Below are 55,402 nucleotides of genomic sequence, written 5' to 3' on the forward strand. Positions count from 1 at the left end.
CGGGCGATCCGCTCGCCGCGGGTCGGTTGGGGGCGGCGGCGGCCGCGGCGGTGATCGCGCAGCCGGGTGCCCCGGTCGTGGATGAGGGTGTCCGGGCGCGCGTGCGGGCCGCGGCGGGCCGCATCCGTCTCGGCTCCGCTCATTAAACCTGTTCGTAACACGCAGATCGTTGACACGGATATGTGGTGGTTATAACCTCCATACAACCTAACAACCGGGTCGACCCGACGAACCGTTGGCCCGACGGACATCGAGGAGCACACAGCAGATGAAGAGATCAAGGCTCGCGATCGCAGCGGCGGGCATCGCCACTGCTCTCGCCGTGACGATGAGCGGATGCGCCGGCGGCAGCGGCGCGGACGGCGGCAAGCAGAAGCTCGAGCTGTGGTTCTGGGGTGCTCCGCCGGCGCAGCAGGAGACCATGCAGAAGGTGCTGGTCGACGGCTTCAACGCGTCGCAGGACGAGTACGAGCTCGAGGTGAACTTCGACAACGCGGTGGACAAGAACATCCAGGTCGCGCTGAGTGCCAACAAGGGGCCGGACATCGTCTACGGCTCGGGACCTGCGTTCTCCTCGGCCTACGCAGCCGAGGGCAAGCTCGCCGACATGACGCCGTACGCCGAGAAGTACGGCTGGAAGGATCGCATCCTCGACTCGATGTACGAGTCGGGCACGGTCGACGGCAAGCTGTACTCGCTGCCGAACTCGATCGAGGACATCGGCGTGTTCTACAACACGAAGGTGCTCGACACGCTGGGTGTCGAGGTGCCGAAGAGCTACGACGAGTTCGTCGATGTGATGGACAAGGCGGCCGCCGCCGGGCTCTACTCCTCGGTCACCGGCAACCAGGGCTGGAAGCCCGTCAACCAGAACTACATCTCCCTGTTCATGTCCCAGGTCGCCGGCGGCAAGACGATGTACGACGCCCTGCAGGGCACCATCCCGTGGACCGACCCGGCACTCGTGAAGGCGGTTCAGGACTCCGCCGACTTCTACAACGCCGGCTACCTCGGCGGCAAGGACTACGCGAACCTCAACTTCGACCAGTCGATGAAGCTCCTGAGCGAGGAGAAGTCGCCCTTCTTCATCGGTCCGAGCCTCGCGTTCCAGTTCGCGTCGAACTACTTCAACGACGACACCGGCAACACCGCCGACCTCGGCTACATGCCGTTCCCGACGATCAACCCCGATCTGCCGAGCCCGTACTACACCCTCGGCACCACGGCGTCGCTCTCGATCAACGCGGCCTCGAAGAACCAGGACGGCGCCGCCGAGGTCATCGACTACATGATGACCGACGACTTCGCCAAGGAGATGAACAAGACCTGGCCCGGCTACTGGGCGGTGCCGCTGAAGGACTTCGACCTGAACGCGGATGACTACTCCGGCCTCTCGAAGCCCTTCGTCACCGCGATCAAGGACACGATCTCCGGCGTCAACGACGGCAACTACGGCTACTTCGTCGGCACCTTCTTCCCGCCCGCCACCGCCGCGGCCCTCACCGACATCGACTCGGTCTGGCTCGGCAACGTGACCGCGGAGGACTTCCTCGCGAACGTGCAGAAGACCTTCGACGAGGAGAAGGCCAAGGGCCTGGTGCCGCCGCTGCCCGAACCGGCGAACTGACCCGGAGGGGGCGCATCCGAACGGCGGATGCGCCCCCTCACCCTGCAACAGAAGGACACGCCATGGTCACCATGATCGCCGCCGACACGGGGCGTGCCGGGAAGCCCCGGCCGAGTGTCATCCGCCGCCGCGGGCACTTCCGGCGGCAGACCGCGACAAACTACCTGCTCGTCGCTCCCGCCCTGCTGCTCTCGATCGTGATCGTCGTGTTCCCGGGCATCCTCACCCTCCTGTTCGCGTTCACGAACTGGAGCGGCATCGGCTTCGACGTCGACTTCATCGGCATCCAGAACTTCCAGGACATCCTGGCCGACCCGGTGTTCGCCACGTCGCTGACGAACAACATCAAGTGGCTCGTGCTGTTCCTGGTGCTGCCCGCGATCATCGGCCTCCTGACCGCGGCGCTCCTGCTGAAACGCAAGCGGATGCGCACCTTCTACCAGGTCATCTTCCTGATGCCCTACGTGCTCGCGCCGGTGGTGAACGCGCTGGTCTGGCAGACCATCATCTACAACCCCAACGGCGGGGTGTTCGGGCTGCTCGGCCTCGCACCGCCCACCTCCTCGCAGGCGACGTCGCTGTACGCGGCGGCGGCGGTCGACATGTGGCACTACTGGGGCTTCCTCACCGTGGTGTACCTCGGCGCCATGCGCCAGACCCCGGTCGACCAGGTCGAGGCCGCATCGCTCGACGGCGCGGGCAGCTGGGGTGTGTTCCGGCACGTGTACCTGCCGAGCATCCGGCCGACCCTGCTGCTCATGGGCGTGATGACGGTGATCTTCTCGTTCCTCGCCTTCGACTACGTCTACCTGCTCACCCAGGGCGGGCCGGCGCACTCGAGCGAGGTGATGGGCACCTACGCCTACGCGTTCGCGTTCTCGTCGTTCCAATTCGGCAAAGCCGCCGCCGTAGGGCTCATCATGAGCTTCTTCGGGCTGCTGGCCTCGATTCTCTACACCTGGATCAGCCGGAGGGACCTCACGCGATGAGAGACTACGCCCGCTCCTTCGTGAGCCACCTGGTACTCGCCGTGTTCGCGGTGATCGCACTGATCCCGCTCGTGCTGGTGCTCCTCAACAGCTTCAAGGACAACTCCGAGATCCTCGGTAACCCGTTCGTGCTGCCGCAGTCGTTCGACATCGACAACTTCGTCACGGCCTGGAACTACGGCAAGTTCGGGCTCGGCTTCGTCAACAGCATCCTGCTCACCGGCACCACCGTCGTGGTGGTGCTGATCTGCTCGTCGCTCGCCGGGTACGTGCTGGCCGGGCAGAAGGTGCGCACCTGGCCCATCATCATGGTCTATCTCACGATGGCGATGACGGTGCCGATCCAGCTGTTCATCTTCCCGCTCTACTCGGTGGTGGCGGGCGCCGGGCTCACCGACAACGTGTTCGTGGTGGGCGTCATCCTCGCCGCCATCAACATGCCGTTCGCCACCTTCCTCATGCGCACCTTCTTCTTGAACGTGCCGCTCGAGATCGAGGAGGCGGCACTCGTCGACGGGGTGAACACCTTCCAGCTCGTGCGCCGCGTGCTGCTGCCGATGGTGCGGCCCGGTCTGATCACGGTGGGCGTGATCGTGGGTCTCAACGCCTGGAACGAGTTCCTCATCTCGTCGACCTTCCTGCAGGACAGCGACACCAAGACGCTGACCCTCGGCTTCCTCACGATGAACGGCACCTTCAGCACCGACATCGGCACGATGATGGCGGGCGCGCTCATCCTGATCGTGCCGATCCTCGCGGTGTTCATCGCGCTGCAGCGCTACGTGGTCGACGGCATGGCCAGCGGCGCGGTGAAGGGATGAGCGCGGCGGACGCAGCGCCGGCGCTGGATGCCGCCTATGCCGAGCGCGTCTACGCGGGCCTGCTCGGCAAGTTCATCGGGGTGTATCTCGGGCGACCTGTGGAGGGGTGGCCGTACGAGCGCATCCAGGCCGAGTTCGGTCTCGTCGACGAGTACGTGAACGACGCCCTCGGCATCCCGCTGATCGTGGCCGACGACGACATCTCGGGAACCCTCGCCTTCGGCCGGGTGGTGGAGGACGCGGGGACCGATGCCGCCGCGATCACCGCCGCCGACGTCGGCGACACCTGGCTCAACTACATCATCGAAGACCGCACCATCCTCTGGTGGGGCGGATTCGGGCGCTCCACCGAGCACACCGCCTACCTCAACCTGCGGAACGGCCTGCGCGCCCCGGAGAGCGGGTCGATCGCCCGCAACGGCCGTACCCTGGCCGAGCAGATCGGGGCGCAGATCTTCAGCGACGCGTTCGGTCTCATGCACCCGGGCGACCCCGCCGCCGCCGTCGCGCTCACCCGGGCGGCGGCCTCGGTGAGCCATGACGGAGTCGCGCTCGACGCGGCCGGCTTCTTCGCGGCGATGCGGGCGGCGGCGTTCGTCACCCGCGACCTCGACGAGCTCACCGCCATCGGGCGCACCTTCGTGACGGATGCGCGGCTCCTCGACGTGATCGACACCGTCAGCGCGCGGGTCGGCGAGGCCGACGACTGGCGTGAGGCGCGGGCGTGGGTCGATGCGCACTACGGCTACGCGCTCTTCCCGGGACCGTGTCACGCCCTGTCGAACACGGCGATGGCTCTCGCCGCGCTGCGGCTCGGCGGCGACGACTTCCGGCGCTCGGTCGCGATCGCCGCGTCGGTCGGCTTCGACACCGACAGCAACGCCGGCACCGTCGGCTGCCTCAACGGCGTGCGGCTCGGCCTCGCGGCGATCGACGCGGCGCCGTCGCTGCGCGTACCGGTCGCCGACCGTGCCATCGTGGTCAGCGCCGACGGGGGAGAAGCGGTGACGGATGCGGCCCGCGAGACCGCGCGCATCGTCGCGTCGGCCGCTTTGTCGCGTGGAGAGCCGGTTCCACCGGTGCTCGCTCCGCGGTTCGACTTCGCGCTGCCGGGAGCCGTGCACGGGTTCACCCTCTGCCCGCACGCGACCGCGCATCCTGAGCACGAGGCTGCCGTCGTGCGCAACGACAACGCCTCAGGCGGCCCCGACGGGTTGCGCGTGCCGGTGCCGGCCGGTGTGAGCGTGTGCGTGTCGACGCCCACCTTCCTCGACCCGCTCGACGCCATGAGCAACTTCTCGACCCTCGCCAGTCCCACGCTGTACCCCGGCGACACCGTGCGGCTGCGGCTCTCGGCGTCGCGGCGGAGCGAGGTGCGACTCTACGCGCTGTACGACGACGGCGGCAGGGTGATCCGCGAGCAGTCGCGCTCGATGCGCGTGGAGGAGTGGGCCTCCGTCGTGGAGTGGGACGTGCCCGAGCACGGCAATCTCGTGCCGTTCCGGGTGGGCGTCGCCGTTGCGGCCGCGCCGCAACCGGCAGAGCTGCTGGTGCACAGCGTTGACTGGGCGGGCGCGCCGGCCGCGTTCCGGCAGGAGGGCATCCTGCTCGCCGACATCTGGGACACCGCACCCGCCGGGCTCGCCCCGTGGGTGAGCTCCGCGCGCAACTGGGAGGCCGACTTCGGCTCGACCTACTGCGTGTCGCACCCGGGCGACCTCGGCGTCGTCACGATCGGCACCCGCTCCTGGACCGACTACAGCGCCGCCTCGGTGCTCACTCTGTCGCTGCACGAGACCGCCGGACTCGTGGTGCGAGCGCGTGGGCACCGCCGCTTCTGCGCGGCGATCGTCACCGGCGGGGTGGTGCAACTGATCGAACAGCAGGATGCCCGGCGCACCGTGCTGGCCGAGGCGCCGTTCGCCGCCGAGCTCGACCGGCGCTATCACGTCGAGCTGACCTGCCTCGGCGCCGAGCTGGTGCTCGCCGTCGACGGCCACGAGATCCTCCGTGCGCGCACCTCGCGCACGGGCGGCGGGGGAGCGGGCTTCCTCGTCGAACGCGGGACGTTCACGGCCGACGGGTTCACCGTCATCCGCCGGTACGGGCCGCACGACATCCCGAACCACCGGGCCCCGAACATCCGACGGGCACAGATCCAACGAAAGGCACCAGCATGACCGCAACACCAGGCCAGTGGGAGAGCTTCTCCATCAACACCAAGCCGGCCGAGGGCTTCCCCGCGCCGACCGGGTACGTCGATGTGACCCCGCAACTCCGGTCGGCGGTGAGCGGCTCGGGCGGCGACGGCGTGCTGCACGTGTTCGTGCCCCACACCACCTGCACCCTCATCTTCAACTCGGGGGTCGACGGCACCACGCTGCAGGACATCCGGCTCTTCATCGAGCAGTCCATCCCGGTCGACCGCCCCTTCGTGCACCTGCACGACGGGCCGCAGGACGCGGCTGCCCACGTGCGCCTGGTGTTCGGCGTGCAATCGCTCGCGCTGCCCGTCATCAGCGGCGAACTCGGCATCGGGCACAGCCAGGGCGTGTACCTGCTCGAGCTCGACGGGCCGCGCGACCGCACCATCCAGTACGCGCTGCAGACGTTCTGATGGGCTCCGTTCTCGGCGTGCGCGGTGGTCTCTCCGTCGACCACCTCGTCGCCGTGGGCGCGCCCGCGGCCTACCACCAGCTCGGCGGGCCCGGCTTCTACGGCGCACTCGGGGGACGGCTGGTGGGGGGCACCACCGTGCGGCTCTCGGCCGAGCTCCCCGCTGCCGAGCCGCGGTTCGCGGAGGTGTTCGACGCGCTCGGCGTCGACGTGTCGTTCACGTCGGAGGTCGCGGATGTGCCGCGCGTATGGATCCTCGACGCACCGGAGGGCCGGCGCATCGTCGAGACCGCCGGGGGCTCAGCCGTCGAGCTCGAGGGCGCGCCCGAAGCGGCGGCGCCCGGCGGCGCTGCCTCGCCGTCTGACGCGGCCGGCTCGGCGGGGGATGACGCCTTCACCGTCGGCCTCGCGGGGCTGCTGGACTCCTCGCCGCTCGCCCGAGCACGGGTGGCGGCCGGCACGGTGGTGGGCGTCGACCCGCACCAGCTGCCGTTGCAGCGCGACGGCCTCGACTACCTGCGGCGGGTGGCACCGCCCGGCGCCGTACTGCTGCCGAGCCGCGTGCAGCTGCGCCTGCTCGATCCCGAGCCTCGGGCGGCCGCGCGGCGCATCGCCGATGAACTCGGCGTCGCCGTCGTCGCTCGCCTCGACCGCGAGGGCATGTACCTCATCGGCGCCGGGGGGGCCTGGACCGTGCGCGACCCCGCCGTCGCCGTGCACGAGACCACCGGCGCCGGCGACTCCTCCGCAGCGGCGATCGTCGCCGCGCTCGCGCAGGGCGCCGACCTCGTCACCGCGGCGCGCTTCGGCGCCAGCGTGGCCCGCATCGCGCTCTCCGACGTGGGCGGGCGCGCGCTCGAGCACGCGCATCCGCTCGCCGAACCCTTCCCGGAGGTCACCGTGACCTCCGCCTGACCCGGGCACCCTCCCACGACCTCAGACTCCGGCATCCGCCGCTCCCCTCGACCGACAGGAAACACTCATGAACCACCGCAACACGCTCGACGCCCTGGTCGACGCGCTCACCGCCTCCGCCGACGTCGAACCCGCCGTGCGAGGCGACCTCGGCCGGGCCGTCTTCGTCGGCTCCGGCGACTCGCTCTCCTCCGCACTGCTGGCTGAGGCGTACGGGCATCGCGCCATGTCGTCCGGCGACATCACCTTCCTCGAGCGGATGCCCGCCGGCGCCGAGACCGTCGTCGGCATCTCGCACTCCGGCACCTCCGGCGCCACCGTGCGCGCGCTCCGGCTGGCCCGCGACGCCGGACTCCGCACCGTGGCCATCACCTCGAACGCCGACGCGCCGCTCGCCGACGCCGCCGACGAGGTGCAGATCGTGCCGACGCTCGTCGTCGACGAAGTGGTGCCGTGCGCCGGGCACCTGATGCTCGGGCTCGGCGTGGCCGCGGTCTGTGGCGAGCAGACGGCCGCCACGACCACCGCCCTGGCCGCACGCGTGCGCGACCAGGCGTCGACGCTCGACGCCGCAGTCGCCGCCCTCCCGGCCGATGCGCCGGCCGGCATCTCGATCCTGGCCCTGCCCGACCTGCGCGGAGCCGCCGACTTCTGGATGCTCAAACTCATCGAGGCGACGGGCCTCACCGTGCGCACTGCCGCACTCGAGGAGAGCGGGCACGTCGACTACTTCATCGGGCCCGAGAGCCACCTCGCGGTACAGCTCACCGGTGCCCACGGGCTCGCGCGCCACGAACGGCTCGCCCGGGCCCTGGAGAGCACGGGTCAGACCGTGCTCGCCGTCGACATCGTCGGCGACGCCGTCGATGCGAGCGACCGTGACCGCCTGCTGCACGAACTCACCGGCGCGGTCGTCGGTACGGTGCTCGCCGAGGCGGCCGCCGCCCGCTGGGGCCGCCCACCGTTCCGCGGGGGTGCCGTCAACATGGATGCCCGGCACATCAAACTCGACGAACAGCCGATCGCCGGCTGAGCGCGACCCGGCTGCGACGACACGCGCAGCCGGGTCCGCACGCATCATCGACACGCCCGGTGGTCATGTTGTTATAATCACGAAATGTATCTGTAACCACAGGGGGCGCGATGAGCATCGACACGAACACGCATCCGTTGGCCGCGCTGGCCACCCGGGTCGACCGCAAGTCGCCGCTGCCCGCGTGGGCCCAGGTGCAACGCGATCTGCGCACCCTGATCGACCAGGGCATGGAGATCGGCGGGCAGCTGCCCACCGAGAACGAGCTGGCGGCCATCTACGGCATCAGCCGCATCACCATCCGGCAGGCGCTCTCGGCGCTGGCCGAAGACGGGTACGTCGAGCGCCGGCAGGGCACCGGCACCTTCGTGGCCGACCGCCCCCGCCTCATCCAGCACGACTTCGGGCTGATGACCCCGTGGCGCGACCGTTTTCGTGCGGCGGGTGAGGATGCGGTGTCGCTGCACCTGCAGGAGGCCGCGCCCGAGGGGGAGCCGTACGAGCTCAGCCGCGAGATCGAGCCGGCGGAGCGCGAACTCGAGCGGCTGCACCTGAAGCGCCTCCACCTCGTGAACGGCAAGCCGATCGGCGTCACCGACTCGTGGCTCGTGGGCCGCGCCGCCGACGCGTTGCGCGGCCAGACCTTGCTGGAGGGCTCGCTGTCGAAGACGCTCGCGGTGGCGGGCATCCAGGTGACCGAGGCGAACCACTTCCTCGAGGTGCGCCCCGTCAACTCCGTCGAGGCGCTGCTGCTGCAGGCCGGTACCGAGTCGACCCTGTTCGTCGACTGGTCGGTCGGCCGCGCCGACGGCGAACTGCTCGAGACCTCGCGCACGGTCTGGCTGGGCTCCCGGGTGCGGTTCCACTACGCCACGTCGACGCCCATCATCGGCTGACGGTGCGGGCGCGGCCGGCGCCGCGCTGTCCGAGCAACACTCCGCCGAGCACGAGGGCGGTGCCGAGCGCCTGCGGCAGGCCGAACACCTCGCCCGCCACGAGCGTGCCGAGCAGCACACCGGTGACCGGGTTGAGCAGACCCGCGAGCCCGACGGTGCCGGCGGGGAGATGGCGCAACCCGGTGAACCAGGCGGCGAATGCGAGCGCCGTCGCGACCACCGTCACGTAGGCGAAGCCGATCACGGCGGGCGGATCGAGGGCAGGCACGCCGCCCTCCAGGATCACCGCGAACGGCAGCACGAGCAGGCCACCCGCCATCAGTTGCCAGGAGGTCACCGCGAGGATCGGCTGCCCCGACGCCCACTTCTTGGTGAGGATGAACCCCACCGACGACATCACCATCGCCGTGACCGAGGCCAGCACGCCCCAGAGGTTCACGGCGCCGGTGCCCTCGAGCAGCATCACGCACACCCCGGCGAAACCGATGGCGGCACCGACCGCCGAGAGCCAGTGCGGTCGCTCACCGAGCACCGGCCAGGCGAGGAGCAGCAGCACCCCCGCGGAGGTCGCCATCACGGTCGAGGCCACGCTCGAGGGCAGCAGTTGCGACGCGACGTACACGAGCACGAAGAAGGCGCCCACGTTGAGCGCGCCGAGCACGAGCGACTTCCACCACCACGAGCCCCGAGGCCGGCGGCGGGCCACCGCGAGCAGCAGGATGCCCGCGGGTAACGCCCGCAGCACCGCGCCCCAGAGCGGATGCTCGAGCGGCAGGAACTGGCGGGTCACGAAGTAGGTCGAGCCCCAGGCGACGGGCGCGATCGCCGTCACGAGCAGCCACCGCCATTTTGCTTCCATGGAAGACACTATAGCTTCCATGGAAGATATAGTGGGGGAATGACCGAGCAGGACGACCGGGTCGCGCGCATCCAGGCCGAATGGCGACGCGAGCGGCCCGACGTCGACGTGTCGCCCCAGGGCGTGATCGGGCGGCTGCACCGGGTCTCGGCGGAGCTGACGGCAGCGCTCCTCGAGGTCTACCGCGAGTTCGGGCTGGGCGAGGGCGAGTTCGACGTGCTGACGACACTCCGGCGCGCGGGTGCGCCGTTCGAGCGGGCACCGGGGGAGCTCGCTGAGCACACCATGGTCACCACGGGGGCGATGACCAAGCGCATCGACCGACTCGTGGCGGCTGGCCTGGTGGAGCGGCGCGCGGCCGAGGGTGACGGCCGCCGGCGGGTGGTGGCGCTCACCCCGCGCGGGCGCGAGCTCATCGACGAGGCGTTCGCCGCGCACATGACCAACGAGCAGCGGCTGCTCGCGGGGGTGCCCGCCAGAGATCGGGCCGAGCTCGAGCGCATCCTCGCGGCCTGGCTCCGCACCCTCGGCGCCGACTGACACCGAGGGCGCGGAGGTCGCGCATCCTGTGGCCGGCTCAGGCCTTGGGTGAGGAGGGCGAGTCGACCACGATCGCGCCGCTGATGATGTCGGCCTTCAGCTGGTCGAGCTCGGTGACGACCGCCGGGTCGATGCGGTCGGCCCAGTCGTGCAGCGGCGCGATGCCCACGCCGTCGTTCTCGAGCGTGCCGACGTACGGCGTGTTGTCGAACTCGCCCTCGCCCGCTGCGGTCGTGACCTCGGCGGCCGCCGTGGTGAGGTTCTTCAGCACGCTGGTGAGGTAGTACGAGCCGTTCTCGGGTGAGGCCTCGTACGCGTCGTTGTTCACCCCGAGCACGCCGCCGTCGATCCCGCGGTCCTTCATCGCCTCGACCGTGGCGAGGAAGAGCGAGCCGGCCACGGGCATGATCACGTCCGCGCCCTGGTCGAGCAGGCCCTCGCTGATCGTCTTGGCCTGCACCTGGTCGTCGAAGTTGCCGACGAACAGCCCGTCCTGCGCCTTCTTGTCCCAGCCCACGACCTTCACCGACGCGCCGTGCGCCTCGTTGTACTTCGCCACGCCGTCGGCGAAGCCGTCCATGAACACGGTCACGGAGGGGAACGGCATCCCGCCGAAGGTGCCGACGACGCCGGTCTTCGAGGCGGCCGCCGAGAGGTAGCCCGCGAGGTAGGCGGCCTGGGCGGTGTCGAAGAGCACGGGCTTGACGTTGTCGACCACGAGCGGCGCGCCGTCGTCGTCCGACACCGTCGAGTCGATCAGGGCGTAGTCGATGCCGGGGTTCTCGGCGGCGGAGTCCCGGGTCGCAGCGGCCAGCGCGAAGCCGACGGTCACGATGAGGCTGCAGTCCTCACCGACCATCGCGGAGATGTTGCCGGCGTACTGGTCTTCGGAGGTGGACTCCGCGGTGCGCGTCTCCACCCCGAGTTCGTCGGCGGCCTTGGCCACGCCGTCGTAGGTGAGTTCGTTGAACTGGCCGTCCTTGAAGCCGGTGAGGTCGGACACGGCGCAGGGCAGGAAGCCGCCGGTGGCGCCATCGGTGCCGCTCGCGTCGCCGGGCGCGGCATCCGGTGCGCTGCCGCAGGCGCTGAGGAGCAGGGTGCTGGCGGCCAGGGTGAGTGCCAGGCCGATCGTCGATCGCGTTGCTGTGGGGGTCATCGTGTTCTCCGGTTCTCGCGGGGGTTGACGGGTGGTGCGGGAGTGGAACGGGTGGAACGGTCGATCAGGTCTCGGCGGGTCGAGTCGTCGACGAAGGCGGCGCGGATGCTCGCCGCATCCAGGCGCTCGAGCGCCCCGTCGTCGAAGCCCAGGGTCCCGGCCAGCACGGAACGTTCGGCCGAGAGCGGTGACCCGGTCTGCACCGGGTTGTCGTCGCCGAGCACGACGTCGACGCCGGCGGCGGCGAAGCGGGCGGCCGGATGCTCGTGCACGGCCGCGATGGCGCCGGTGTACCAGTTCGAGGTGGGGCACACCTCGACCGCGACGCCCGCCGCGGCGATCCACGCGAGCTCGGCCGGATCGTCGGCGAGGTGCGCGCCGTGCCCGATGCGGCTGGCCCCGAGCAGTTCGACGGCGCGGTGCGCCGCCCGGGCGGGCGCCGCCTCGGCCGCGTGGCAGGTGAGGCCGAGACCGGCTGCCCGTGCGATGCGGAAGGGCTCGACATGCGACTCGAGCTCCGGGTACAGCAGTTCGTCGCCGGCCAGGTCGAAACCCACCACCCCCGCGCCGGCGAACCGCGCGGCCGCTCGGGCGACGGCGACGTTCTGGGCCGGGTCGTGGTGGCGGAGGGCCGCGATCACCAGCCCCGCCGGCATGCCGGCCGCGGCGGAGCCCTCGACCACGCCTTCGACGGCGGCGGCGATCACCTCGTCGAGCGGGAGAGTGCCGGAGACGTGAGTGGCCGGCCCGAAGCGCAGCTCGAGGTAGTCGCCGCCGTCGGCCGCGTGATCCAGCACGGCTTCGCGGGCGATGCGGGTGATGGCGTCGCGCCGCCGGAAGAACGGGTAGCTGGCCGCGACCTTCTGCAGGTAGACGGTGAGGTCGGCGGGCCCCGCGAGTTCGAGGGCGTTCGCCCAGCCGCCCTCGGGTGCCGGGAGGCCGAGGTCGTCCGCGAGCTCGGCGGCCGTCGCCGGACGCACCCGCCCCTCGAGGTGGCTGTGCAGATTGATCAGCATCGTGCGTCCTCCCGCGGCGGCATCAGAGGGCCAGCAGCCGGTCGAGGAGGTGTGGCGCGAAGTCCTCGCTGAGACTCAACACCACCCGCACGTTGGCACCGGGTTGATCCGGGTGCCCCAGGAATCGGCCGCGCAGATCGCAGATGGTCTGGCCGCGGCCCGGGCCCGCGGTGTCGTCGACGATCACCTCGACGCGGGGCGCGACCGCCGGCACGACCGCACCCACGGCGATCGCAGCGGCGAGTGGATCGTGCAGGGCCGACCGCCGGTCGCCGTAGAAGGTCGCATTGAAGTCGAAGTAGTGGTCGAGCATGCCGCCGAGCGCGGTCGCGACCGGGCGGCCGGACGTGAGCAGCCGCATCCGGTCGCTCTCCTCGAGCGGATTGCTCAGCGTCACGTCGAGCGGCACCAGGGTGACCGGCCAGTCGGCCGCCAGCACGAGTGCGGCGGCCTCGGGGTCGTTGCCGATGTTCGCCTCGGCGACGGGGGAGATGTTGCCCGGCACGAGGGCGGCGCCGCCCATGATGGTGACGTCGCTCACGAGGGCCGGCAGCTCCGGTTCCCGGCGCAGCGCCTCCGCCAGGTTGGTGAGCGGACCGACGGCCAGGATGCGGAGCCGGCCGGGCCACGCGCGGGCGCAGCGGATGAGGAGGTCTGCGGCGTCACCCGCGACCGGCTCGGCGTCCGACCCGGGCAGCGGATGGTTGCCGAGCCCGTCGTCGCCGTGCACGTGCGGCGCGCCGCCGTCGAAGCGGCCGGCGAGCGGATGCGCGGCACCGACGGCGACCGGACGCGGCGTGCCCGCGAGCGCGAGGAGATCGAGCGTGTTGCGCGCGGCGCGCGCGGCCGAGACGTTGCCGCTCACCGTGCCGATGCCCACGATCTCGACCTCCGGGGAGGCGAGCAGGTAGGCGAGCGCGAGCGCATCGTCGATCCCGGTGTCGCAGTCGACGTACAGCGGCAGCGGTGGTTCGAGGCTCATCGCACCCTCCCTTGGTTCGTATGATGATGGATGTTATACGTCCAATGTGTCAAACATATTTCGGTCGGTGCGCCGGTTGCGGCGTTCACAGTTCGAGGCGCACGGCGGTCTCGAGCGCGACCTCGATGCTGCGCGACCAGCCCTCGGCCAGTGCCTCCTTGACGCCGTCGTAGAGGCTCGTGCCGTCGTGCAGATTGCTCGAGGCCGCGCAGATCATGCCGGCTCGCACCCCGCGCAGCCGCGCCACCACGTAGAGCGCGGAGCTCTCCATCTCCACGTTCAGGATGCCGAGCGCGTTGAGCTGCGCGATCCACTCCGGCGTCTCGGCGTAGAACGCGTCGTCGCTGACGTTGAGCCCTGCGTGCACGGCCGTGCGGCTGCCGGCGGTGAGTTCGTGGGCGACGTCGGTCAGGGTGGTCGCGATGCGCAGGTCGGGCACGGCCGGGTAGCCGGGGTGCGCGTACGCCGCCGTCGTGCCGTCGTTCCGCAACGTACCCTCGCTCACCAGCAGGTCGCCCGGCCGGATGCCCGGTTGCAGCCCGGCCGACGAGCCCACCCGGATGAGCGAGGTGACGCCGACGCGGATCAGCTCTTCGGCCGCGATCGCCGTCGAGGGGCAGCCCATGCCGGTGGAGGTTGCGGTGATGTGGCGGCCCTTGTAGTAGCCGGTCATCGTGAGGTGCTCGCGCTGGTGTGCGACCGTGCGCACGTCGGTGAGGAACTCCGCGATCAGGGGAACGCGGAACGGATCGCCGGGCAGCAGTGCGACCGTCGAGACCTCGCCGGGGGCGACGCCGATGTGGTACTGCCGTTCGCCGAGGCCGACGACGCTCTTGTCGACGTTGCTGGATACCATGATCGTCCTTCGTGTTCGATGCTCGGATCCGGATCGCTGCCCGGACCGCTCGAGATTCCCCGAGGTGCTGAGTATGATGTCATACAACCAACGGCGATCTGAAGGATGCCCATGACGACTGCGGTCTCGACCCTGCGGCTCGACCCCCTGGTGGTGCCCACCGGGCAACCCCTCCGGGTGGCGGTGTACACGTCCCTCGCGGCGGCTATCCGCAGCGGGCGGGTGGAACTCGGGTCCCTCTTGCCGAATGAAGCCGATCTCGGTGTCGCCTTGCGGGTGAGCCGCACCGTCGTGCGCGAGGCGCTCATGCTGCTCGAGGAGGACGGACTCATCCGCACCCGGCGCGGGATCGGCCGGTTCGTCGCCGAGGCGCTGCCGCAGGTCGGGCTCGAACTCCTGCGGCCGCTCGAGGAGATCGCGGAGGGCTCCGGCGTGGTGACGGTCGAGCGGGTGCTCGAGGAGCTGCAGCCCACGAGCGACTTCATCTCGCGCGGGCTCCAGCTCGGCGACGACGCCGAGGTCTGGGTGCAGGAGAACGTGCTGCGTCGCGACGGCGAGGCGGTGGCGCAGATGCTGGAGATCATCCCGGCGGGGTCGGTGCTGCTCGAGCGGAGTGCCGTGCTCGCCGCCAGGCTCGAAGAGATCCGGCGGCCGGGGCGGAGCCTCCTGGCCGCGGTCATGGACATCCTCGGCGCGGCGCTCGGGCCGGCCGTCTACGACGTGACGGTCGGCCGCGCCGGGTCGGAGCGCGGCCGGGGGATCGGTCTCGAGGCATCCGAGCCCGTGCTCGTGCTGACGCACAACGTGCTGCTGGACGGCAAGCCGGTCTACCTCGCGAAGAACCTGATCACCCACGCCTTCGGCACCCTCACCATCGCGCAGTCGGCCACCTGAGCCCGGCGGTGTCGGAGGTCATGTGTACGCTGTGCACATGACCGAGCAGAGCCCCGCCACCACCCCCTGGAGACGCAACACCGCCCTGTTCCTCAGCGGGCAGACAATCTCGCTGTTCGGGTCGATGGTCGTGCAGTACGCCGTGATGTGGTACGTCACGTTCGAGACGCGCTCCGGGTTCGCGGTGGCGCTGTACGCCATCGCCGCGTTCCTGCCGCAGGGCATCGTCTCGATCTTCGGCGGTGTTTTCGCCGACCGCATGAACCGGCGCGTGCTCGTCATGCTGGCCGACGGCACCATCGCCGTCGTCACCCTGGTGCTCGCCCTGCTCATGCTGAACGGCGTCACCGATCTGTGGATCATCCTGCTCGCCGTAGCCGCCCGTTCGGTCGGGGCCGGGGTGCAGACGCCGGCGGTGCAGGCGATGATCCCGCAGATCGCGCCGCCCGACCAGCTGATGCGGGTGAACGGCATCTTCCAGACCATCCAGTCGGCCATGGCCCTGCTCGCGCCCGCGGCGGCCGGCGCGGTGTTCGGCGTGTTCGGCATCGTGCCGGTGTTCTTCATCGACGTGGTGACCGCGGCCATCGGCATCGTCTTCCTGGCCTTCGTGGTCGTGCCCACCCTGGCACGGGCCGCCGCCAAGACCACCAGCTACCGAGACGATCTGGTCGAGGGCTTCCGCTACATCTGGCGGCACCAGGTGGTGCGCTGGCTGCTCGTGGTCTTCGCCATCATCTTCCTGCTCACCGTCGCACCGTCGTTCATCACGCCGCTGATGGTGGCACGCACCTTCGGTTCGGAGGTGTGGATGGTCACGGTGCTCGAGATCGCCTTCAGCGTCGGCATGCTGCTCGGCGGTGTGCTGGTGTCGACGGTGCTGGCGAGGTTCAGTCGCATCGGGCTCATCCTGTTCGCCACCTTCGGCTTCGCGGCGTTCACCGTGGGGCTCGGTCTCAGCCCCAACCTGTGGGTGTTCTACGCCTTCATGTTCGCGTTCGGCCTGCTGGTGCCGCTGTTCTCGGCGCCCTTCATGACGCTGGTGCAGGAGACGGTCGACCCGGACAAGCACGGGCGCGTGTTCAGCTACGTGGGCATCGTGATGGCGCTGGCCACCCCCATCGGCATGACCGTGTTCGGGCCCCTGGCCGACGTCGTGAGCGTGCAGACCCTGCTCGTCGTGGCCGGGGTCGCGACCATCGTGGTGATCGTCGTGGCCGTGCTGCTGCCGTCCGGCCGGGCGGCGGTCGCGGCGGCGAAGGTCGCACGTGCCGACGCGGATTCGCCGGAGGATGCTCCGGCAGACACGCCCGCGGCGCCTCGTTAGGCGGCGGGGGCGAAGAACGCCTCGATGGCTGCCGAGAGCGCCACGAGGTCGTCGACGTGGGCGAGTTCGCGGGCCGAGTGCATCGAGAGCAACGGTGCGCCCACGTCGACGGTGCGGATGCCGAGCCGGGTCGCGGTGAGCGGGCCGATCGTCGAGCCGCACGGCACCGTGTTGTTCGACACGAACTCCTGGTAGCGCACGCCCGCCTGCGTGCAGGCGCGACTCCACAACGCGGCGCCGGCCGCATCCGTCGCATATCGCTGGTTCGCGTTGATCTTCAGCAGCGGGCCGCGGCCGGCGACGGGGAGATTCGCCGGGTCGTGCCGCTCGGGATAGTTCGGGTGCACCGAGTGCCCGGCGTCGGAGGAGAGGCACCACGAGCCGGCGAGCGCCCGGGCGCGGTCGTCGAGCGATCCGCCGAGGGCGGCGCCGATGCGGGCGAGCACCTCGGCCAGGAAGGGTCCGCTCGCGCCGGAGCGCGATTCGGAGCCGAGCTCTTCGTGATCGAACGCGGCGAGCACCGAGATGTGGCCCTCGGCCGGAGCATCGGCGACGGCGAGCAGCGCGAGCAGACCGGCGTGCACCGAACTGAGGTTGTCCATGCGGCCGGCGGCGAAGAGCTGGTCGTCGAGGCCGAAACGGGCCGGCGGATTCGTGTCGGCGGTGAGGATGTCGTACCCGGCCACCTCCGCCCCGGCCGCCGAGCCGGTGCCGAGCCCTGCGCGCTCGGCGAGCAGCGCGACGAGGTCGGCCTGGCCGGCCGTGCCGGTGCCGAACACGGGTGCGGTGTGCCGCTGCCGGTCGAGGGTGAGGCCGTTGTTCGCGTCGCGGTCGAGGTGGATGGCGAGCTGCGGGATGCGCAGCAGCGGGCCCGTGCGCACGAGATGGTGCTCGCCGTCGCGGGTCACGAGGCGGCCGGCCAGCTCGAGCTCGCGGTCGAGCCAGGAGTTCAGCAACGGGCCGCCGTACACCTCGACACCCGCTTGCAGCCAGCCGTTCGAACCGGTGGTGGGGTGCGGCTTCAGCTTGAAGCCCGGCGAATCGGTGTGAGCACCGAGGATGCGGAACGGCGTCAGGGCGGTCGCACCCTCCGGCTGCACCCAGGTGACGATCGCCCCGTCGCGGATCACGTGGTACCGGCCGGCCTCGCTCGGCCAGGCTTCGGTCTCGTCGAGCGCACGGAAGCCGGCCGCCCCGAGCCGCCGTGCGGCCTCCGCTGCCGCGTGGTACGACGAGGGGGCGGAGCGGATGAAGTCGGCGAAGTCGTCGATGTACGTCGCGGTGTCGGCCATGTTCCCATCCAAGCATCCCGGTGGCGGCGGGTGTCCACCCGCCTCTGAGCAGACGGTCATTTTCGTGCCCTAGGGTCGTGGCGGACGTTTCGTGCAGCGAAGGTCCGCCGGTCGGTCGTTCCCTCAAGGAGTACTCATGCGTTCGAGAATCCTCCTGCTTGCCGTCCCCGCTGTCGTCGTCGCCGGGGCGCTCACCCTCGCGGGCTGCACCGCGCATCCGACCGAGGCCTACTCGAAGATGGCGCACCTCGACCAGGGCGCGACACTCGCGGCCGACCAGTCGCTCCCGCTCGTGCCGGGTGAAGACACCGAGTTGGTGCGCTCGTCGCTGCGCCTGCTCGCCGAGTACGACGACACGGAGTTCTGGGCCGGCGTCACGCGCGACAACGACGTCTGCTTCCTCGCCGAGAGCACCCGCACCGGTGAGCAGACCGCCGCCGACTGCCTCGACGCCGATCACTTCGGCCGCTACGGCGCGACGCTCCAGATCGACTCGCCGGACCGGCGGGTGTGGCTGCACACGGAATACATGACCGTGGGGCCGTCGTGGACCTCGATCGCGCCGAACATCGCCATCCGCTGACCGGGCGCCGTCGGTCCACCGAGCACTGAGGCCACCGAGCACCGAGGCCACCGGTTCTCAGGCGGCGCTTTCGCGCGGTGCCTCCGTGGCGCACACTCGGAGGATGGAGAGCAGCCACCCCGTCGATGTCGTTTCCGTGTTCACCGATGCCGAAGGCGGTTTCGGGAATCCGCTCGGAGTGATCCGCTCCACTGCCGGAACGCGGGGCCGCGAGCAGGCCATCGCGACGGCCCTGGGCTTCAGCGAGACCGTGTTCGTCGACGAGATCGAGGAAGACGGTGCGGATGCACACGGGCGCCGCGCGCGCATCCGCATCTTCACGCCGGCCGCCGAGCTCCCGTTCGCCGGCCACCCGTGCGTCGGCACCGCCTGGTGGCTCGCGCGGACGGGACTGCCCGTCGGCACCCTCCGTGTCGCCGCGGGCGACGTGCGGGTGCGCTACGACGGCGAGCTCACTTGGATCACCGGGCGCGCATCCTGGACCCCGGACTTCGCGTGGCACGCCCTGGCGACGGCGGCCGAGGTCGACGCGCTCGACCCGGCCGCCTTCACCGAGGGCGCGCACTACGCCTGGGCGTGGCTGGACGAGGCATCCGGGCACCTCCGCTCGCGCATGTTCGCGCCGCGCATGGGGATCGTGGAGGACGAGGCGACCGGGGCGGCCGCCGTCGCCCTCACGGCGCGGCTCGGCCGGGATCTGGCGATCGATCAGGGTGCGGGGTCGCGCATCCTCACCCGCCGCCTCGACGGGGATGCCATCGAGGTCGGCGGGCGAGCGGTCGCGGCCGAGAGCGTGCCACTGCCGTAGCGGCGGCACGCTTCGGTCAGTGCGCGATGACCGGTTCGGCGGGCTGCGGCGCTGCGGCATCCGAGGCAGGTGCCGCGCTGTGCGAGAGCGACAGCCCCTGACCACGGCGCCGGAACAGCAGTGCCGAGAGCACGGCGCCGAAGGCGAAGAAGCCGGCGCCCCACCAGTACGCCACGGAGTAGCTGTGGATGGCGGCATCGGCCACGACCTCCGGGCTCGCTGGCAGGTTCGCCGCCACGTAGTCCGTGAGGGCGGTGGCGGCCAGGGTGTTGAGGAGCGCCGTGCCGATCGAGCCTCCCACCTGCTGGCTCGTGTTCACCATGGCCGAGGCGACACCGGCGAACTGGCGATCGACGCCGAGGGTCGCGGTCTGCATCGACGCGGGCATGATCGACCCCATGCCGAAGCCGAGGATCATGAGCGGTGGCAGGATGTCGGCCGCGTAGCTGCTGTCGGGCCCGAGATGCGTGAGGTAGATCATCCCGCTCATCGCCACGAGCATGCCGAACGGCACCATGATCTTCGGCCCGAAGCGCGGCACGAAGATGTTCGTGGAGAGCTGGGCGGCGAGCACGAGCATGCCGATCATCGGCAGGAACGACAGACCGGTCTGGATGGGGGAGTAGCCGAGCGACGCCTGCAGGTAGTACGTCACGAACAAGAAGATGCCGAACATGCCGGCGCCCGCGATGAGCACGGAGCTGTAGGCGGCGCCGCGGTTGCGGTCGAGCACGATCGACAACGGGAGCAGCGGATGGGCCGCCCGGCGCTGCCAGAGCACGAAGACCACCAGCAGAACGGCGCTTGCGGCGAGGAAGCCCCAGGTGAGCGGGGAGTCCCAGCCATCGGTCTCGGCGTTCGAGAAGCCGTAGACGAGTGAGAACAGGGCGCCCGAGACGAACAGCGTGCCGGGGATGTCGAGCTTCGGCCGCGGACCGCTGCGCTTGAGGCTCGACACGAAGATGATCGCGCCCACCACGGCGAACGCCGCGATGACGACGTTGATGTAGAGGTTCCAGCGCCAGTCGAACGCCTCGGTGAGCACGCCGCCGAGCAGGAGGCCCACGGCGCCGCCCGCGCCCGCGATCGCGCCGAACACGCCGAAGGCCCGGGCGCGCTCCTTGGGGATGGTGAAGGTGGTCGTGAGCACGGCCAACGCGGTGGGGGCGAGCAGGGCCCCGAACGCGCCCTGGAGCGCCCGGGCGGCCACCAGGGTGCCGAAGCTGTCGGCGGCGCCACCGAGGGCGGAGGCCGCCGCGAACCCGATGAGCCCGATGATGAAGGTGCGCTTGCGGCCGATGAGGTCGGAGAGCCGGCCGCCGAGCAGCAGCAGGCTGCCGAAGGCGAGCGAGTAGGCGGTGATGATCCACTGCCGGTCGCCGTCGGAGAAGCCGAGGTCGGCCTGAGCGGCGGGCAGGGCGATGTTGACGACGGTGGCGTCGAGCACCACCATGAGCTGCGCGAGGGCGACGGTGGTGAGCGTCCACCAGCGGCGCGAGGAGGCCGTGGGTGCGCCGGCGGAGGCGGCGCTGTCGGGGAGGGTCTGAGACATGACAGTCACTATATACGAGACTGACCAGTTTCGGATCTGATCGGTCTAGAATTAACCCGACAGTCAGGAAAGGAGATCGCGGCAATGACGCTCGACGATTCCCACGACGCGACCGAGGTCCCGGCACCCCAGCAGCCGCGGCTCGGCCGCAAGCGCGACCACAGCCGAGACCCGGAGATCCTCGAGGCGGCCCTCGACGTGCTGGCCGAGGAGGGCTACGACGGGATGACCATCGACATGGTGGCCGCGCGGGCCAAGGCGGGCAAAGCCACGCTCTACCGCCGCTGGCCGTCGAAAGGCGAGCTCGTGGTCGATGCCGTCGCCTGTCTCAAACAGGTCGACCTGGAGCATCTGCCCGACACCGGAACGCTGCGCGGCGACCTGGTGGCCATGATCAAGCCGCGCACGCTCGAAGACGCGGAGCGCAAGGTGCAAATCATGGGCGGACTGATGTCGGTGCTCTCGCGGTCGCCCGAGCTGGCCGACGCCATCAGTGCGGCCATCATCGAGCCGCGCGCCGAGGTCAACCGCATCCTGCTGCGGCGCGCCCTCGACCGGGGCGAGATCTCGCCCGAGGTCGACATCGACGCGCTCGCGCTGGTGTCACCGTCCATGGCGTCGTACCGCACCCTCGTGCTCAAACAGCCGGTCGACCGCGAGTTCCTGATCGGGTTGATCGACGGCGTCATCCTGCCGGCCGCCGGGGTGCGGGCGCCGGTCGAGGCCTAGCACGGCGGGCCGGCCGGCATCCCGCCCGGTGAGCCGCCGATGTCGGTGGCCGGGTCTAACCTGACTGTGGCCTCGAGAACGGGGTGTGCCACGGGAGGGTTCGAATGATTGTCAGCGGTGGAGCCGGAGCGCCTCAGACGGTGCTCTACAGCGCCACCGACCTCACGGCGGCGGCCACCTGCGAATTCGCGCTCGTGCGTCGGCTCGACGCGAAGCTCGGCCGCATCGACGCGGTGCCGAGCAATGACGACGTCATGCTCGAGCGCGCGGCACGGCTGGGCGACGCCCACGAAGAGCGCGCTCTCGAACGGTTCCGGCAGCGCTTCGGCGCGTTCGACGGTGTGACGCCGCAGGGCGTGGCAGAGATCCCGCGCCCCGAGCAGACCACCGCCGAGACGCTTCTGGCACCCCAGCAGGCCACCCTCGAGGCGTTGCGCGCCGGCGCCGACGTCGTGTTCCAGGGCACCTTCTTCGACGGGCGATTCCTCGGCTTCGCCGATTTCCTCATCAAGACGGCGGATGCACGGGGCCCGGTCGGCGCATCCGCCACCCCACCGCGTTACGAGGTCTACGACACCAAGCTGGCGCGGCACGCGAAGGTCACAGCGCTCCTGCAAGTGGCCGCCTACGCCGACCAGCTGGAGCGTCTCGGCGTGCCCGTCGGTCCCGAGGTGCATCTGCTGCTCGGCGACGGCTCGACCTCGACGCATCAGCTGCGTGACATCCTGCCCGTCTACCGCGACCGGCGGGCACGGCTCGAACAGCTGCTCGACGAGCGGCTCACCGAGCCCGCGGTGCAATGGGGCGATCCGCGCTACGCCGTCTGCGGGCGCTGCGAGGTGTGCACCCCCGAAGTGCAGGCTCACCGCGACCTGCTGCTGGTGGCGGGCATGCGGCTGAATCAGCGCACGCGGCTGCACGACGGCGGCATCACCACCATCGATCAGCTCGCCGAGTCCGAGGGGCTCGTGGCCGACATCGCCGAAGCCACCCTCGACGGCCTCCGCGACCAGGCGCGCATGCAGGTGGCGGGCGGCGACGGCCTGCGCTACCGCGTGCACGACCCACGCGGGCTCGCCGGCATCCCCGAACCCGACGCGGGCGACATCTTCTTCGACTTCGAGGGCGACCCGCTGTACAGCGAGAACGGCGGGCCCGACTGGGGTCTCGACTATCTGTTCGGGGTGGTCGAGCATGCGCCCGGCGGTGGTGACGGCACCGTGTTCCGGCCGTTCTGGGCGCACGACCACGCAGAGGAGCGGGAGGCGCTGCGTGCCTTCCTCGACTACGCCACCGAGCGGTTGGCCGCGCATCCGGGCATGCACATCTACCACTACGCCAACTACGAGCGGGCGCACCTGCAGTCCCTCACGGCGCGCCACGGCGTGGGAGAGGAGCAGCTCGACGAGTTGTTGCGCCGCAACGTGCTGGTCGACCTGTACCCCGTGGTGAAGAAGAGCATCCGGGTGAGTTCGCCCTCGTACAGCCTGAAGAAGCTCGAGCCGCTCTACATGGGCGAGCTCTACCGCGACAGCGAGGTCACCAACGGGGCCGACTCCATCATCGCCTACGTGAACTACGCGCAGTTGCGCGAGCGCGGCCGAACGGATGCGATGGCCGCGGCCGAGGCGGCGGCCCAGCTGCGTGAGATCGCCGACTACAACGAGTACGACTGCATCTCGACGCTACGGCTGCGCGACTGGCTGCTCGCCCGCGGGGCCGAGAACGGGGTGGTGCCGGGCGTCGACGGTCGTGCGGCGAGCCAGCCGCTCACCGGCGTTGCAACCGACGATGCGGCGCTCATCGGCGCGCCGCCGCCCGCCAACGTGACCGAGGCGGGCGCGCCGTTCGAGCCCAGCCCGTTGCACCGAGCACTCCAGGCGCGACTCGCCCAGCTGGAGCGGGAGCGCACGGGCACGGAGGATCGCCCGGGCGAGCGCACGCCCGATGAGGCTGCCATCGCCCTGGCCGCGGCGGCCATCGACTACCACCGGCGCGAAGACAAGTCGTTCTGGTGGGAGCACTTCAACCGGCTCGACCAGCCGGTCGAGGAGTGGGCAGACACCCGCGACGTGCTCGTGGTGACGGCGGCGGTGGTCGACACCGACTGGTACCGCGGGCCCGGGCACCGCAGCGACCGCCGTGAACTGCGCCTGCGCGGGCAGCTGGCGCCGGGGAGCCGGCTCGACCCGGGGGAGTCGGGGCGCTTCTTCGTGTACGATCCGCCGCATCCGTGGCCCGCACCGCGCAGCCGCTCGAGTGACCGGGTGGCGCATCCGCGCACCGCGCTGCTCGACGTGGTGGTGCTGCCGAACGGCGTCACCCAGTACGTGTTCGAGGAGCGGCAGAGCATGGATGGCGCCCCCTACGGGGCGCTGCCGATCGCGGTCACCCCCTCGGCTCCGCCGAAGACGACGGCACTGCAGGTCGCCATCGCGGAGTGGGGGCAGCGGCTGGCCGACGGGTTGCCCGCGTTCCCGCGCGACGCCGCGGTCGATCTGTTGCGCCGTCGTGCCCCGAGCAGGCGCGACGGCCGTTCGCTGGAGCCGGTGCGAGCGGATTCGCGCGGGGCCATCGACGCCATCCGCGACTCGCTCCTGGCCCTCGACCATTCCTACCTCGCGGTGCAAGGGCCGCCCGGCACCGGCAAGACCTACACCGGTGCCCGCGTGGTGGCCGATCTGGTCAACCGGCACGGCTGGACGGTGGGGGTCGTGGCGCAGTCGCACGCGGTCGTCGAGAACATGCTCGATGCCATCGTGGCGGCCGGGGTCGCGCCGGACGCGGTGGGCAAGGCGAGCGAGTCGCCCGGCGCCACGTTCACCCGCCTGCAGCGCGACGGGCTCGGCGGATTCCTTGCCCGGGCCCGTGGTCGGCACGGCGCCGTCGTGGGCGGCACGGCGTGGGACTTCACGAACACCGGCCGGGTCGGCCGCCGCCAGCTCGACCTCCTGGTGATCGACGAAGCCGGCCAGTACTCCCTGGCGAACACCATCGCGGTGAGTGTCGCCGCCCGCAACCTCCTGCTGCTCGGCGATCCGCAGCAGCTGCCGCAGGTCACGCAGGGCATCCATCCCGAGCCGGTCGACAGCTCGGCGCTCGGCTGGCTCTCCGACGGGCACGACGTGCTGCCGCCCGAACTGGGCTACTTCCTCGACGTCAGCTGGCGGATGCACCCGGCCGTCTGCGAACCGGTGAGCCAGCTCTCCTACGAGGGCGCCCTGCACGCGAAGCTCCCGGTCACGACCGAGCGGGCCCTCAGCGGCATCGCGCCGGGGCTGCACCTGCACCCGGTCGAGCACCACGGCAACTCGACCGAGTCGCTCGAGGAGGCCGAGCGGGTGGTGGAGATCGTCCGCGGTGTGATCGGCCGCGGGTGGGCCGATCCGGCCGAGCACGCCGGCGAGGGGCGTGGCGAGGGTCACAGCACCGGTGACGGCGTGACGCGGCCGCTCGAACAGGGCGACGTCATCGTGGTCGCCGCCTACAACGCGCAGGTGGAACGGCTCCGCGCCGTGCTGATGGCCGCGGGGCTCGGCGACGTGCCGGTGGGTACGGTCGACAAGTTCCAGGGCCGTGAGGCGGCGGTCGCGGTCGTGTCGCTCGCCGCGTCGTCGGCCGTCGACGTGCCGCGGGGCATCGGCTTCCTGCTCATGAAGAACCGCCTCAACGTGGCGATCTCCCGGGCGAAGTGGGCCGCTTACCTCGTGTACTCGCCGGCGCTCGGCGACCACCTGCCGATCAACGCCGCCGACCTGGCGACGCTGTCGGCGTTCCTCCGGCTCACTCGAGAGACTCCCAGCGCCCCTGAACCCGCCGGGTGACCTGCCAGGCGATCGGCTCGGCCGACACGCGTGCGCCGTCGATGCCCTGCTCGGCGATGAGGAAGGCGGCCTCGTCGGTGTCGGCGGTGAACCGCACGGTGACCCGGGGCGATCCGGCCACCACGGCGATGTCGGAAGACTCCACCGTCGTGAAGTCGGCGATGGCCTGGGTGAGGGTCGGCAGCACCTCCTCGGGGCGTACGCCCAGTTCGAGGGTTCCGACGATCATGGTCACGCGGTAGGAGGGCATGGCTCCAGCGTACGGGCAGGGAATACGGTGGGCGTATGGAGCTCGTCGAATTCAGCGTCGAAGGCCGGGCGCCGGTGTCGGCCGCCGTCGCGTTCGCTCGCGTGGTGCCCCGCGACGACAGCACGCTGTTCCGCGGCTATCTCGGAGTGCTGCCGGCGGTCAGCGGCATCTCGGATCAGACCGGGCCGTGGAACCATCCGGGCGAACAGCGCACGGTTCACCTCTCCGACGGCGGGCAGTTCCGGGAGGAGCTCGTGCAGTACGCGCCACCCGCCGACGACGGTGCGGTCGGGTTGTTCGACTACCGCATCAGCGCCTACACGAAGATCCTGGGTTCGCTGGTCTCCGACGGCGTCGCCACCTGGCGGTTCGAGCCGAGACCGGGCGGGTCGGTCATCCGTTGGTCGTACGGTTTCCGGCCGCTGCCTCGCCGGCGCTTCGTGGTGCATCGGCTGATCGGCCCGATCTGGACGAGGTACATGCACCGATCCATGGCCGAGTGCGTGCGGGTGGCCACGGAGGGCTGAACGCGGGTCGTGTCGCCGGGCGGGATCGAGCGCGCCGTGGAATCATCGACGGATGAGCTATCTCCCCGCCGACGACCGCTACGACTCGTTCCCGTACCGCCGCACCGGCCGGAGCGGTCTGCAGCTGCCGGCTGTCTCGCTCGGCCTCTGGCAGAACTTCGGCGACGAGACGCCCCTGGCCACCCAGCGCGCCATCGTGCGCCGGGCGTTCGATCGCGGCGTCACGCACTTCGACCTGGCCAACAACTACGGGCCGCCTTACGGCAGCGCCGAGCGCAACTTCGGGCACATCCTCGCCACCGACCTGAAGCCGTACCGCGACGAGCTGATCATCTCCACCAAGGCCGGTTACGACATGTGGCCAGGTCCCTACGGCAACTTCGGCTCGCGCAAGTACCTCCTGGCCTCCCTCGACCAGTCCCTCGAACGGATGGGCCTCGACTACGTCGACATCTTCTACTCGCACCGGGCCGACCCCGACACGCCCCTCGAGGAGACGATGGGCGCACTGCACACGGCCGTGCAGTCGGGGCGCGCGCTGTACGCGGGCATCTCCTCCTACTCGCCCGAGCGCACGGCCGAGGCGGCGCGCATCCTGACCGGCCTCGGCACGCCGCTGCTCATCCATCAGCCCTCGTACTCGATGTTCAACCGCTGGATCGAGCACGGACTGCTCGACACCCTGGCCGAGCTCGGCGTGGGCTGCATCGCCTTCTCCCCGCTCGCGCAGGGGCTGCTGACGACGAAGTACCTCGACGGGGTGCCGGAGTCGTCGCGCGCCGCCCGCGAAGGGTCGATGTCGTCGCGGATGCTGTCCGACGAGGTGCTCGGCCGGGTGCGTGCGCTCGGAGACATCGCCGCCGGCCGGGGGCAGTCGCTGGCGCAGCTCGCACTGTCCTGGGTGCTGCGCGACGAGCGCGTGACCTCGGCGCTGATCGGGGCATCCTCGGTGCAGCAGCTCGACGACAACCTCGACGCCACCGAGAACCTCGCATTCGACGCCACCGAACTCGCCCGCATCGACGAGTTCGCGGTCGAGGCGGACATCAACCTCTGGCACGCCTCCAGCGCGGTGTGACCGGCGGATGCCCGCCGTCCTCCTCACCGGCTCGCGTGCCCCCGCGACCCTCGACCTCGCGCGGCGCTTCACCGACGAGGGCTACTCCGTCGTGGTGGCCGACAGCCAGCCGGCGCTGACCTCGTCGTCGCGGGTGGTGACGCGGGCCTACCGCGTGCCGTCGGCGCGGTTCCGCCCGTGGGAGTTCGCCGCCGCCGTCGGCGGGATCGCGCGGCGCCACGCCGTCGACCTCGTTGTGCCGAGCTGTGAGGAGATCTTCTGGCTGGCCGCGGTGGTCGAAGAGGCGGCGGCCACCGCGCCGGGAGTCGGGGTGGCGGGCACCGCTGCGACCGGCCGCGCCGACTCGCTGTCGACCCTCGGCGGGCTCCTCTTCGCGCCGCCGATCGGCGTGCTGCGCCGGCTGCACGACAAGGCGGCGTTCGGCGAACTCCTGGCCGGCCTCGGAGTGGCGCACCCGGAGACCGTGGTGATCGCCTCGCGCATCGCGTGGCGCCGAGCGGCGGAACGGCGCCGCGCCCGGCCGAGCGGTGCGCTCGTCGTCAAGCCGGCCTTCTCGCGGTTCGGCACCCGCACGCGATTCGTGGCGGCCGGCGAGCCGTTGCCCGAGATCGAACGGGTCACCCGTGACGAGCCGTGGCTCGTGCAACAGCGGGTCGTGGGCACCGAATTCTGCAGCTACGCGGTCGCGGTGGGCGGAGAGCTGACGGCCTTCGCCGCCTATCGCCCCGATTGGCGCGCCGGCAACGGCGCCGGTGTGGTCTTCACGCGGCTCGACGAGCGGAGCGGCCCGGCCGCCGAGGCGCGGCGGATCGCCGAGTTGCTCGCACGCCGTCTCGAGCTCACCGGCCAGTTCGGGCTCGACCTGATGGCGACCCCGGCGGGCGTGCAGGTGCTGGAGTGCAATCCGCGCGCCACCAGCGGGGTGCACCTGTTCGACGCGGGTGACGGGCTGGCGGGCGCCTTCTCAGGCGAGGCCGCCCGGCCCCCCGGCCGCCGCTCGGCCCGGCTGGCCGTCCCGCATGCCCTCTACGCAGCGGCGGGCATCCGCCGGCCCGCGGATGCGGCGCGCTGGTTCGGACAGCTCCGGGCACCGGATGTGCTCCGGCCGCCGGCCGATCCGCTCCCGGTCTCCGTGCTGCTGCGTTCGCTGGCCGTTCAGGTAGCGACCTCGCGCCGCATGTCGGTGCCGCTCACGGCCGGCGCGACGCACGATCTCGAGTACGGCGGCGAGCCCCTTCCGCTCCGGCCGGTGTCCGCTCGCCCAGGTCCCCCTCACCCGGCCGGCGACGCGCCGGTGTCCGCGGAGGATGAGGAGGGGGAGTCGCTGGCGCGATTCGTGTCGGAAGTGGCGGCGCGCGGGGGCACCTCCGCCGTCGCGGCGAACGTCGCCGTCGACTTCGACACGGTCCGCGTCGGCCGACATCTCCTGCCGGTGACGGTGTCGTACGCCGGAGGGGCGTCGGGCTCCGCGTCACGAGGCCCGCGGGTTCCGGACGCATCGAGTTACGTGGTGTCGCCGCACACCCACTACGTGCGCTACGCCCGCGAGGAGCTGGGGGAGGTGCGCTCGGCGGCCGCGCGCCGCGCCGCCCGTGCCGCGCTCTTCGGACTCGACCGGGTGCTGCGGGCAGGTCGCGTCGATGATGCGGTGATCGTGGGCAACGCGCTGCTCTCGACGAACCTGCTGCCCGATCTCGACGAGGGGGCGATCGTGGCCACGACCCGCGAGCTCGTCGCCGCGCATCCGCAGCGGGCGGTCATCTGGCGAAGTGTGCACGGCCGGGGCACCGGGCTGCCCGGCGCTCTGCGACGTGCGGGTTACCTTCTCATCCCCTCCCGCAGCGTGGTGTTCACGGCCACGCGCGATGCGGAGTGGCTCACCCTCCGCGACGTCCGGCGCGATCGGTCGCTGTTCGAGGGGTCGGGCTACCGCGTGCGCCGGCTTGCTGCCGCCGACGTGCAACCGGGCGACGACGCGATCCACGCGCGCATCGCCGAGTTGTACACGAAGCTCTACATCGAGAAGTACTCCACTCTGAACCCGCAGTACACGCCCGCGTTCATCGACGCCGCCCGCCGCTCGGGTCTGCTCGAGTTCACCCTGCTCGAGCGTGGCGGCCGGGTCGACGCCGTGCTCGGTGCGCGTGTCGCGCACGGGCTGCTCGCCGCTCCGGTCGTGGGCTACGAGACGCACATCCCGCAGGAGACCGGCCTCTACCGCATGCTCAGCTACCTCATCGCGCTCCGTGCGCACGAGCGGGGCGTCGACCTGCACAACTCGAGCGGGGTGGCGGAGTTCAAGCGCAATCGGGGCGGCGAGCCCGAGCTCGAGTACACGGCGGTGTACGCGCGCCACCTGCCCGCCGGCCGGCGAGCGGCGTGGGCGACGCTCGAGGCGCTGGTCACGAACGTCGCCGCACCGCTCGTGCAGCGCAACGGGCTCTGACGGCCGGGCGAGCGCCCATCGGTATGTGGTGTGAACACAACCCGTGTCTGAGCCTGCGCTCAGTGCGCACGTGGTTCCAGCGCTCTGGTTGCGCGGGCTGCGGGCCGGTAGGCATGGGGTGTGAGTTCTGTGCCTTCCGACGCCGCACGCCTCCTGGGTGCACGCATCCGCGATGAGCGCCATCGCTTCGCGATCAACCAGATGGAGCTGGCCGAGCTCGCCGGACTGCACTTCACCAATCTCGGCAAGATCGAGCGCGGCCAAGCGAACCCGTCGCTGCACACCATCGTGCGGATCGCGGGCGCGTTGAACCTCAACCCGGCGGTGCTGCTGGACGGCATGACGGCCGACATGCTGCCGGACCGGCCGCACAAGGTGACCGTGGCAGACCTGATCCGAGCCCGGGAAGCCAGCGAGAACGGCTGAGCCGGGCCGGGAGCATCAGAAGCTCACCCGCCAGAGGTAATCGTCGCCGTTCGGGCGGAACCAGCGGATGATCAGCACCGCCGACTGGGGGAGCGACTCGCCCCGGATGCGCAGCAACACCTCCTGACCCGGGACGAGCAGGAGCGGTGCGGTCGCGCGCATCAGGCCCGAGCCCAGCAGGCTGAACGACAAGCCGCGGAGCGGTTCGTCGCTGATGTTGCTGAGCCGGTAGCTCCGTGGTGCATCGCGTCGGTCGAGGCGGAGCGGTACGGGATAAGCGACGGGTTCGGTTTCGTGATGAGTGATGTAACTGCTTGCCATGGGAGCTAGTGTCGCCCCCACCACCGACGATGGACCCCCTTCCGCCGGGCACCGGCGGCAAAGTGTGGATAACCTCGCTAGGGGGTGCCGGATGTGTCGGAGGAGTAGCGCTCCAGCGCCTCGTCGATCGGGCCGTCGAAGACCAGCCGGCCCCCGTCGAGGTAGAGTCCACGGGTGCAGAATCGGCGCAGATCGCGCTCGTTGTGGGAGACGAAGAACAGGGTGCGCCCGCCGTCGAGGAGCTCCTCGATGCGCCGATAGCACTTCTCCCGGAAGCCCTTGTCGCCCACGGCCAGCACCTCGTCGACCAGGATGATCGGTTCCTCCAGCTGCGCGATCACCGAGAAGGCGATGCGCACGCGCATCCCGCTCGACAGATGCTTGTACGGGGTGTCGAGGAAGTCGCCGATCTCGGCGAACGCGATGATGTCGTCGAACCGCGCATCCACTTCGCGACGCGTCATGCCGTGCAGTCCCGCCGTGAGGTAGACGTTGTCGCGAACCGAGAGGTCGTCGACGAAGCCGCCCGTGATCTCGATCAGCGGCGCCACGCCGGCGTTCACGTGGACGTGACCCTCGTCGGGCAGCACGACCTCGGCCACGAGCTTCAACAGCGTCGACTTGCCCTGACCGTTGCGGCCGATGACCCCGATCGCCTCACCCTGCCGCACGGTGAAGCTCACCTCGCGGAGCGCCCAGAACTCACCCGGCCGGGTACGCCGCGCGCTCCCGGCGAACAGGTCCTTGAAGCTCCGCCGTGCGCGCCGGTTGCGCTTGAACCGGATGCCGACGCGGTCGACCGTGATGACGTCGCGCTCCACCTCAGATCTCCTTCAGCACACTGCGCTCGGAGCGCTGGAACACCAGGATGCCGATGAGCAGCAGCACCACGGACATCCCGGCACCGATACCCACCTGGTACCAGTCGAGCTGGTCGGCGAAGAACCCGGCGCGGTAGAGCGAGAACACCCCGCTCAGGGGGTTGAACGCCGCCCACGGCTGCAGCTCGGCGGGCAGGTCGTGCGTGCCGTAGATGATCGGCGACGCGTAGAAGAGGAAGCGCAGGGCGAGCTTGACCGCGCGCTCGAGATCCCGGAAGAAGACCACGAGCGGGGCGACGATGAGGGCGACGCCCACCGTGAGCACCGCCTGCAGCAGGATGCCGAGGGGGAACAGGACGAGGTCGCCGTTCACGCTCGCACCGGCGAACACCGCGAACAGCACCAGCACCGGGATGCTCGCGAGGAACTCGATGCCCTTCGACAGCACCAGCCGGTTCACCCAGATGGTGCGCGGGATCTTGGTGGACCGGATGAGCTTCGCCTCCCGCAGGAAGGCCCGGGTGGAGTCGGAGACAGCGCCGTTGAACCACATCCAGGGCAGCAGCGCCGAGAGCAGGAACACGATGTACGGCTCGGTGCCGACCGGCCGGTGGAACACCTGCGTGAAGACGAACCAGTAGATGCCCGCCATCACCAGCGGGTCGAGGACCGACCAGAGGTAACCGAGCGCCGACGTCGAGTACCGTACGCGCAGGTCGCGGCGCGTCAGCAGCCACAGCGAATGCCGATAGCGCGACCAGCCGCCGCTCTTCCGAGACAGCGGCGCCGTTGTCGCTGCGTTCACGAACCGGGGCCCTCCTGTTGCTGACAGGCCCTAACTCTATGACACGGCGCGCACCGCCGGCCTCAGACGAAGAGGTTCGCCCGCTCCAAGTCCTCCTGGAAGTCGACCTCGACCGCGTAGAGATCCGAGATGTCGACCGGCTCCACGAGCACGCCGTCCTTCTCGATCGCGAGCTCGAGGCCGCGCTCGAAGTAGTCCTGGTCGTTGACCCGCTGCAGGTGGCGGATGAACGCGGCCTTGTCGCGCGACGAGATGTAGTTGATGCCCACAGCCTCGCCGAGCCCGCCGACGACGGTCTTCGACAGCTCGTCGATGTAGCCCTCGGCGGTCGTGGTGTACTTCACCTCTTCGTCGGACACCTTCGCGGTGTTGACCGTGACGAAGGACTGGTCACGCGCGATCATCGGCACCGCGCGGTCGAGCACGCTGGGGTCGAAGACCACGTCGCCGTTCATCCAGAGCACGCCGCCCGACGACGAGGCCTGCAGTGCGCGCAGCAGGCTCTTCGAGGTGTTCGTCTGGTCGTACTCCTCGTTGTAGACGAAGGACGCCTCCGGAAAGGCCTCGATGATGTGCTCGAGCTTGTACCCCACCACGATCGTCACCTTGGCGTTCGACCCGAAGGCGTGCCGGATGTTGTCGAACTGCTGACCCATGATGGTGCGGCCGTCGCTCAGGGGGGTGAGCGGTTTGGGCAGCGAGCGGCCGAGTCGGCTCCCCATGCCGGCGGCGAGAATGACGACCTGTGTGGTCACGTTGGTCTCCTCTGATCGGCGATCACCGGTGCGTGCACGGGCGGCGATCGTGTGCTGTTGGGAGAGGCAACCGAGACGTGTGACAGCAGAGTTCAGACCCGATTAACCTCTCGGTTTCGTTCCAGACACCTCGTCATGCCTGTGTTCAGTGTACTGTGACCCCATTTCGGGGCAAGGGCACGCCTGTGTATCGTTTCTGTTGGTGATGCGGCCGGCGGCACGGGATGGTGTCAGACTGAGTGCTTCGTGTCAGGGTCGCGCAGCAGCGGCGCAGCCCGGTGCAGGGCGCAAGAGGGATTGATAGGTTAGTGCGGTGAGCTCAGAGTCAGACACTCCAGATGCCGGGGGAGCACCGTCTGGCGGTCCACGGGCCCCGCGCCGCGCGCCTACCAAGGCGGCGACGGCCGGCTCGGGCCGCACGCCGGTGAAGCGCACCCCTGCGCAGAAACCGGCGACTCCGGCCAAGCCCACCACCCCCGCGAAGCCCACCACCAACCGCCGGCCCGCCGCCGCCCGCACGACGGCTGCCGCTGCGAAGGCCGAGAGCACCACAGCGCCCGACCGCACCGCGTCCGACAGCACCGCGCCGACCGAAGCCGCCGCCACGGATGCGGTGGAGACTCCCGCCGCCCCCGCGCGCAAGAAGCCCGCCGCCCCCCGCAAGCCGGTGCAGCGCAAGTCCGCCGCCGCGCCGGTGGCGGCCGAGCCGACCGGCGACGTCGTCGCGTCGCCGCCGAGCTCCACCCCCGACCTGACCGAGCCGGCCCTTCCGTCGCCGGACGCCGGTCTGCCGCTCGCCGCCCCGGTCACCCTCCTGCCCGTCACCCCCGCCGAACCGCGCACCCCGCGGGTGCCGCGGACGCCGCGCAAACCTCGGAAGGCCGCGAGCGGCCCGCCCGTCGTCGTGCGTGACATCGACCCGGATGCGATCGTGCTGGCCATCTCCGGCCTCACCAAGAAGTTCGGCAGCACCACCGCGGTCGCGGGCATCGACCTGGCCGTGCCGCAGGGCTCCTTCTACGGCATCGTCGGCCCGAACGGGGCCGGCAAGACCACGACGCTCTCCATGGTCACCGGCCTCCTCCGCCCCGACGGCGGCACCATCACCGTGCTCGAGCAGGACGTGTGGCGGGATCCGGCCGCGGCCAAGCGGCTGATCGGCGTGCTGCCCGACCGGCTGCGCCTGTTCGACCGGCTCACCGGGCGGCAACTCCTCTATTACTCCGGCACCTTGCGCGGGCTCGACGCGATGACGGTCGCCCAGCGCAGCGACGACCTGGCCGCCGCGTTCGGCCTCGAAGACGCGCTGGCGCGCCTGGTCTCCGACTACTCGGCGGGCATGACGAAGAAGATCGCGCTCGCCTGCTCCATGATCCACTCGCCCCGGCTGCTCGTGCTCGACGAGCCGTTCGAGTCGGTCGACCCGGTCTCGGCGGCGAACGTCGTCGAGATCCTCGAGAAGTACGTCGCGGGTGGGGGAACGGTCGTGCTCTCCAGCCACAGCATGGACATGATCCAGCGGGTCTGCGATCGCGTCGCCATCATCGTCGAAGGCACGGTGCTCGCCCGGGGCACGGTCGCCGAGGTGCAGGGCAGCGGAACCCTCGAACAGCGTTTCGTCGAGTTGGCGGGCGGCCGGAAGAGCGCGGAGGGCATGGAATGGTTGCTGAGTTCCTCCGACTGAGGCTCCGCCTGCTCGCCAACACCGCCAAGCGCCCGACGCCGCAGCTGGTCGGGGTGATCATCGGAACCGTCTACGCGCTCATCATGGGCATCGTGCTCATCGCCGTGCTGTTCATGCTCCGTTCGGGTGAGCCCGACCCCACCCGCACGGTCGTGGTCATCTCGGGTGCCGTGGTGGTCATCGGGTTCTGGTTCCTGCCGTTGTTCTTCAGCCGGCACGACGCGATGGATCCGAGGTCGTTCTCGCTCTACGGGGTGAACGACGGCTCGATCGCCCTCGGCCTCTTCCTCGCCGCGTTCCTCAGCGTGCCGGCGCTCGTCGTCACGCTGGTCAGTCTCGCCACCATCGTGACCTGGTCGCAATCACCGGGATCGGCGGTGCTCGCCGTGATCTCGGCGGTCGCCGGAGCGCTCACCTGCGTGCTCGGGGCGCGCCTGGCCACCTCCATCGCGGCCTTCGTCTTCACCACCCGCCGATCGCGCGAGATCGGCGGGACCGTGGGCGTGCTCGCGGTGATCGTGATCGTGCCGGGCATCCTGCTGCTCATGCTCACCGGCTGGGGCAACGACGGCGGCGGCTTCTTCTCGGCGCTCGAGAACGTGCTGGGGTGGACGCCGTTCGGCGCGGTCTGGGCCATTCCCGCCGACGCCGCGAACGGGCAGTGGGTGTTCGCCGTGCTGAAGCTGCTCATCGCGCTCGCCACGATCGCCTTGCTCTGGCTCGCCTGGAAGGGGCTGGTCGCCCTCATGCTCGTGACGCCGGGTCACGCGACCGAGGAACGCGAGCACGCCGGTCTCGGCTGGTTCGGCCGCACGCCGACCACTCGCACCGGCGCCATCGCGGCCCGCTCCCTCACCTACTGGGGTCGCGACGCCCGGTACTACGCGCAATTGGTGATCGTGCCCGTGGTGCCGCTCATCGCCGTCATCGTGTTCGTGTTCGTCGGCGTGCCGATCGAGTTCACGGCACTGCTGCCGGTGCCGCTCATGTGCGTGTTCCTCGGCTGGGTGGTGCACAACGACGTCGCCTTCGACAACACGGCCATCTGGTTGCACGTCGTGGCGAGCAGGATCGGGGTCGCTGACCGCATCGGGCGAATGATCCCGGTGGTGCTCATCGCCATCCCGCTGATCGGCATCGGCTCCTTCCTCAGTGTGGTCTTCGCCGACAACCCGGATGCCCTGCCCGCCGTGCTGGGCACGAGCACCTGCCTCGTGCTCACCGGCCTCGGCCTCGGCAGCATCTTCTCGGCCCGCTTCCCCTACCCGGCCACCCGACCCGGGGACAGCGCCTTCACCCAGCCGCAGTCGACCGGCGCGACTTCGGTGCTCGCGCAGGGCTTCTCGCTGCTCGGCACGCTCCTGCTCTCCACTCCGGCCGTGGTCTACGGGGTGCTCGGCGTCTTCGTCGACCCGGAGTACTTCTGGGTGTCGCTCTGGTCGGGACTCGCCGTGGGCGTCGTCGTGCTGGTGGTGGGGGTGGCCTGGGGTGCACGGATCTTCACCGCCCGCGGGCCCGAGATCCTCGCTGCCGCTCAGCGCAACTGACGCGCCACCGCCGCGGATCGGCACCGCGAGCCCGGGAGCGATCTAGAATCGAGGGCATGGTCCATCCTGTTTCTGGCAGCATCTCCGAGCCCGGCGACATCCCCTCCGGTGGCGGCACCGCCACGCTCGACCGCGAGCTCCAAGAACTCATCGAGGCCGAGCAGTTCGACCCGGGCGACCACGAGCGCTTCTCGCACTACGTGCAGAAAGAGAAGATCCTCGAGTCGGCGCTCACGGGCAAGCCGGTCAAGGCCCTCTGCGGCAAGAAGTGGACGCCGGGCCGCGACCCGGACAAGTTCCCGATCTGCCCGACGTGCAAGGAGATCTACGAGAAGCTGCTCGACGAGTAGCCGACGGGCGCGCTGAGCCTCAGTCGACGCCGTCGGCGTACACGGTGGTGAGCGCCGGCTCACCGGCGGCCAGCCGGAACGCCTCCGGTGGCAGCTCGCGCAACGCGATCTCGCGTCGCTGCCGCGCCGACTCGACCCCGGCCGGGCCGGTGTAGACCGCATCCGCCTCGCCGTCGGTCATGAGGCGTGCGTGCAGCAGACGTCCGGGCACGACGGCGGGCGCTGCGGCGCCGACATAGATGGTCTCAGAGGTGGCGACACCGGATGCGCTGAGCACCCGCACCGGATGCTTGCGCCCGCCGTGCGTCGCCTTCTCCGGCGACTTCTTCGCCACCGAGATCCACTCGCCGCCCGAGTCCTGGCGGGCGACGAGCTTGTAGACCATCCCGGCGGCGGGCGAGCCCGAGCCGGTGACGACCGAGGTGCCGACCCCGAAGGAATCGACCGGGGTCGCTGCCAGGGCCGCGATCGTGTACTCGTCGAGGTCGTTCGTGACGGTGATCTTCGTCGCCGGGTTGCCGAGTTCGTCGAGCTGTGCCCGCACGGCCGAGACCAGGGTGAGCAGGTCGCCGGAGTCGAGCCGCACGGCGCCGAGTTCCGGCCCCGCCATGCGCACGGCGGTGCGCACCCCCTCCGGCACGTCGTAGGTGTCGACGAGGAGGGTCGTGCCGGCGCCGAGGGCGTCGACCTGGGCGCGGAACGCCTCCTCCTCCGAGTCGTGCAGCATGGTGAAGGCGTGGGCGGCGGTGCCCATGGTCGGTACACCCCAGGTGCGGCCGGCCTCGAGGTTCGACGTGGCCGAGAAGCCGGCGATGTAGGCGGCGCGGGCGGCGGCGACGGCCGAGCGCTCGCCCGTGCGGCGCGAGCCCATCTCGGCCAACGGCCGGCCGCGGGCGGCGGAGACCATGCGCGATGCGGCGCTGGCCACCGAGGAGTCGTAGTTCAGCACGCTCAAGATCAGCGTCTCGAGCAGCACCCCTTCGGCGAACCCGGACTCCACGACGAGGATGGGGGAGTTCGGGAAGTACAGCTCGCCCTCGCGGTAACCCGTGATGGAGCCCGAGAAGCGGTAGTCGGCGAGCCAGTCGAGGGTCTGGGAGCTGACGACGCGCTGCTCGCGCAGGAATTCGAGCTCCGCATCCTCGAACCGGAACCGGCCGATGAGTTCGAGCAGTCGTCCGGTGCCCGCCACCACGCCGTAGCGCCGACCGGCCGGGAGGGATCGCCCGAACGCCTCGAACACGCATCGGCGGTCGTGCGTGCCGGCCCGGATGGCGGCATCCACCATCGTGAGTTCGTAGCGGTCGGTGAGCAGGGCGGTCGACGCGGTCACCTTTCCGAGCATACGGCGTACGCCTGCTGCGGGACGGTCGGGTTAGGCTGTCATACCGTGAGCGATGCGCCGATTGGAATCTTCGACTCCGGCGTGGGAGGCCTGACGGTCGCCCGCTCGGTGCGCGACCAGTTGCCCCGCGAGTCGATTCTCTACGTCGGCGACACCGCCCATTCGCCGTACGGTCCGAGGCCGCTGGCCGAGGTGCGCCGCTTCGCCCTCGAGGTGCTCGACGACCTGGTGGAGCAGGACGTCAAACTCCTCGTGATCGCCTGCAACACCGCCTCGGCCGCCATGCTGCGGGATGCGCGGGAGCGCTACAGCGTGCCGGTGGTGGAGGTCATCCAGCCGGCCGTGCGCACCGCGGTGCAGGTCACCCGCAACAACCGCGTCGGCGTCATCGGCACCACCGCCACCATCATGTCGCGGGCGTACAACGATGCCTTCGCGGCGGCTCCGCACCTGGAGCTCTTCACCCAGGCCTGCCCCGAGTTCGTGGAGCACGTGGAGGCGGGTGACACCACGAGCCGTGAGCTGGTGGCCCTCGCCGAGCGGTATCTCACCCCGCTGGCCGAGCAGGGCATCGACACCCTGGTGCTCGGGTGCACGCACTACCCGTTCCTCAAGGGCGCCATTTCCTACGTCATGGGCGAGGGCGTGCGTCTCGTGTCGAGCGACACCGAGACGGCCAACGACGTCTACCGCACCCTCGTGCGCGCGGGCATCGAGCGCACCTCGCCGGGCCGCCCGGTGTACCGCTACGAGGCCACCGGTGGCAGCGCCGCCGAGTTCCTCCGGCTCGCCGAGCAGTTCCTCGGGCCCGAAGTGACCTCCGTCGAGCTCGTCGAGACCGGCACCATCCCCATCACCCACCCCGCAAGGAGTTCTTCGTGACCGACACCATCCGCAAAGACGGGCGCACCACCGACCAGCTCCGCCCGGTCACCATCGAGCGCGGGTGGAGCGACCAGGCCGAAGGCTCGGCGCTCATCTCCTTCGGCAAGACCAAGGTGCTCTGCACGGCGTCGTTCACGAACGGGGTGCCGCGCTGGAAGGCGGGCTCGGGCAAGGGCTGGGTGACCGCCGAGTACGCGATGCTGCCGCGGTCAACGAACGACCGGATGGACCGGGAGTCGGTGAAGGGCCGGATCGGTGGCCGCACCCACGAGATCTCCCGCCTCATCGGGCGGTCGCTGCGTGCCGTCGTCGACCTCAAGGCGCTCGGCGAGAACACCGTCGTCATCGACTGCGACGTGCTGCAGGCCGACGGCGGCACCCGCACGGCGGCCATCACGGGCGCGTACGTCGCCCTGGCCGACGCGATGGAGTGGGCGCGCGGCAAGAAGTTCATCGGGCAGCGCTCCACGCCCCTCATCGACACCGTCTCGGCGGTCTCGGTGGGCATCATCGACGGCGAGCCGATGCTCGACCTCGCCTACGTCGAAGACGTCCGGGCCGAGACCGACATGAACGTCGTGGTCACCGGCCGCGGCCTCTTCGTCGAAGTGCAGGGCACTGCCGAAGGCGCACCGTTCGACCGCACCGAGCTGAACTCGCTGCTCGACCTGGCGCTGATCGGCACCACCGAGCTGGCGGTGCTGCAGAACGCCGTGCTCGCGGCCGGCGCGGGCGAGTAGGGCGGGCACGCGGATGCGCGTGGTGCTGGCCACTCACAACGCCCACAAGGTGGCGGAGTTCCAGGGCATCCTGGGCGCCGCCCTGCCCGAGCTCGAGATCGTCGCCTACGACGGGCCCGAGCCGGTCGAAAACGGCACCACCTTCGCCGAGAACGCGCTGATCAAGGCGCGCGCTGCCGCGGCGCACACCGGACTGCCGGCGCTGGCCGACGACTCCGGGATCTGCGTCGACGTGCTGGGCGGCGCGCCGGGGATCTTCTCGGCCCGCTGGGCGGGCCACGGCAAGGGTGCGCAGGCGAACCTCGACCTGCTGCTCGACCAGCTCGCCGACATCGCCCCGGAGCACCGGGCGGCGCACTTCGACTGCCACATCGCGGTCGTCGTTCCCTCGGCCGGGTTCGAGCAGGTGGTGTCCGGCCGCTGGCCGGGGCGGCTCGCCACGGCGGCGCACGGCGGTGGCGGGTTCGGGTACGACCCCATCTTCGTGCCCGACGGCTCCGGGGTCACGGCCGCTGAGTTGAGCGCCGACGAGAAGAACGCGGTGAGCCACCGCGCACGCGCTTTCGCCGCCGCGATACCGGTATTGAGAATGAGCGTCATTCCTGACTAGCCGCAACGGTGGCACGGGCCGCTCGCGCGCGGTTACCGTTGAAGGGATGACGAACGCACCCGGCGCCTCGGCGCACGATCACGAGCACGCGGCCGCCTCCGGCTGTGGGCCGGGGTCGGCGCAGGTCGCCGCCGTCGCGCGCGACGAAGCGCGTCGCGACGACCCTGCCGCGCCGGGATCGAGCGGCCGGGGCCACTCCGGCCACAGCCATGGCGCGGGTGCGAACCGTACCCGACTCACCATCGCCATCGCCATCGTCGCCACCGTGCTCGTGGTCGAGACGGGCGGCGCCCTCCTGAGCGGGTCGCTCTCGCTCTTCGCCGACGCCGGCCACATGCTCTCCGATCTCATCGGTCTCGTCATCGCGCTCGTCGCCACCGTCGTGGCGGCGCGGCCCGCGAACGAGCGGCACAGCTACGGCTACCAGCGGGCCGAGGTCTTCGGCGCCCTCGCGAACAGTCTCATCCTCATCGGCGTCGCCGCGTTCGTGACCGTCGAGGCGGTGGAGCGGCTCGTCTCGACCGAACCCGGCGAGGTGCAGGGCGGCCTGATGCTGGCCGTGGCGGCGCTCGGCCTGGTGGCGAACTTCGTCTCCCTGATGATCCTCCGCGGCGGGGCGAAGACGTCGATCAACATGCGCGGCGCCTACCTCGAGGTGCTGGGCGATCTGCTGGGCTCGATCGCCGTCATCCTCGCCGCCACCGTCATCCTCCTCACCGGCTTCGAGAAGGCGGATGCCATCGCCTCGCTCCTGATCGCCGCCATGATCGTTCCCCGGGCGATCTCCCTGCTCCGTGACGTGTTCTCCGTGCTCAGCCAGTCCACGCCCTCGGCGATGGATGTGCAGGCGATCCGCAGCCACATCCTCGAGGAGCCGGGAGTCGTCGATGTGCACGACGTGCACGTCTGGGCCATCACCCCGGGGCAGTACGTGTTCTCGGCGCACGTGGTCGTCGACCGGGACGTGTTCGAGCGCGGTGACTCCGGGCCGCTGCTGGACTCACTCGGTGCGTGCCTCACCGGGCACTTCGACGTGGAGCACTCGACCTTCCAGCTCGAACCGGCCGAGCACGCCCGGCACGAGGAGCAGCAGCACCTCTAGGGCGCGGGCCTCAGCGAGTGAGGTCGGTGTCGTTGCCGAAGACCTCCGGCTCGAGGGTGAGCTTCTCGGCGGCGCCGGTGACCTCGACCTCCTCGGCCGCGGCGGCAGCGGCGTCGCGCTTCGCCTTGCGCGAGCTGCGGATGTAGTGGAAGACCGTCGGGATGACGGTGAGCACCACCACGGCGATCAGCACCACGTCGAGGTACTTCTCCGTGAAGTCGCGCACGATCGGGATCTGGCCGAGGGCGAACCCGAGCAGCACGATCCCCGAGCCCCAGATGATGGCGCCGATGGCGTTGTAGAGCGAGTACTTGCGGTAGTTCATGTGGCCGACGCCCGCGGCGATCGGAGCGAAGGTGCGCACCACCGGCACGAAGCGGGCGAGGATGACGGCGAGGGCGCCGAAACGCTCGAAGAACGCGTTGGTGCGCTCGACGTTGCGCACGCTGAACACCCCCGATTCGCGCCGCTCGAACACCCGCGGGCCGAGCTTGTGACCGATCAGGTACCCCACCTCACCGCCGAGGAACGCGGCGAGCGAGATGGCGAGGCACACCCACCAGATGTCGACGCCGAACTTCGAGACGAGGTCGCCGTTCGCGTTGACCGTGCCGTTGGCCGCGAGCACTCCGGTGAAGAAGAGGAGGGTGTCACCCGGCAGCAGGAACCCGACCAGGAGGCCGGTCTCGGCGAACACGATGGCGCACACCACGAGCAGGGCGATCGGGCCGAACACGCCGCCCAGCAGCACGTTCGGATCGAGCCACGGGATGAGGGCGGCGGGGGCTGAGGCGGCGATCACAGGGCTTCTCCAGTCGTCGGGAGCGGTTCATCCGCCCGGCGGCACCAAAATTCGAGAGTACGGGAGAAGGGACTTGAACCCTCACGCTCGAAAGCACAGGAACCTAAATCCTGCGTGTCTGCCAATTCCACCACTCCCGCAGAACTGGTTCCAGTGTAGGGGGTGCTTGTTCGGCATTCTCCGAGCCGGTGGCTCAGCGCGCCGCGCGGGGGATGTGCGGGAGGTAGCGGGGCACGTTGCGGATGAGGATGCCCGCTCCCACGAGCCCGACGACGCCGACGAACGCGGTCGCGAGCGAGAGCGACGCCACGGCGATGATGCCCGAGACCACGAGCGGTGCCGCGGCCGCCCCGGCGTCGGCGGTGAACCGGAACGCGCCGAGGAACGGCGCCGGGTTCTGCTGCGGCGCGAGGTCGGCGCTCAACGTCATGATGATCCCGCTGCCCACCCCGTTCGCCACTCCCATCACGATCGCCACGACGATGAACCACTGCACGGCGCCCGGCAGGTCGTGGGTGAAGGAGAGCGTGATGAGAGCGAGTCCCATGCCCACCATCGAGGGCACGACGCTCCACAACCGGCCGAACCGGTCCATGATCTGGCCGCTGGTGTAGAACAACGCGAAGTCGGCTGCGGCGCCGATGCCCACGATGATGGCGGTCGACGACTCGGAGAGTCCGATGCTCACCGCCCACAGCGGCAGGATGGCCATCCGGCTGGCCCGCAGCGCCCCGACGACGCCGGCCCCGCTGCCCATGCGCAGCAGCACGCCGCGGTTCTGCCAGATCGTGCTGAACAGCCCCACCGACTCGGCGCGCACCAGCAGTTCGCCGGGGTCCGGCTTCGGGGCGTTCGCGGTGGGGTCGGGCATCACGACGAGCACGACGGTGACGATGACCGCGCACGCGATGTGCAAGAGGAACGCCGCCTGCACCGAGCCGCTCAGCGCGATCACGGCGGCGCCGAGGAACGGGCCGATGAACCAGCCGGCGCGGAACGATCCGCCGAGGGTGGAGAGGGCGCGGGCGCGGATGCGCACGGGCACGAAGGTGGTCATGAACGCTTGCCGGGCGAGGGCGAACACCGCCGCGGAGAGGCCGAGGAAGAAGATGGCGACGCCGAACAGGGCGGCCGTGGCGGAGAGCATCGCCACCGTCACCGAGAGGATGGACAGCAGCGCGGCCGCGATCATCGCCGTGCGCTCACCGATCTTCGCCACCAGCCAGCCGCTCGGGATGTCGCCGGCCAGCTGGCCGACCACGATCATCGCCGCGATGAAGCCGGCGCCGGCGAGTCCGGCGCCGAGCGAATCGGCGACCGCCGGGATGATCGGGATGATCGCGCCTTCGCCGATCCCGAACAACAGCGACGGCAGGAGCGCGGGCAGCGCGATCGATCGGAACCGGAAGTCGTCGCTCGCCACACTCATCGCAACTATTTTACGCCCGCTAACCACCTTGCCGCCCACGGCTGCCCGGCGGCCACTCGATAGACTGTGCGGACGATGTTAGACATTGACCTCTCCGAACAGATCGCCCAGCTCCGCAGCACCTTCGCCGACATCCGCTCGGTCGTCGACGTCGACGCCCTCACGGCGGAGATCGCGCGCCTCAGCGAGGAGGCCGGTGCCCCCGATCTCTGGGACGACACCGAGAAGGCGCAGAAGGTCACGAGCGCGCTCAGCCATCGGCAGGGCGAGCTCGCCCGCATCGACTCGATCGAGAGCCGCCTCGACGACCTCGAGGTGCTGATCGAGTTGGCGAACTCCGAGAACGACGAGGAGTCGGCCGAAGAGGCCAAGGCCGAGCTGGCGGCCCTGCAGAAGGTGCTCGGCGACCTCGAGGTGCAGACGCTGCTCAACGGGGAGTGGGATGCTCGGCCCGCCGTCGTCACCATCCGCTCCGGTGCCGGTGGAGTCGACGCCGCCGACTTCGCCGAGATGCTCATGCGCATGTACCTCCGCTGGGCCGAGAAGCACGGCTACTCCACCACGGTGATGGACACGAGCTACGCCGAGGAGGCGGGCATCAAGTCCGCCACCTTCGAGGTCGACGCCCCGTACGCTTTCGGCACCCTCTCGGTGGAGGCCGGTACTCACCGCCTGGTGCGGATGAGCCCGTTCGGCGCCGCAGGCAAGCGGCAGACGAGCTTCGCCGCGGTCGAGGTCATCCCCTTGATGGAGGAGGCCGCGGCCGTCGAGATCCCCGAGTCCGACATCCGGGTCGACGTGTTCCGGTCGTCGGGGCCGGGCGGGCAATCGGTCAACACCACCGACTCGGCCGTGCGCATCACCCACCTCCCCACCGGCACCGTGGTGTCGATGCAGAACGAGAAGTCGCAGATCCAGAACCGCGCCGCCGCCATGCGGGTGCTGCAGTCGCGGCTGCTGCTCATCCAGCGGGAGCAGGAGGCGGCGCAGAAGAAAGAACTGGCCGGCACCATCACGGCCAGCTGGGGCGACCAGATGCGCAGCTACGTGCTCGCGCCCTACCAGATGGTGAAAGACCTGCGCACCGAGTACGAGGTCAACAACCCCTCGGCCGTGTTCGACGGCGACCTCGACGGGTTCATCGCGGCGGGCATCCGCTGGCGCAAGACCAAGCCCGAGTAGTCGCCACGCGGATGCGCGAGCCGGTTTCTATGAATCGGCGCGTCCAGCGCGTCGCGACCCGGATTCCGGCGATGGGCTGCTTAGTCTCGTCACGACATGATTCGGTTTGATCACGTAACCAAGACGTACAAGGGCACCAAGCGGCCGGCCCTCAACTCGATCGACCTCGAAATCCTGCGCGGGGAGTTCGTCTTCCTCGTCGGGGCCTCGGGGTCGGGCAAGTCGAGCTTCCTCCGCCTGATCCTCAAGGAGGACCGGCCGAGCTCGGGCAACATCCACGTGCTCGGGCAAGACCTGAACGCCATCTCGAACCGGAAGGTGCCGTATTTCCGGCGCAATCTCGGCGTGGTCTTCCAGGACTTCCGGCTGCTGCCCTCGAAGAACGTGTTCGACAACGTGGCGTTCACCCTGCAGGTGATCGGCAAGTCGCGCGGCTTCATCCAGGAGGCGGTGCCCGACGTGCTGCAGATGGTGGGCCTGGCCGAGAAGGCGAACCGGCTGCCGCACGAGCTCTCCGGTGGTGAGCAGCAGCGCGTGGCGATCGCCCGTGCCGTGGTGAACAAGCCGGCCATCCTGCTCGCCGACGAGCCCACCGGTAACCTCGACCCCTCCACGAGCGCGGGGATCATGACCGTGCTCGAGCGCATCAACGCCGGCGGCACCACGGTGGTCATGGCCACCCACGACAACGCGATCGTCGACCACATGAAGCGCCGTGTGATCGAGCTCGTCACCGGTCAGATCGTGCGCGACGAAGACCAGGGCGGCTACGGCATGACCGCCGAGATCGCCCTGCAGGACTCCGGGCTGACGGCCGAGATCGCTCTCGGCGACGGACTCGTGCGGCCGGTCGGCCCGGCGCAGCCGCACGTCGCACCGCCGCGGTACACCACGCCGCCGGTGCCCACGTCGACGCAGGCGACCCCGGTGAGCCCGCCGCCGGTGCAGCCGGTCAACCCGGCGGTCCCGGCCGCAGCCGTACCGCCCGTGCCCGTGCCGGCCGCATCCGCCCCGTCGGCACCCGTGCCTCCTGCGTCCGCGCCGTCCGCATCCGTCCCTGAGCCCGCGCCCGCCCCGGAACAGCGCGTCACCGTGCCACCGATGCCCGTGCAACCGCCGCAACCCGATCCGCACGACCCCGCCACCGAATCGCTCACCCTGGCCGAGAAGCTCGGGCTGCGCGCTCCGGGCGCGCCCGCCGATCCGGCCAACGACCAGAACGTGGGGCCCACGACGTGAGATTCGCACTCATCCTCGGCGAGGTCGGCACGGGCCTCCGCCGCAACGTCTCGATGGTCGTGTCCGTCGTGCTCGTCACCTTCATCTCGCTCACCTTCGTGGGCGCAGCAGGGCTCATGCAGTTCCAGATCAACTCGATGAAGACGTTCTGGTACGACAAGGCCCAGGTCGCGATCTACCTCTGCACCGCAACGTCCGGCGGTGACAACTGCGCCGGTGGCGAGGCGACCGCCGATCAGAAGGCGGCGGTGCAGGCGCAACTCGACTCGCCGACGCTGCAGCCGTTCATCCAGCAGTACTACTTCGAGGACCACGAGCAGGCCTACGAGAACTTCAAGCAGCAGTTCGCCGACAACCCGGTCACCGCGTACGTCACGCCGGACCTGCTGAACGAGACCTTCTGGGTGAACCTCAAAGACCCGCAGCAGTCGGACGTGCTGGTCGAGAGTCTCTCCGGGCTGGCGGGCGTGGACAGTGTCACCGACCAGCGCAGTTATCTCGAGCAGATCTTCGCCATCCTCAACATCGCCAGCGTCACCGCGATCGGCATCGCCGCGCTCATGCTCGTGGCCGCGGTGCTGCTGATCGCCACCACGATCCGGCTCTCCGCGTTCTCGAGGCGGCGTGAGCTCGGCATCATGCGTCTGGTGGGGGCGTCGAACCGCTTCATCCAGACTCCCTTCATCCTCGAGGGGGTGATCGCGTCGCTCATCGGCTCGGTGCTCGCCGGCGCCGCGATGGTGGCGATCGTCAAGTTCTTCGTTCAGGACCAACTGGCCAAGGCGCTGCCTTTCACCTCGTTCGTCGGGCTCGATGCGGCGTTCATCGTGGCGCCGTGCCTGATCGTCCTCGGGGCGATCCTGGCCGCCTTGTCGGCGAAGGTCGCCATCACGCGCTACCTGAAGGTCTAGAATGGTGGGCTGCCTCGATTCGAGGCGCCCCACCTGAACGAGACGAGGAGACGCCGTGCCACGCGAACGCGGACAGAAGGTCGTCGCGACCAACCGCAAGGCGCGCCACGACTACACCATCGAGGACACCTATGAGGCCGGGCTCGTGCTCACCGGCACCGAGGTGAAGTCGCTGCGGGCCGGCCGGGCCTCGCTCGTCGACGGCTACGCCTTCATCGACGGGGGAGAGGCGTGGCTCGATGCCGTGCACATCCCGGAGTACAACGAGGGCACCTGGAACAACCACCCGCCGCGCCGCAAGCGCAAGCTGCTGCTGCACAAGGAGCAGATCCTCAAGATCTCGCACAAGACCAAAGAGGGCGGCTACACGCTGGTGCCCCTGCAGCTCTACTTCAGCGACGGCCGTGCGAAAGTCGAGATCGCGGTCGCGAAGGGCAAGCGCGAGTACGACAAGAGGCAGGCGCTGCGCGAACGGCAGGACAAGCGCGAGGCCGATCGCGCGATGGCTTCCCGCCGCAACCTCGGCGACTGAGCATCGCCTGACTCGCGTGCCGGGTCAGTCGGGGAGGCCGTAGGTCACGCCGGTGAGGCGCTCCGCCGTCGCCCAGAGCGGACGGGCGATGGCGGGGTCGCGCGCGTAGGGCTTGGCCGCCACCACCGCGGGGCGGCCCTTGAGCTGGCGCCAGCCTGCCGGGCCCCAGTATTGGCCGCCCCGAGCGTCGGGGTCGGTCGCGGCGGCGACGATCGGCCACGCCCCGGCGTTCTTGCCTTGGGCGATCGCGCGATACGCCGCTCGCGACACCGCGGTGCCCGTCTTCGGCGCGGGCAGGATGTCGCGGGGCGGCGACAGCTCGTCGACGGCGAACCCCGGATGCGCCACCAGACTGGCCGTGCGCGCCCCGGCGAGCCGCAACCGTCGATCGAGCTCGAACCCGTAGGTCATCACGGCGAGCTTCGAGCGGCCGTAGGTGCGGAACTCCCGGAACCGGCCGGCCTCCGCCTGCAGGTCGTCGAGGTCGAGCCGGGTGAACTCGTGGCTGATGCTGCCCAGATGCACGATGCGGGCGGGTGCGGATTGCGCGGTGAGGTGGGGGAGCATCCGCCCGATCAGCGCGAAATGGCCGAGGAAGTTCGTGCCGAGCATCGACTCGAAGCCGTCGGCCGTGGTCTGGCGGCCCTTCGAGGCCAGCACGCCGGCGTTGGCGATGAGTGCGTCGATGCGGGGCAGCTCGGCGAGCTCGGCGGCGGCGTCGGCCACCGAGGAGAGGTCGGCGAGGTCGAGCCGCACGAAGCGCGCGCGTGCGGCGGGCACCCACTGGCGCACCGAGCGCACGGCGGCGTCGCCGCGCTCGGGGTTGCGGGCGGCGATCACGACCTCGGCGCCGGCGGCGGCGAGCTGCTCGGCCGCCCAGTAGCCGAGTCCGCCGGTGCCGCCGGTCACCACGATGGTGCGGCCGCTGAGGTCGGGCACCTGCGCGTCGAGGCCGCTCACGCGACCGGGCCCGGCGCCGAAGGACTCTGCGCCGAGAAGCGGGCGTGCACCGTCGCCTCGACCTCGATCGCGCTGGGTCGGAGCTCCATGCCGCCTCCGCCGCCGACCGGAGCGCCCTTCGCCATCGCCTGCACCGCGAACTGCGGGGGAGCCGGGTTGTCGAGGAGGCCGGGATCCGAGAGGGAGATCGGCGTCACCGGGCCGAGGCCGAGGGCCGCGGCGTACTCGCCCGCCTTCTGCAGCGCATCCGCCACCGCACCGCGGCGGGCCTCGGCCTGCAGTTCGGCTTCGGTGTGGCGGGCGAGCCGCCAGTCGATGCCGTCGATGGCGATGCCGTCGCGGATGGAGACGACGTCGATCCACTCGGAGAGCGCCTCGAAGTCGTCGAACTCGGCGTCGACGAACACGGCGCTGTGGAATTCGACCGGCAGGCGGGTGCCGTCGTTGCTCCACGGCCGCTGGCCCCAGACGCGGATGTCTTCGGAATGCCAGCTGATCACCGGCCCGTCGTGCTCGTCGAGGATCGATTCGAGCGAGCCGGTGAGTGACTCGTGCGCGGAGCGGGTGGCCGCCAGCACGCTGTCGCGCTTGGAGCCCTCGAAGCCCACGCCGATGCGCACCCGTGCGCGCTCCGGATCGCGCAGGATGCGGCTCGTCCCGGCGACGGTGATGATGGTGTCCGGCATGCTCCTACGATATTCCATGTGCATCTCGGCGCGGATCTGTTGTAAGCTTGAGGGCTGCTCTGGGCCAGTTCCCGCAGCGTTTGGCAACTCAACAGCGTGCACCAGTGACCCGGTGCGGGGATGATCGGTTTCGACATCGCCTGCGAAACAGCGAGAAGCGGGTCGAGGATGCAGGGTTATCTCGTAAACGATCTCTGCAAAAAAATAAGTGCCAATTCAAACAGCACTGTTGCGGCCAAGAAGGCCTCCTTCGCCCTTGCGGCCTAGGACTTCCTTCCTAGCTAATTAGCAACTGTCGGTCCGGGAATGCTCTCTACCCGGGTTCCGGCATCATCTAGAGAGATTGCTGCGACGTCGCGCCTCAGGGCGTCGCGGGACTTGCACTGAGGCTGGGCCCGTCGACCGAGAAGCCTGAAGCACAGGTCGGGGCCGAGTAGAACGACCATCAGGCTACGTCCGTAGAAGGCGCTGAATCACAGCGATGGACGGGGGTTCAATTCCCCCCATCTCCACGATGGTCACTGGTGCACGCTGCTTGTCGCCTCCCCGCGACGCGTCGTCGCGCGGCGGCTCAGCCGACCGCTTCTCCGGTGGGGTCGGGTGCAGTGGCGTCCTCGAGCTCGGTGCCGCCGAGCGGGGTGCCCTGCCAGTGCGTGGTCACCCAGCCGTCCGCCGGAGAGCCTTCGAGGGTCACCACGCCGGTGTTCTCGAGCGGATGCGTGCGACTGAACTCCGCATCCAGATTGCGCGACGACCACGAGGCCCAGGTGCGGATCGCGGCGCCGTGGCTGAAGACCGCGACCGTGCCCGAGTGCTGCGCCGCGATGGCGGACAGGGCGCCGTCGTACCGCTCGTAGAACTCGGTGCCGTTCTCGCCGCCCGGGATGCGGGCGCCGAAGTCGGTCCACCACTGGAAGATCGTGCCCATGTAGCCCTTGATGGCTTCGTCGTCGCTCCGGCCCTGCAGCGAACCGGCGTCGATCTCCCGCAGACCGGGGAGCTGCACCGGCTCGAGGCCGAGCGCTGCCGCCAACGGCGCGGCGGTCTCGTGGGTGCGTGTCATGGTCGAGACGAAGATCGCGTCGATCCGTTCGCCGGCGAGCGCCGCCGGCACCGCCTGGGCTTGTTCCCGACCCAGGTCGGTGAGCCCCGGGCCCGGAACCACGGTGCCCAGTGCGCCGCGCACGTTGTCGATGGTCTGGCCGTGTCGGATGAGGAGGAGTCGCATCCCTCCCAGCCTACGGGCTCGCGGACCTGCCGGGCGGCGCGCTCAGGCTGTCGCCAGCAGTTCCCGGAGTCGCACCGCGTCGTGTGGCGCGTGACCGTGGGCATCGTTGTCGAAGTAGACGAAGACGTCGCGCGGACGGGCGTCGACGGCACCGCTGCCGACCTGCCAGCCCCGCACCCGCTCGGCCCACCGCTCGAGCGCCACGTCGTCGTATCCGCTGGTGTAGAGCTCCTCCGCGCCGTGCAGTCGCACGTACACGAAGTCGGCGGTGGTGGCCTCGATCATGGGCCATCGGCCCGCGGTGTCGGCGACCACCGACCCGATGTCGTGTGCGGCCAGCAGCTCGGCGAACTCCGGCGCCCGGTAGCTCGGGTGCCGCACCTCGAGGCAGTGCCGCAGCGGCGCATCCGCCTCGATCTCGAGCCACGCACGCCCGTCGAGGCGCTCGTCGTGCCGGCGCGCGAGTTCGAGTGCTGCTCCGGTCGAGCGGGGCAGGAGGTCGAAGAACCCGGCGAGCAACTCCGGATCGAAGGCGAGGCGCTCGGGCAGCTGCCAGAGCACGGGGCCGAGGGCAGGGCCGAGCGCCAGCACTCCGGATGCGAAGAAGTTCGCCAGGGGAGTGGTCACCTCGCGGAGCTGCTTCATGTGGGTGATGAACCGGCCGCCCTTCACGGCGAACACGAAGTCGTCGGGCACCTCGGCACGCCAGCGGCGGTAGCTCTCGGGCCGCTGGAGCGAGTAGAACGAGCCGTTGATCTCCACCGAGTCGAGCCGCCCGGCGGCGTACTCCAATTCGCGGCGCTGCGCGAGACCCGGCGGGTAGAAGTCGCCTCGCCAGCCGCGGTACCGCCACCCCGAGATGCCCACGAAAGCACGGGTGCGTCGCGTCTGCATACGGCGGAGCGTACGCTGATCGAGTCGCCGCCGAAAGGAGTCGCCGTGCCGGGTGCCGAGGATGCCAGCCAGACCTTCGTGATCGTCGGGGCCGGCTTGGCCGGGGCGACCGCCGCCACCACCCTCCGCGAGGAGGGGTTCGCCGGGCGGATCGTGCTCGTGGGGCTCGAGCCGCACCATCCCTACCTCCGGCCGCCGCTGTCGAAGGAGTTCCTGGCCGGCTCCGCCGATCGGGAGAGCGTGTTCGTGGCCGCTGCCGACTCCTACGCCGAGCGCGGCATCGAGCTGAGGCGGGGCGTGCGGGCGCTCAGCGTCGATCCGATCGACCACCTCGTGGCTCTCGACGACGGCAGCGAGGTGCACTACGCCAAGCTGCTGCTCAGCACCGGGTCGCGTCCCCGGCGCCCGGACCTCCCCGGCGCCGGCCTCGACGGGGTGCAGGTGGTGCGCACGCTCGACGACGCCGAGGCGCTGCACGAGCGCCTGGCCGGCGGTGGCCGCCGGGTGGTCACGGTGGGCGCCGGCTGGATCGGGCTCGAGGTGGCGGCGACCGCACGCACTCTGGGCAACGACGTGACCGTGCTGGATCGCGGCGCGGTGCCCTTGGCATCGACGCTCGGGGCGGAGGTCGGCGGTGTGTTCGCGCAGCTCCACGCCGACCACGGCGTCCGCATCCGCCCCCACAGCGCCGTCGCGCGGATCATCGGCGCGAGCGGGGCGGTCACCGCCGTGGAGCTCGCGGACGGCACGGTTCTGCCCGCGGACGTCGTGGTGTTCGGCATCGGGGCGGAGCCCTGGCTCGACCTCGCCGAGTCGGCCGGGCTCGAGGTCACGACGGGCATCGCCGTCGATGAGCACCTCCGCTCGAGCGACCCCGACATCTACGCTGCCGGCGACGTCGCCGACGCGATGCATCCGCTCGTCGGCCTGCGCCTGCGCAGTGAGCACTGGGCGAACGCCCTCGCGGGCGGAGCGGTCGCCGCGCGGTCGATGCTCGGCCTCGGCGCCGTGCACGACGCGATCCCCTACTTCTACAGCGATCAGTTCGACCTGGGGATGGAGTACTCGGGCTACGTGCCGTTGGCGCAGGGCGGCGAGGTCGTCTTCCGCGGCGACCCGGCCGCGCGGGAGTTCGTCGCGTTCTGGCTCGCCGACGGCAGGGTCGTCGCGGGCATGAACGTGAACGTGTGGGACGTCAACGACGATGTGCAGGCCCTCATCCGGCGCGGGCGGCGAGTCGATCCGGCGGCCCTGGCCGACCCGGCCGTACCGCTCGCGGAGCTCTGAGCCGTCGCGCGCGAAGCGTCAGGGGATTCCCGGGAGACCGTGTCCTCGGCGTTATCTCCCGTTGTTACGGTGGAAGGAGAGCCGGACGACGACCGGCGAGCACGGGGAACGGATGTGAGCGGGATGAGACTCGACCAGATGAGGGCGATCGGCCTGGCGGCGCTGGGGCTTGCTGCCGTGGTAGCGCTCAGCGCCTGCGCCTCCGGGGCAGCGTCATCGCCCTCCGCGTCGGGCAGCGGATCGGGCGGCACCGAGCCGGCCACCGCCACCGACCTGGTGGGGGTGTGGGTGACCGGGGAGAGCTATCACTCGCCGAAGCAGCCGCGTCTCGACATCGCCGCCGACGGCACCTGGACGGGCTCCGACGGCTGCAACGGCACGGAGGGGACGTGGTCGGTCGCGGCCGACGGGTCGCTCTCGGTCACGGCGGGCCTCAGCACGCTCATCGGCTGCGACGGCGCCGACCTGCCGGGGATGTTCTCGAAGGCCGCGCTGGCCTACCTCGACGGGGAGTCGCTCGTGCTGGCCGATGCCGACGGCGCCCCCGTGGTCACCCTCGTCGCCGAGCCCGCGGATGGAGCGTCGGCCACGCCGTCGACGGCCGGGGTGCTCGGCACCTGGTCGGCGGATGCGCCGCAGGGCACCGAGGTGTTCCTCACCTTCACCGACGGCAAGGTCACCGGCAAAGACGGCTGCAACAACCTGATGGGCTCGTGGAGCGCCAGCGACGGCACCACGATCGTCCTGTCCGGTCTGGCCTCGACCATGATGTACTGCGAGGGTGTCGACACCTGGCTCGCGAAGGCGGTCGGCCTCACGATCGAGGGCGACACGGCCGTGGTGGTCGACGACTCCGGCGCACAGATCGGGACCCTTCACCACCAAGGCTGACAAATGCTCGTCTCTCGGTAGACTGGTCGGTAGCTGAGCACTGCTCACTACCCGCCGTCTGAGGAGAGACCATGAGCCGATCCGTTCGCACCCGTCCACCCTTCCGCCGCTCCATGCCGCGGCGTGTCGCTGCCGGACTGACCGCGGCCGTCGCGGTCTCGACGCTGGCCGGCTGCACCGGCGGTGGCGGGGCGGGTGGCGCCGTCGACTTCGACGGCGTGCAGTCGGCCACCATCCAGATCGAGTCCGAGGGTACCTTCGCCGATCCCGAGAACGGTCAGACCGCCGAGCAGGCCGGCCTCGGCTCGGGCTTCTTCATCTCGGCCGACGGTCTCGCCCTCACCAACAACCACGTCGTGGCGGGCGCCGGCACCACGAAGGTGCACGTGGGCGGGGGAGACGAGAAGTACGGCGCCGAGATCCTTGGCTCGTCGGAGTGTCTCGACCTCGCCGTGATCAAGGTCGACGGACCGGGCTTCCCGTTCCTGGGTTGGCAGAAGGGCGACATCACGACCGGTGAGGAGGTCTACGCCGCGGGCTTCCCGCTCGGCGACCCGGACTTCACACTCACCAAAGGCATCGTCTCGAAGAACGACACCGGCGGCCAGACGGCGTGGGCATCGATCGATCACATCATCGAGCACGACGCCAAGATCCGGCCGGGCAACTCCGGGGGCCCGCTGGTGAACGCGCAGGGGCAGGTCGTCGGCGTCAACTACGCCAGCGTGGCCGAACTCGACTCCAACTTCGCCATCCACCGCGACGAGGCCCAGAAGGTGGTGCAGAAGCTCATCGACGGCGAAGACGTGCAGAGCCTCGGCGTGAACGCGCAGGCCCTGCCGGTGGGCGACGACGGAACGCCGCTGGGCGTCTGGGTCAGCTCGGTGAAGGCGGGCTCCCCGGCCGATGCCGCGGGCGTGCTGCCCGGCGACGTGCTGCTGCGGATGTCGGGCACCACCCTCGCCCAGTCCGGATCGCTCGAGGAGTACTGCGACGTGATCAAGACGCAGGGGACGGACGGGACGATCGATGTCGACGTCTACCGTCCGTCGGACGACACCTTCTACCGGGGTCAGTTCAACGGCAAGGAGCTCTCGGCGGTGACCGTGCCCGGCCTCGGCCAGCAGTCGGGCGGTGCGACGGATGATCGGGAGTACACCACCATCACCGACGACTCCGGCGTGCTGAGCGTCGAGGTGCCGGCCGACTGGACCGATGTCGACGGCGCTGCCTTCCAGGGCATCGGCGGCCACCAGTTCCTCGACGTGCGGGCGAGCACCAGCCTGCAGCAGCTCGCCGAGTCCTGGGGCACATCCGGCGTGACGGTCTCGGCGGCCGAGATGGCGCCCGATCTCACGCCGGACGCGATCTTCGGCTACTTCACCGATCTCACCGCGCAGTGCGCACCCACGAGCGCCGACACCTACTCCGACGGCGTGTACGAGGGTCAGTACCAGTACTACTCGCACTGCGGCGGGCAGAGCGACTACGTCATGGTGGTGGCCTACCCCGAAGACCAGAGCTACGTCGTGGTCGTGACCCTCGCCATCGCCAACCCAGCCGATCTGCCGGCGATCGAGCACGTCATGGGCAGTTTTGCGGTGACGTTCTGATGCGCACGCTCCGCAGCAGTGTCAGCGGTTACTTGCCCACGCCCTGCAGCGAGCCGACGACCTTGCCCTCGGGGTCGCCGATGAGGCAGGAGACGAGACGGTCGTCGCCGTCGGTCCACGAGCCCTCGGTGGGGGTGAAGTAGGTGTAGCCGTACATCGAGTCGTCGTACGAGACGCCGACGAAGGGCTGGAACAGCGCAAGGCACTGGGCATCGGCCTGCTCGTCGATCGCGTCGTCGCCCGGGAACTCGTCGCCGGTGAGTTCGAATTCGTCGTAGACCTCGAAGTCGTGCTCGTCGGCGCAGTCGACGATCGGCACCTCGCTGACCTCGGTGCCGTCGGTGTCGTTCAGGCACTGGCCCACCGACAGGGTGAAGACGTCGGTGTCGGTCTGCTCGATCTCCTCGCCGGTCTGCGAGTCGGTGGCCGGCGGCGCAGAACTCGGGAAGAGGGCGGTGCAGCCCGAGAGCGTGAGTCCCGCCGCGAGAACGGCCGCGACCGCGAGCCCCAGCTTGGTCGATGTGCCGAGTCGGTGGGAAGAAGTCGCCATGAGGTCTCCGTAGGTGAGTGGTGTTTCCGCCTGTGAGGAGCCTGTGAACGCCCCCGAGTGACCATTATGGGGGGCACTCGGTCGAGGGGTCAATTCGGCTGGTTCGGCGACCCGATCAGGCCGAGCACCTGCTCGTGCAGGAGACCGTTGGTCGCGAGGGCGCTGTTGCTCCACGGCCCCGCTGTGCCGTC

At 70.3% G+C, this 55,402-nt stretch carries 55 protein-coding genes, 1 tRNA gene and 1 other RNA gene (2 of these 57 running past the window's edge); 35 read left to right on the forward strand and 22 right to left on the reverse strand.

Going from position 1 to position 55,402, the window contains the following annotated elements; translation table 11 throughout:
* The 9 genes from AC3WLB_RS07615 to AC3WLB_RS07655 all read left to right on the forward strand — a co-directional run.
* Window positions 1-146, forward strand: the 3' portion of a protein-coding gene (locus AC3WLB_RS07615; RefSeq protein ID WP_492504801.1) for a carbohydrate kinase family protein. Its footprint begins 769 nt before the window's first position; the window shows 146 of its 915 coding nt (coding positions 770-915); the start codon falls outside the window, past its left edge; its stop codon occupies window positions 144-146.
* A 122-nt stretch (window positions 147-268) separates the two neighbouring features.
* Window positions 269-1,627, forward strand: coding sequence for an ABC transporter substrate-binding protein (locus AC3WLB_RS07620; RefSeq protein WP_492504803.1), 1,359 nt, complete (start codon window positions 269-271; stop codon window positions 1,625-1,627).
* Window positions 1,628-1,689: 62 nt separating this feature from the next.
* Window positions 1,690-2,616, forward strand: coding sequence for a carbohydrate ABC transporter permease (locus AC3WLB_RS07625; RefSeq protein WP_492504805.1), 927 nt, complete (start codon window positions 1,690-1,692; stop codon window positions 2,614-2,616).
* Window positions 2,613-3,437 (forward strand): carbohydrate ABC transporter permease, encoded by an 825-nt coding sequence (locus AC3WLB_RS07630; RefSeq protein ID WP_492504807.1) that lies wholly within the window; start codon window positions 2,613-2,615, stop codon window positions 3,435-3,437. The genes AC3WLB_RS07625 and AC3WLB_RS07630 overlap by 4 nt, the downstream gene beginning before the upstream one ends.
* Window positions 3,434-5,617 (forward strand): ADP-ribosylglycohydrolase family protein, encoded by a 2,184-nt coding sequence (locus AC3WLB_RS07635; RefSeq protein WP_492504809.1) that lies wholly within the window; start codon window positions 3,434-3,436, stop codon window positions 5,615-5,617. Before AC3WLB_RS07630 ends, AC3WLB_RS07635 begins: the two co-directional genes overlap by 4 nt.
* Window positions 5,614-6,054 carry a secondary thiamine-phosphate synthase enzyme YjbQ gene (locus AC3WLB_RS07640; RefSeq protein ID WP_022894963.1) on the forward strand — a complete coding sequence of 147 codons (441 nt, stop codon included), beginning with the start codon at window positions 5,614-5,616 and terminating at the stop codon, window positions 6,052-6,054. The genes AC3WLB_RS07635 and AC3WLB_RS07640 overlap by 4 nt, the downstream gene beginning before the upstream one ends.
* Window positions 6,054-6,968, forward strand: coding sequence for a PfkB family carbohydrate kinase (locus AC3WLB_RS07645; RefSeq protein WP_492504811.1), 915 nt, complete (start codon window positions 6,054-6,056; stop codon window positions 6,966-6,968). The genes AC3WLB_RS07640 and AC3WLB_RS07645 overlap by 1 nt, the downstream gene beginning before the upstream one ends.
* Before the next feature lie 67 nt (window positions 6,969-7,035).
* Window positions 7,036-8,001: an SIS domain-containing protein gene (locus AC3WLB_RS07650; protein WP_492504813.1), complete on the forward strand. Its 966-nt coding sequence runs from the start codon at window positions 7,036-7,038 to the stop codon at window positions 7,999-8,001.
* 110 nt (window positions 8,002-8,111) lie between these two features.
* The gene (locus tag AC3WLB_RS07655; RefSeq protein WP_022898076.1) at window positions 8,112-8,897 is read left to right on the forward strand and encodes a GntR family transcriptional regulator; all 786 of its coding nucleotides are present in this window, start codon (window positions 8,112-8,114) and stop codon (window positions 8,895-8,897) included.
* Here AC3WLB_RS07655 and AC3WLB_RS07660 read toward each other — a convergent pair.
* The gene (locus AC3WLB_RS07660) at window positions 8,887-9,756 is read right to left on the reverse strand and encodes an EamA family transporter (RefSeq protein ID WP_492504815.1); all 870 of its coding nucleotides are present in this window, start codon (window positions 9,754-9,756) and stop codon (window positions 8,887-8,889) included. The genes AC3WLB_RS07655 and AC3WLB_RS07660 overlap by 11 nt on opposite strands.
* A gap of 39 nt (window positions 9,757-9,795) precedes the next feature.
* On the opposite strand from AC3WLB_RS07660, the gene AC3WLB_RS07665 reads away from it, so the two are divergent.
* Window positions 9,796-10,296 (forward strand): MarR family winged helix-turn-helix transcriptional regulator, encoded by a 501-nt coding sequence (locus AC3WLB_RS07665; RefSeq protein WP_492504817.1) that lies wholly within the window; start codon window positions 9,796-9,798, stop codon window positions 10,294-10,296.
* 37 nt (window positions 10,297-10,333) lie between these two features.
* Here AC3WLB_RS07665 and AC3WLB_RS07670 read toward each other — a convergent pair whose 3' ends face one another.
* The 4 genes from AC3WLB_RS07670 to AC3WLB_RS07685 form a co-directional block, all read right to left on the reverse strand.
* Window positions 10,334-11,452, reverse strand: coding sequence for a BMP family lipoprotein (locus AC3WLB_RS07670; protein WP_492504819.1), 1,119 nt, complete (start codon window positions 11,450-11,452; stop codon window positions 10,334-10,336).
* On the reverse strand, window positions 11,449-12,468 hold the full coding sequence (gene add / locus AC3WLB_RS07675; protein WP_492504821.1) for an adenosine deaminase: 1,020 nt from the start codon (window positions 12,466-12,468) through the stop codon (window positions 11,449-11,451). Before add ends, AC3WLB_RS07670 begins: the two co-directional genes overlap by 4 nt.
* A 22-nt stretch (window positions 12,469-12,490) precedes the next feature.
* On the reverse strand, window positions 12,491-13,450 hold the full coding sequence (locus AC3WLB_RS07680; protein ID WP_492504823.1) for a nucleoside hydrolase: 960 nt from the start codon (window positions 13,448-13,450) through the stop codon (window positions 12,491-12,493).
* 85 nt (window positions 13,451-13,535) lie between these two features.
* The gene (locus AC3WLB_RS07685; protein ID WP_492504825.1) at window positions 13,536-14,306 is read right to left on the reverse strand and encodes a nucleoside phosphorylase; all 771 of its coding nucleotides are present in this window, start codon (window positions 14,304-14,306) and stop codon (window positions 13,536-13,538) included.
* Window positions 14,307-14,417: 111 nt separating this feature from the next.
* Between AC3WLB_RS07685 and AC3WLB_RS07690 the strand changes: the two genes are divergently transcribed.
* Together AC3WLB_RS07690 and AC3WLB_RS07695 are read left to right on the forward strand one after the other, a co-directional pair.
* Complete coding sequence (locus AC3WLB_RS07690; RefSeq protein WP_492504827.1) at window positions 14,418-15,200, forward strand: GntR family transcriptional regulator; 783 nt, start codon at window positions 14,418-14,420, stop codon at window positions 15,198-15,200.
* 37 nt (window positions 15,201-15,237) lie between these two features.
* Window positions 15,238-16,527, forward strand: coding sequence for an MFS transporter (locus tag AC3WLB_RS07695; protein ID WP_492504829.1), 1,290 nt, complete (start codon window positions 15,238-15,240; stop codon window positions 16,525-16,527).
* Here AC3WLB_RS07695 and AC3WLB_RS07700 read toward each other — a convergent pair.
* Complete coding sequence (locus AC3WLB_RS07700) at window positions 16,524-17,819, reverse strand: M18 family aminopeptidase (RefSeq protein ID WP_492504831.1); 1,296 nt, start codon at window positions 17,817-17,819, stop codon at window positions 16,524-16,526. The genes AC3WLB_RS07695 and AC3WLB_RS07700 overlap by 4 nt on opposite strands.
* Before the next feature lie 136 nt (window positions 17,820-17,955).
* Here AC3WLB_RS07700 and AC3WLB_RS07705 point away from each other — a divergent pair, with 136 nt between their 5' ends.
* Window positions 17,956-18,402: a hypothetical protein gene (locus tag AC3WLB_RS07705; RefSeq protein WP_492504833.1), complete on the forward strand. Its 447-nt coding sequence runs from the start codon at window positions 17,956-17,958 to the stop codon at window positions 18,400-18,402.
* A 103-nt stretch (window positions 18,403-18,505) separates the two neighbouring features.
* A complete protein-coding gene (locus AC3WLB_RS07710) occupies window positions 18,506-19,210 on the forward strand; it encodes a PhzF family phenazine biosynthesis protein (RefSeq protein WP_492504835.1) in 705 nt (234 codons plus the stop codon).
* A 16-nt stretch (window positions 19,211-19,226) separates the two neighbouring features.
* Here AC3WLB_RS07710 and AC3WLB_RS07715 read toward each other — a convergent pair whose 3' ends face one another.
* Complete coding sequence (locus tag AC3WLB_RS07715; protein ID WP_492504837.1) at window positions 19,227-20,762, reverse strand: MFS transporter; 1,536 nt, start codon at window positions 20,760-20,762, stop codon at window positions 19,227-19,229.
* A gap of 84 nt (window positions 20,763-20,846) precedes the next feature.
* On the opposite strand from AC3WLB_RS07715, the gene AC3WLB_RS07720 reads away from it, so the two are divergent.
* Both AC3WLB_RS07720 and AC3WLB_RS07725 read left to right on the forward strand, forming a co-directional pair.
* Complete coding sequence (locus AC3WLB_RS07720; RefSeq protein ID WP_492504839.1) at window positions 20,847-21,491, forward strand: TetR/AcrR family transcriptional regulator; 645 nt, start codon at window positions 20,847-20,849, stop codon at window positions 21,489-21,491.
* A 104-nt stretch (window positions 21,492-21,595) separates the two neighbouring features.
* Window positions 21,596-25,315 carry a TM0106 family RecB-like putative nuclease gene (locus AC3WLB_RS07725; protein ID WP_492504841.1) on the forward strand — a complete coding sequence of 1,240 codons (3,720 nt, stop codon included), beginning with the start codon at window positions 21,596-21,598 and terminating at the stop codon, window positions 25,313-25,315.
* On the opposite strand, the gene AC3WLB_RS07730 is transcribed toward AC3WLB_RS07725, so the two are convergent.
* Window positions 25,275-25,565 carry a hypothetical protein gene (locus tag AC3WLB_RS07730; RefSeq protein WP_022898009.1) on the reverse strand — a complete coding sequence of 97 codons (291 nt, stop codon included), beginning with the start codon at window positions 25,563-25,565 and terminating at the stop codon, window positions 25,275-25,277. The two genes, AC3WLB_RS07725 and AC3WLB_RS07730, sit on opposite strands and share 41 nt — an antisense overlap.
* A 35-nt stretch (window positions 25,566-25,600) precedes the next feature.
* Between AC3WLB_RS07730 and AC3WLB_RS07735 the strand changes: the two genes are divergently transcribed.
* The 4 genes from AC3WLB_RS07735 (at window position 25,601) to AC3WLB_RS07750 (ending at window position 30,042) form a co-directional block, all read left to right on the forward strand.
* Entirely contained in the window at window positions 25,601-26,092 is a 492-nt protein-coding gene (locus tag AC3WLB_RS07735; protein ID WP_492504844.1) for an SRPBCC family protein, read from the forward strand.
* A gap of 52 nt (window positions 26,093-26,144) precedes the next feature.
* Window positions 26,145-27,170 carry an L-glyceraldehyde 3-phosphate reductase gene (gene mgrA / locus AC3WLB_RS07740; RefSeq protein ID WP_492504846.1) on the forward strand — a complete coding sequence of 342 codons (1,026 nt, stop codon included), beginning with the start codon at window positions 26,145-26,147 and terminating at the stop codon, window positions 27,168-27,170.
* Window positions 27,171-27,177: 7 nt separating this feature from the next.
* Window positions 27,178-29,616 carry an ATP-grasp domain-containing protein gene (locus tag AC3WLB_RS07745; protein ID WP_492504848.1) on the forward strand — a complete coding sequence of 813 codons (2,439 nt, stop codon included), beginning with the start codon at window positions 27,178-27,180 and terminating at the stop codon, window positions 29,614-29,616.
* Between the two features lie 129 nt (window positions 29,617-29,745).
* Window positions 29,746-30,042: a helix-turn-helix domain-containing protein gene (locus AC3WLB_RS07750; protein WP_492504850.1), complete on the forward strand. Its 297-nt coding sequence runs from the start codon at window positions 29,746-29,748 to the stop codon at window positions 30,040-30,042.
* 15 nt (window positions 30,043-30,057) lie between these two features.
* On the opposite strand, the gene AC3WLB_RS07755 is transcribed toward AC3WLB_RS07750, so the two are convergent.
* From AC3WLB_RS07755 to AC3WLB_RS07770, 4 genes are all read right to left on the reverse strand, one after another.
* Window positions 30,058-30,363, reverse strand: a complete 306-nt coding sequence (locus AC3WLB_RS07755) for a hypothetical protein (RefSeq protein WP_492504852.1) — start codon at window positions 30,361-30,363, stop codon at window positions 30,058-30,060.
* A 77-nt stretch (window positions 30,364-30,440) separates the two neighbouring features.
* Window positions 30,441-31,184, reverse strand: coding sequence for an ABC transporter ATP-binding protein (locus tag AC3WLB_RS07760; RefSeq protein WP_492504854.1), 744 nt, complete (start codon window positions 31,182-31,184; stop codon window positions 30,441-30,443).
* A 1-nt stretch (window position 31,185) separates the two neighbouring features.
* Window positions 31,186-31,989 carry an ABC transporter permease gene (locus AC3WLB_RS07765; RefSeq protein WP_492504856.1) on the reverse strand — a complete coding sequence of 268 codons (804 nt, stop codon included), beginning with the start codon at window positions 31,987-31,989 and terminating at the stop codon, window positions 31,186-31,188.
* 62 nt (window positions 31,990-32,051) lie between these two features.
* Window positions 32,052-32,744, reverse strand: a complete 693-nt coding sequence (locus tag AC3WLB_RS07770) for a phosphocholine cytidylyltransferase family protein (protein ID WP_492504858.1) — start codon at window positions 32,742-32,744, stop codon at window positions 32,052-32,054.
* A gap of 313 nt (window positions 32,745-33,057) precedes the next feature.
* On the opposite strand from AC3WLB_RS07770, the gene AC3WLB_RS07775 reads away from it, so the two are divergent.
* From AC3WLB_RS07775 to AC3WLB_RS07785, 3 genes are read left to right on the forward strand one after another with little or no spacing between them, the layout of a single operon-like run.
* Window positions 33,058-34,428, forward strand: coding sequence for an ABC transporter ATP-binding protein (locus AC3WLB_RS07775; RefSeq protein ID WP_492504860.1), 1,371 nt, complete (start codon window positions 33,058-33,060; stop codon window positions 34,426-34,428).
* A complete protein-coding gene (locus AC3WLB_RS07780; protein WP_492504862.1) occupies window positions 34,404-35,975 on the forward strand; it encodes a hypothetical protein in 1,572 nt (523 codons plus the stop codon). Before AC3WLB_RS07775 ends, AC3WLB_RS07780 begins: the two co-directional genes overlap by 25 nt.
* A 56-nt stretch (window positions 35,976-36,031) precedes the next feature.
* Window positions 36,032-36,325, forward strand: a complete 294-nt coding sequence (locus tag AC3WLB_RS07785; protein ID WP_022896688.1) for a DUF3039 domain-containing protein — start codon at window positions 36,032-36,034, stop codon at window positions 36,323-36,325.
* Between the two features lie 19 nt (window positions 36,326-36,344).
* Here the strand turns inward: AC3WLB_RS07785 and AC3WLB_RS07790 are convergent, their stop codons facing one another.
* On the reverse strand, window positions 36,345-37,658 hold the full coding sequence (locus tag AC3WLB_RS07790; protein WP_492504864.1) for a nicotinate phosphoribosyltransferase: 1,314 nt from the start codon (window positions 37,656-37,658) through the stop codon (window positions 36,345-36,347).
* A 57-nt stretch (window positions 37,659-37,715) separates the two neighbouring features.
* On the opposite strand from AC3WLB_RS07790, the gene murI reads away from it, so the two are divergent.
* From murI to AC3WLB_RS07810, 4 genes are read left to right on the forward strand one after another with little or no spacing between them, the layout of a single operon-like run.
* A complete protein-coding gene (murI, locus tag AC3WLB_RS07795) occupies window positions 37,716-38,552 on the forward strand; it encodes a glutamate racemase (RefSeq protein WP_492504866.1) in 837 nt (278 codons plus the stop codon).
* A complete protein-coding gene (gene rph / locus AC3WLB_RS07800; protein ID WP_492504868.1) occupies window positions 38,549-39,295 on the forward strand; it encodes a ribonuclease PH in 747 nt (248 codons plus the stop codon). The genes murI and rph overlap by 4 nt, the downstream gene beginning before the upstream one ends.
* A 13-nt stretch (window positions 39,296-39,308) precedes the next feature.
* Complete coding sequence (gene rdgB / locus AC3WLB_RS07805) at window positions 39,309-39,905, forward strand: RdgB/HAM1 family non-canonical purine NTP pyrophosphatase (protein ID WP_492504870.1); 597 nt, start codon at window positions 39,309-39,311, stop codon at window positions 39,903-39,905.
* Window positions 39,906-39,951: 46 nt separating this feature from the next.
* Window positions 39,952-41,007 (forward strand): cation diffusion facilitator family transporter, encoded by a 1,056-nt coding sequence (locus AC3WLB_RS07810; protein WP_492504872.1) that lies wholly within the window; start codon window positions 39,952-39,954, stop codon window positions 41,005-41,007.
* A 10-nt stretch (window positions 41,008-41,017) separates the two neighbouring features.
* On the opposite strand, the gene AC3WLB_RS07815 is transcribed toward AC3WLB_RS07810, so the two are convergent.
* From AC3WLB_RS07815 to AC3WLB_RS07825, 3 genes are all read right to left on the reverse strand, one after another.
* On the reverse strand, window positions 41,018-41,809 hold the full coding sequence (locus tag AC3WLB_RS07815) for a DedA family protein (protein ID WP_492504874.1): 792 nt from the start codon (window positions 41,807-41,809) through the stop codon (window positions 41,018-41,020).
* Window positions 41,810-41,867: 58 nt separating this feature from the next.
* Window positions 41,868-41,949 (reverse strand) — tRNA-Leu (locus tag AC3WLB_RS07820).
* A gap of 53 nt (window positions 41,950-42,002) precedes the next feature.
* Window positions 42,003-43,238 (reverse strand): MFS transporter, encoded by a 1,236-nt coding sequence (locus AC3WLB_RS07825; protein ID WP_492504876.1) that lies wholly within the window; start codon window positions 43,236-43,238, stop codon window positions 42,003-42,005.
* A gap of 75 nt (window positions 43,239-43,313) precedes the next feature.
* Here AC3WLB_RS07825 and prfB point away from each other — a divergent pair, with 75 nt between their 5' ends.
* The 4 genes from prfB to smpB all read left to right on the forward strand — a co-directional run bounded on the left by prfB (window position 43,314) and on the right by smpB (window position 47,102).
* Entirely contained in the window at window positions 43,314-44,420 is a 1,107-nt protein-coding gene (gene prfB, locus AC3WLB_RS07830) for a peptide chain release factor 2 (protein WP_022894942.1), read from the forward strand.
* 96 nt (window positions 44,421-44,516) lie between these two features.
* The gene (gene ftsE, locus AC3WLB_RS07835) at window positions 44,517-45,659 is read left to right on the forward strand and encodes a cell division ATP-binding protein FtsE (RefSeq protein WP_492504878.1); all 1,143 of its coding nucleotides are present in this window, start codon (window positions 44,517-44,519) and stop codon (window positions 45,657-45,659) included.
* Complete coding sequence (gene ftsX / locus AC3WLB_RS07840) at window positions 45,656-46,570, forward strand: permease-like cell division protein FtsX (protein WP_022894940.1); 915 nt, start codon at window positions 45,656-45,658, stop codon at window positions 46,568-46,570. Before ftsE ends, ftsX begins: the two co-directional genes overlap by 4 nt.
* Before the next feature lie 55 nt (window positions 46,571-46,625).
* Entirely contained in the window at window positions 46,626-47,102 is a 477-nt protein-coding gene (gene smpB / locus AC3WLB_RS07845; RefSeq protein ID WP_022894939.1) for an SsrA-binding protein SmpB, read from the forward strand.
* Window positions 47,103-47,126: 24 nt separating this feature from the next.
* Here smpB and AC3WLB_RS07850 read toward each other — a convergent pair whose 3' ends face one another.
* Window positions 47,127-48,062 (reverse strand): oxidoreductase, encoded by a 936-nt coding sequence (locus AC3WLB_RS07850; protein WP_492504881.1) that lies wholly within the window; start codon window positions 48,060-48,062, stop codon window positions 47,127-47,129.
* Window positions 48,059-48,748 carry an SIMPL domain-containing protein gene (locus tag AC3WLB_RS07855; protein WP_492504883.1) on the reverse strand — a complete coding sequence of 230 codons (690 nt, stop codon included), beginning with the start codon at window positions 48,746-48,748 and terminating at the stop codon, window positions 48,059-48,061. The genes AC3WLB_RS07850 and AC3WLB_RS07855 overlap by 4 nt, the downstream gene beginning before the upstream one ends.
* 116 nt (window positions 48,749-48,864) lie before the next feature.
* Here AC3WLB_RS07855 and ssrA point away from each other — a divergent pair.
* Window positions 48,865-49,263: a transfer-messenger RNA gene (ssrA, locus tag AC3WLB_RS07860) on the forward strand.
* Window positions 49,264-49,319: 56 nt separating this feature from the next.
* On the opposite strand, the gene AC3WLB_RS07865 is transcribed toward ssrA, so the two are convergent.
* Entirely contained in the window at window positions 49,320-49,976 is a 657-nt protein-coding gene (locus AC3WLB_RS07865) for a histidine phosphatase family protein (protein ID WP_492504885.1), read from the reverse strand.
* 42 nt (window positions 49,977-50,018) lie between these two features.
* Window positions 50,019-50,870 (reverse strand): DUF72 domain-containing protein, encoded by an 852-nt coding sequence (locus AC3WLB_RS07870; protein ID WP_492504887.1) that lies wholly within the window; start codon window positions 50,868-50,870, stop codon window positions 50,019-50,021.
* 45 nt (window positions 50,871-50,915) lie between these two features.
* Here AC3WLB_RS07870 and AC3WLB_RS07875 point away from each other — a divergent pair, with 45 nt between their 5' ends.
* The 3 genes from AC3WLB_RS07875 (at window position 50,916) to AC3WLB_RS07885 (ending at window position 54,661) form a co-directional block, all read left to right on the forward strand.
* Window positions 50,916-52,157 (forward strand): NAD(P)/FAD-dependent oxidoreductase, encoded by a 1,242-nt coding sequence (locus AC3WLB_RS07875; protein ID WP_492504889.1) that lies wholly within the window; start codon window positions 50,916-50,918, stop codon window positions 52,155-52,157.
* A 138-nt stretch (window positions 52,158-52,295) separates the two neighbouring features.
* On the forward strand, window positions 52,296-53,048 hold the full coding sequence (locus AC3WLB_RS07880; RefSeq protein ID WP_492504891.1) for an META domain-containing protein: 753 nt from the start codon (window positions 52,296-52,298) through the stop codon (window positions 53,046-53,048).
* 71 nt (window positions 53,049-53,119) lie between these two features.
* A complete protein-coding gene (locus tag AC3WLB_RS07885; protein WP_492504893.1) occupies window positions 53,120-54,661 on the forward strand; it encodes a S1C family serine protease in 1,542 nt (513 codons plus the stop codon).
* 28 nt (window positions 54,662-54,689) lie between these two features.
* On the opposite strand, the gene AC3WLB_RS07890 is transcribed toward AC3WLB_RS07885, so the two are convergent.
* Together AC3WLB_RS07890 and AC3WLB_RS07895 are read right to left on the reverse strand one after the other, a co-directional pair.
* Complete coding sequence (locus AC3WLB_RS07890) at window positions 54,690-55,211, reverse strand: septum formation family protein (protein WP_022898245.1); 522 nt, start codon at window positions 55,209-55,211, stop codon at window positions 54,690-54,692.
* 89 nt (window positions 55,212-55,300) lie between these two features.
* Window positions 55,301-55,402: the 3' end of an inositol monophosphatase family protein gene (locus AC3WLB_RS07895; RefSeq protein ID WP_492504896.1), read on the reverse strand. It continues 756 nt past the right edge of the window; only the last 102 of its 858 coding nucleotides appear in the window; its start codon lies beyond the right edge, outside the window; its stop codon occupies window positions 55,301-55,303.

It is taken from the genome of Herbiconiux sp. FW305-C-125, assembly GCF_058783455.1.

Excerpts from the sequence above, each read along its gene's own strand:
- mgrA (WP_492504846.1), top strand. The coding sequence starts at position 26,145 with ATGAGCTATCTCCCCGCCGACGACCGCTACGACTCGTTCCCGTACCGC.
- AC3WLB_RS07695 (WP_492504829.1), top strand. The coding sequence starts at position 15,238 with ATGACCGAGCAGAGCCCCGCCACCACCCCCTGGAGACGCAACACCGCC.
- AC3WLB_RS07710 (WP_492504835.1), top strand. The coding sequence starts at position 18,506 with ATGGAGAGCAGCCACCCCGTCGATGTCGTTTCCGTGTTCACCGATGCC.
- rdgB (WP_492504870.1), top strand. The coding sequence starts at position 39,309 with ATGCGCGTGGTGCTGGCCACTCACAACGCCCACAAGGTGGCGGAGTTC.
- AC3WLB_RS07665 (WP_492504817.1), top strand. The coding sequence starts at position 9,796 with ATGACCGAGCAGGACGACCGGGTCGCGCGCATCCAGGCCGAATGGCGA.
- AC3WLB_RS07755 (WP_492504852.1), bottom strand. The coding sequence starts at position 30,363 with ATGGCAAGCAGTTACATCACTCATCACGAAACCGAACCCGTCGCTTAT.
- AC3WLB_RS07680 (WP_492504823.1), bottom strand. The coding sequence starts at position 13,450 with ATGAGCCTCGAACCACCGCTGCCGCTGTACGTCGACTGCGACACCGGG.
- AC3WLB_RS07640 (WP_022894963.1), top strand. The coding sequence starts at position 5,614 with ATGACCGCAACACCAGGCCAGTGGGAGAGCTTCTCCATCAACACCAAG.
- AC3WLB_RS07870 (WP_492504887.1), bottom strand. The coding sequence starts at position 50,870 with ATGCAGACGCGACGCACCCGTGCTTTCGTGGGCATCTCGGGGTGGCGG.
- AC3WLB_RS07855 (WP_492504883.1), bottom strand. The coding sequence starts at position 48,748 with ATGCCGGACACCATCATCACCGTCGCCGGGACGAGCCGCATCCTGCGC.
- prfB (WP_022894942.1), top strand. The coding sequence starts at position 43,314 with ATGTTAGACATTGACCTCTCCGAACAGATCGCCCAGCTCCGCAGCACC.
- add (WP_492504821.1), bottom strand. The coding sequence starts at position 12,468 with ATGCTGATCAATCTGCACAGCCACCTCGAGGGGCGGGTGCGTCCGGCG.
- AC3WLB_RS07645 (WP_492504811.1), top strand. The coding sequence starts at position 6,054 with ATGGGCTCCGTTCTCGGCGTGCGCGGTGGTCTCTCCGTCGACCACCTC.
- AC3WLB_RS07630 (WP_492504807.1), top strand. The coding sequence starts at position 2,613 with ATGAGAGACTACGCCCGCTCCTTCGTGAGCCACCTGGTACTCGCCGTG.
- AC3WLB_RS07810 (WP_492504872.1), top strand. The coding sequence starts at position 39,952 with ATGACGAACGCACCCGGCGCCTCGGCGCACGATCACGAGCACGCGGCC.
- AC3WLB_RS07825 (WP_492504876.1), bottom strand. The coding sequence starts at position 43,238 with ATGAGTGTGGCGAGCGACGACTTCCGGTTCCGATCGATCGCGCTGCCC.
- AC3WLB_RS07625 (WP_492504805.1), top strand. The coding sequence starts at position 1,690 with ATGGTCACCATGATCGCCGCCGACACGGGGCGTGCCGGGAAGCCCCGG.
- AC3WLB_RS07705 (WP_492504833.1), top strand. The coding sequence starts at position 17,956 with ATGCGTTCGAGAATCCTCCTGCTTGCCGTCCCCGCTGTCGTCGTCGCC.
- AC3WLB_RS07690 (WP_492504827.1), top strand. The coding sequence starts at position 14,418 with ATGACGACTGCGGTCTCGACCCTGCGGCTCGACCCCCTGGTGGTGCCC.
- AC3WLB_RS07700 (WP_492504831.1), bottom strand. The coding sequence starts at position 17,819 with ATGGCCGACACCGCGACGTACATCGACGACTTCGCCGACTTCATCCGC.
- AC3WLB_RS07685 (WP_492504825.1), bottom strand. The coding sequence starts at position 14,306 with ATGGTATCCAGCAACGTCGACAAGAGCGTCGTCGGCCTCGGCGAACGG.
- AC3WLB_RS07635 (WP_492504809.1), top strand. The coding sequence starts at position 3,434 with ATGAGCGCGGCGGACGCAGCGCCGGCGCTGGATGCCGCCTATGCCGAG.
- AC3WLB_RS07890 (WP_022898245.1), bottom strand. The coding sequence starts at position 55,211 with ATGGCGACTTCTTCCCACCGACTCGGCACATCGACCAAGCTGGGGCTC.
- AC3WLB_RS07735 (WP_492504844.1), top strand. The coding sequence starts at position 25,601 with ATGGAGCTCGTCGAATTCAGCGTCGAAGGCCGGGCGCCGGTGTCGGCC.
- AC3WLB_RS07745 (WP_492504848.1), top strand. The coding sequence starts at position 27,178 with ATGCCCGCCGTCCTCCTCACCGGCTCGCGTGCCCCCGCGACCCTCGAC.
- AC3WLB_RS07865 (WP_492504885.1), bottom strand. The coding sequence starts at position 49,976 with ATGCGACTCCTCCTCATCCGACACGGCCAGACCATCGACAACGTGCGC.
- AC3WLB_RS07885 (WP_492504893.1), top strand. The coding sequence starts at position 53,120 with ATGAGCCGATCCGTTCGCACCCGTCCACCCTTCCGCCGCTCCATGCCG.
- AC3WLB_RS07715 (WP_492504837.1), bottom strand. The coding sequence starts at position 20,762 with ATGTCTCAGACCCTCCCCGACAGCGCCGCCTCCGCCGGCGCACCCACG.
- AC3WLB_RS07720 (WP_492504839.1), top strand. The coding sequence starts at position 20,847 with ATGACGCTCGACGATTCCCACGACGCGACCGAGGTCCCGGCACCCCAG.
- AC3WLB_RS07655 (WP_022898076.1), top strand. The coding sequence starts at position 8,112 with ATGAGCATCGACACGAACACGCATCCGTTGGCCGCGCTGGCCACCCGG.
- AC3WLB_RS07650 (WP_492504813.1), top strand. The coding sequence starts at position 7,036 with ATGAACCACCGCAACACGCTCGACGCCCTGGTCGACGCGCTCACCGCC.
- AC3WLB_RS07730 (WP_022898009.1), bottom strand. The coding sequence starts at position 25,565 with ATGCCCTCCTACCGCGTGACCATGATCGTCGGAACCCTCGAACTGGGC.
- AC3WLB_RS07780 (WP_492504862.1), top strand. The coding sequence starts at position 34,404 with ATGGTTGCTGAGTTCCTCCGACTGAGGCTCCGCCTGCTCGCCAACACC.
- AC3WLB_RS07670 (WP_492504819.1), bottom strand. The coding sequence starts at position 11,452 with ATGACCCCCACAGCAACGCGATCGACGATCGGCCTGGCACTCACCCTG.
- AC3WLB_RS07725 (WP_492504841.1), top strand. The coding sequence starts at position 21,596 with ATGATTGTCAGCGGTGGAGCCGGAGCGCCTCAGACGGTGCTCTACAGC.
- AC3WLB_RS07660 (WP_492504815.1), bottom strand. The coding sequence starts at position 9,756 with ATGGAAGCAAAATGGCGGTGGCTGCTCGTGACGGCGATCGCGCCCGTC.
- AC3WLB_RS07620 (WP_492504803.1), top strand. The coding sequence starts at position 269 with ATGAAGAGATCAAGGCTCGCGATCGCAGCGGCGGGCATCGCCACTGCT.
- AC3WLB_RS07880 (WP_492504891.1), top strand. The coding sequence starts at position 52,296 with ATGAGGGCGATCGGCCTGGCGGCGCTGGGGCTTGCTGCCGTGGTAGCG.
- ftsE (WP_492504878.1), top strand. The coding sequence starts at position 44,517 with ATGATTCGGTTTGATCACGTAACCAAGACGTACAAGGGCACCAAGCGG.
- AC3WLB_RS07785 (WP_022896688.1), top strand. The coding sequence starts at position 36,032 with ATGGTCCATCCTGTTTCTGGCAGCATCTCCGAGCCCGGCGACATCCCC.